42 protein-coding genes (1 of these 42 cut by a window edge) are annotated in these 57671 nt (G+C 72.5%); 26 read left to right on the top strand and 16 right to left on the bottom strand.

What is annotated here, in order from left to right; all coding sequences use genetic code 11:
• The first annotated feature begins 147 nt into the window (after window positions 1-147).
• From glgX to ACH4E7_RS02225, 3 genes are all read left to right on the top strand, one after another.
• Complete coding sequence (gene glgX / locus ACH4E7_RS02235) at window positions 148-2376, top strand: glycogen debranching protein GlgX (RefSeq protein ID WP_396247080.1); 2229 nt, start codon at window positions 148-150, stop codon at window positions 2374-2376.
• Between the two features lie 216 nt (window positions 2377-2592).
• Complete coding sequence (locus ACH4E7_RS02230; RefSeq protein ID WP_396247079.1) at window positions 2593-4431, top strand: ABC transporter ATP-binding protein; 1839 nt, start codon at window positions 2593-2595, stop codon at window positions 4429-4431.
• The gene (locus tag ACH4E7_RS02225; protein WP_396247078.1) at window positions 4428-6275 is read left to right on the top strand and encodes an ABC transporter ATP-binding protein; all 1848 of its coding nucleotides are present in this window, start codon (window positions 4428-4430) and stop codon (window positions 6273-6275) included. The genes ACH4E7_RS02230 and ACH4E7_RS02225 overlap by 4 nt, the downstream gene beginning before the upstream one ends.
• A gap of 135 nt (window positions 6276-6410) precedes the next feature.
• On the opposite strand, the gene glgP is transcribed toward ACH4E7_RS02225, so the two are convergent.
• The gene (gene glgP / locus ACH4E7_RS02220; RefSeq protein ID WP_396247077.1) at window positions 6411-9152 is read right to left on the bottom strand and encodes an alpha-glucan family phosphorylase; all 2742 of its coding nucleotides are present in this window, start codon (window positions 9150-9152) and stop codon (window positions 6411-6413) included.
• A 1085-nt stretch (window positions 9153-10237) separates the two neighbouring features.
• Between glgP and ACH4E7_RS02215 the strand changes: the two genes are divergently transcribed.
• The 8 genes from ACH4E7_RS02215 to pyk all read left to right on the top strand — a co-directional run bounded on the left by ACH4E7_RS02215 (window position 10238) and on the right by pyk (window position 23918).
• The gene (locus ACH4E7_RS02215; protein ID WP_396247152.1) at window positions 10238-12193 is read left to right on the top strand and encodes an alpha-1,4-glucan--maltose-1-phosphate maltosyltransferase; all 1956 of its coding nucleotides are present in this window, start codon (window positions 10238-10240) and stop codon (window positions 12191-12193) included.
• Window positions 12190-13914, top strand: a complete 1725-nt coding sequence (gene treS / locus ACH4E7_RS02210) for a maltose alpha-D-glucosyltransferase (protein WP_396247076.1) — start codon at window positions 12190-12192, stop codon at window positions 13912-13914. Before ACH4E7_RS02215 ends, treS begins: the two co-directional genes overlap by 4 nt.
• A gap of 254 nt (window positions 13915-14168) precedes the next feature.
• Window positions 14169-15659 (top strand): maltokinase, encoded by a 1491-nt coding sequence (locus ACH4E7_RS02205; RefSeq protein WP_396247075.1) that lies wholly within the window; start codon window positions 14169-14171, stop codon window positions 15657-15659.
• 78 nt (window positions 15660-15737) lie between these two features.
• A complete protein-coding gene (gene glgB / locus ACH4E7_RS02200; RefSeq protein ID WP_396247074.1) occupies window positions 15738-18035 on the top strand; it encodes a 1,4-alpha-glucan branching enzyme in 2298 nt (765 codons plus the stop codon).
• Between the two features lie 46 nt (window positions 18036-18081).
• Window positions 18082-18765 carry a hypothetical protein gene (locus tag ACH4E7_RS02195; RefSeq protein ID WP_396247073.1) on the top strand — a complete coding sequence of 228 codons (684 nt, stop codon included), beginning with the start codon at window positions 18082-18084 and terminating at the stop codon, window positions 18763-18765.
• A 136-nt stretch (window positions 18766-18901) separates the two neighbouring features.
• A complete protein-coding gene (pta, locus tag ACH4E7_RS02190; protein WP_396247072.1) occupies window positions 18902-21031 on the top strand; it encodes a phosphate acetyltransferase in 2130 nt (709 codons plus the stop codon).
• A 126-nt stretch (window positions 21032-21157) separates the two neighbouring features.
• Complete coding sequence (locus ACH4E7_RS02185; protein WP_396247071.1) at window positions 21158-22396, top strand: acetate kinase; 1239 nt, start codon at window positions 21158-21160, stop codon at window positions 22394-22396.
• Window positions 22397-22490: 94 nt separating this feature from the next.
• Entirely contained in the window at window positions 22491-23918 is a 1428-nt protein-coding gene (gene pyk, locus ACH4E7_RS02180; RefSeq protein WP_396247070.1) for a pyruvate kinase, read from the top strand.
• A gap of 75 nt (window positions 23919-23993) precedes the next feature.
• Here pyk and ACH4E7_RS02175 read toward each other — a convergent pair whose 3' ends face one another.
• The 4 genes from ACH4E7_RS02175 to ACH4E7_RS02160 form a co-directional block, all read right to left on the bottom strand.
• Window positions 23994-25445: a hypothetical protein gene (locus ACH4E7_RS02175; RefSeq protein WP_396247069.1), complete on the bottom strand. Its 1452-nt coding sequence runs from the start codon at window positions 25443-25445 to the stop codon at window positions 23994-23996.
• Entirely contained in the window at window positions 25442-26128 is a 687-nt protein-coding gene (locus tag ACH4E7_RS02170) for a DUF6114 domain-containing protein (protein WP_396247068.1), read from the bottom strand. The genes ACH4E7_RS02175 and ACH4E7_RS02170 overlap by 4 nt, the downstream gene beginning before the upstream one ends.
• Before the next feature lie 154 nt (window positions 26129-26282).
• Window positions 26283-26954: a DUF6230 family protein gene (locus tag ACH4E7_RS02165; protein ID WP_396247067.1), complete on the bottom strand. Its 672-nt coding sequence runs from the start codon at window positions 26952-26954 to the stop codon at window positions 26283-26285.
• 735 nt (window positions 26955-27689) lie between these two features.
• Complete coding sequence (locus ACH4E7_RS02160) at window positions 27690-28685, bottom strand: tetratricopeptide repeat protein (RefSeq protein ID WP_396247066.1); 996 nt, start codon at window positions 28683-28685, stop codon at window positions 27690-27692.
• A gap of 365 nt (window positions 28686-29050) precedes the next feature.
• Here ACH4E7_RS02160 and ACH4E7_RS02155 point away from each other — a divergent pair, with 365 nt between their 5' ends.
• Window positions 29051-29722, top strand: a complete 672-nt coding sequence (locus ACH4E7_RS02155; protein WP_396247065.1) for a TetR/AcrR family transcriptional regulator — start codon at window positions 29051-29053, stop codon at window positions 29720-29722.
• 69 nt (window positions 29723-29791) lie between these two features.
• Here the strand turns inward: ACH4E7_RS02155 and ACH4E7_RS02150 are convergent, their stop codons facing one another.
• From ACH4E7_RS02150 to ACH4E7_RS02140, 3 genes are all read right to left on the bottom strand, one after another.
• Window positions 29792-31477, bottom strand: a complete 1686-nt coding sequence (locus ACH4E7_RS02150; protein ID WP_396247064.1) for a methylmalonyl-CoA mutase — start codon at window positions 31475-31477, stop codon at window positions 29792-29794.
• A 198-nt stretch (window positions 31478-31675) separates the two neighbouring features.
• Window positions 31676-32014, bottom strand: coding sequence for a DUF3817 domain-containing protein (locus ACH4E7_RS02145; RefSeq protein ID WP_355671438.1), 339 nt, complete (start codon window positions 32012-32014; stop codon window positions 31676-31678).
• 76 nt (window positions 32015-32090) lie between these two features.
• Window positions 32091-32627 carry a MarR family winged helix-turn-helix transcriptional regulator gene (locus ACH4E7_RS02140; RefSeq protein WP_396247063.1) on the bottom strand — a complete coding sequence of 179 codons (537 nt, stop codon included), beginning with the start codon at window positions 32625-32627 and terminating at the stop codon, window positions 32091-32093.
• A gap of 497 nt (window positions 32628-33124) precedes the next feature.
• Here ACH4E7_RS02140 and ACH4E7_RS02135 point away from each other — a divergent pair, with 497 nt between their 5' ends.
• Window positions 33125-34753, top strand: a complete 1629-nt coding sequence (locus ACH4E7_RS02135) for a M4 family metallopeptidase (protein ID WP_396247062.1) — start codon at window positions 33125-33127, stop codon at window positions 34751-34753.
• A 446-nt stretch (window positions 34754-35199) separates the two neighbouring features.
• The gene (locus ACH4E7_RS02130; RefSeq protein ID WP_396247061.1) at window positions 35200-36828 is read left to right on the top strand and encodes a M4 family metallopeptidase; all 1629 of its coding nucleotides are present in this window, start codon (window positions 35200-35202) and stop codon (window positions 36826-36828) included.
• A gap of 100 nt (window positions 36829-36928) precedes the next feature.
• Here ACH4E7_RS02130 and ACH4E7_RS02125 read toward each other — a convergent pair whose 3' ends face one another.
• Window positions 36929-37246 (bottom strand): DUF3817 domain-containing protein, encoded by a 318-nt coding sequence (locus ACH4E7_RS02125; protein WP_396247060.1) that lies wholly within the window; start codon window positions 37244-37246, stop codon window positions 36929-36931.
• A 291-nt stretch (window positions 37247-37537) separates the two neighbouring features.
• Between ACH4E7_RS02125 and ACH4E7_RS02120 the strand changes: the two genes are divergently transcribed.
• From ACH4E7_RS02120 to ACH4E7_RS02100, 5 genes are all read left to right on the top strand, one after another.
• The gene (locus ACH4E7_RS02120) at window positions 37538-38341 is read left to right on the top strand and encodes a DUF2127 domain-containing protein (protein ID WP_396247059.1); all 804 of its coding nucleotides are present in this window, start codon (window positions 37538-37540) and stop codon (window positions 38339-38341) included.
• Window positions 38342-38433: 92 nt separating this feature from the next.
• The gene (locus ACH4E7_RS02115) at window positions 38434-39072 is read left to right on the top strand and encodes an AIM24 family protein (RefSeq protein ID WP_396247058.1); all 639 of its coding nucleotides are present in this window, start codon (window positions 38434-38436) and stop codon (window positions 39070-39072) included.
• On the top strand, window positions 39072-39722 hold the full coding sequence (locus ACH4E7_RS02110) for an AIM24 family protein (protein ID WP_396247057.1): 651 nt from the start codon (window positions 39072-39074) through the stop codon (window positions 39720-39722). The genes ACH4E7_RS02115 and ACH4E7_RS02110 overlap by 1 nt, the downstream gene beginning before the upstream one ends.
• Window positions 39723-39907: 185 nt before the next feature.
• Complete coding sequence (locus ACH4E7_RS02105) at window positions 39908-40708, top strand: AIM24 family protein (RefSeq protein ID WP_396247151.1); 801 nt, start codon at window positions 39908-39910, stop codon at window positions 40706-40708.
• A gap of 40 nt (window positions 40709-40748) precedes the next feature.
• A complete protein-coding gene (locus tag ACH4E7_RS02100; protein WP_396247056.1) occupies window positions 40749-41264 on the top strand; it encodes a MarR family winged helix-turn-helix transcriptional regulator in 516 nt (171 codons plus the stop codon).
• A gap of 201 nt (window positions 41265-41465) precedes the next feature.
• Here ACH4E7_RS02100 and meaB read toward each other — a convergent pair whose 3' ends face one another.
• Both meaB and ACH4E7_RS02090 read right to left on the bottom strand, forming a co-directional pair.
• Complete coding sequence (meaB, locus tag ACH4E7_RS02095; protein ID WP_396247055.1) at window positions 41466-42422, bottom strand: methylmalonyl Co-A mutase-associated GTPase MeaB; 957 nt, start codon at window positions 42420-42422, stop codon at window positions 41466-41468.
• A gap of 118 nt (window positions 42423-42540) precedes the next feature.
• Window positions 42541-43734, bottom strand: coding sequence for an acetyl-CoA C-acetyltransferase (locus ACH4E7_RS02090; RefSeq protein ID WP_396247054.1), 1194 nt, complete (start codon window positions 43732-43734; stop codon window positions 42541-42543).
• 246 nt (window positions 43735-43980) lie between these two features.
• Here ACH4E7_RS02090 and mce point away from each other — a divergent pair, with 246 nt between their 5' ends.
• The 3 genes from mce to ACH4E7_RS02075 all read left to right on the top strand — a co-directional run bounded on the left by mce (window position 43981) and on the right by ACH4E7_RS02075 (window position 50812).
• Window positions 43981-44424: a methylmalonyl-CoA epimerase gene (gene mce / locus ACH4E7_RS02085; RefSeq protein ID WP_396247150.1), complete on the top strand. Its 444-nt coding sequence runs from the start codon at window positions 43981-43983 to the stop codon at window positions 44422-44424.
• 514 nt (window positions 44425-44938) lie between these two features.
• Complete coding sequence (locus ACH4E7_RS02080) at window positions 44939-49765, top strand: hypothetical protein (protein ID WP_396247053.1); 4827 nt, start codon at window positions 44939-44941, stop codon at window positions 49763-49765.
• Window positions 49766-49882: 117 nt separating this feature from the next.
• Window positions 49883-50812, top strand: a complete 930-nt coding sequence (locus ACH4E7_RS02075) for a cellulose-binding protein (RefSeq protein ID WP_030282004.1) — start codon at window positions 49883-49885, stop codon at window positions 50810-50812.
• Window positions 50813-50886: 74 nt separating this feature from the next.
• On the opposite strand, the gene ACH4E7_RS02070 is transcribed toward ACH4E7_RS02075, so the two are convergent.
• Together ACH4E7_RS02070 and ACH4E7_RS02065 are read right to left on the bottom strand one after the other, a co-directional pair.
• Window positions 50887-51198: a hypothetical protein gene (locus ACH4E7_RS02070; protein ID WP_396247052.1), complete on the bottom strand. Its 312-nt coding sequence runs from the start codon at window positions 51196-51198 to the stop codon at window positions 50887-50889.
• Window positions 51195-51992: an alpha/beta fold hydrolase gene (locus tag ACH4E7_RS02065; protein WP_396247051.1), complete on the bottom strand. Its 798-nt coding sequence runs from the start codon at window positions 51990-51992 to the stop codon at window positions 51195-51197. Before ACH4E7_RS02065 ends, ACH4E7_RS02070 begins: the two co-directional genes overlap by 4 nt.
• 169 nt (window positions 51993-52161) lie before the next feature.
• Here ACH4E7_RS02065 and ACH4E7_RS02060 point away from each other — a divergent pair, with 169 nt between their 5' ends.
• Window positions 52162-53166 (top strand): ABC transporter ATP-binding protein, encoded by a 1005-nt coding sequence (locus ACH4E7_RS02060; protein WP_396247050.1) that lies wholly within the window; start codon window positions 52162-52164, stop codon window positions 53164-53166.
• Between the two features lies 1 nt (window position 53167).
• Window positions 53168-53935, top strand: a complete 768-nt coding sequence (locus ACH4E7_RS02055) for an ABC transporter permease subunit (protein ID WP_396247049.1) — start codon at window positions 53168-53170, stop codon at window positions 53933-53935.
• 44 nt (window positions 53936-53979) lie between these two features.
• Here ACH4E7_RS02055 and ACH4E7_RS02050 read toward each other — a convergent pair whose 3' ends face one another.
• Window positions 53980-54303 (bottom strand): ATP/GTP-binding protein, encoded by a 324-nt coding sequence (locus ACH4E7_RS02050; protein WP_396247048.1) that lies wholly within the window; start codon window positions 54301-54303, stop codon window positions 53980-53982.
• A 251-nt stretch (window positions 54304-54554) separates the two neighbouring features.
• Here ACH4E7_RS02050 and ACH4E7_RS02045 point away from each other — a divergent pair, with 251 nt between their 5' ends.
• Window positions 54555-55862, top strand: coding sequence for an LLM class flavin-dependent oxidoreductase (locus ACH4E7_RS02045; protein WP_396247047.1), 1308 nt, complete (start codon window positions 54555-54557; stop codon window positions 55860-55862).
• Window positions 55863-55939: 77 nt separating this feature from the next.
• Here the strand turns inward: ACH4E7_RS02045 and ACH4E7_RS02040 are convergent, their stop codons facing one another.
• Window positions 55940-56332 carry an SCO5389 family protein gene (locus ACH4E7_RS02040; protein WP_380452930.1) on the bottom strand — a complete coding sequence of 131 codons (393 nt, stop codon included), beginning with the start codon at window positions 56330-56332 and terminating at the stop codon, window positions 55940-55942.
• Window positions 56333-56811: 479 nt separating this feature from the next.
• On the opposite strand from ACH4E7_RS02040, the gene nucS reads away from it, so the two are divergent.
• Window positions 56812-57471 (top strand): endonuclease NucS, encoded by a 660-nt coding sequence (gene nucS / locus ACH4E7_RS02035; protein ID WP_350575981.1) that lies wholly within the window; start codon window positions 56812-56814, stop codon window positions 57469-57471.
• Window positions 57472-57475: 4 nt separating this feature from the next.
• Here the strand turns inward: nucS and ACH4E7_RS02030 are convergent, their stop codons facing one another.
• Window positions 57476-57671 carry the end of an ATP-binding protein gene (locus ACH4E7_RS02030; protein ID WP_396247046.1) on the bottom strand. Its footprint extends 2111 nt past the window's final position, so the window shows 196 of its 2307 coding nt (coding positions 2112-2307); its start codon lies beyond the right edge, outside the window; it ends in the stop codon at window positions 57476-57478.

The following is a 57671-nucleotide window of genomic DNA, read 5'->3' as shown; positions in this document are numbered from 1 at the left end:
ATCGGGCCCGCTCCCCCGCCCACCCCGCACACGACCCCCCGCCCGCCATCCGCCGGTAAGCCCCCGTTCAGCGGCTTCCTCCCCCCTCAATCCGGGAAAGAGAAGGTGAACGGGGTCCGGGACACCCCGTCCAGGGAGGGTGCGGCCATGGCGTCAGGGCAGGAGCTGGAAGCCGGGGTACGGCCGAACGGCGGTCCGGACACCGCCGAGCCACCGTGGCCCGGCAGCTGGCAGCCGCTCGGCGCCCGCTTCCGCACCGACCGAAGTGGCGGCCAGGGCACCAACTTCGCGCTCTGGGCGGGCGGCGCCGAAGCCGTCGACCTGTGCCTGTTCGACGAGGACGGCCGGGAGAGCCGGCACCGCCTCACCGAGCAGGACTTCCAGATCTGGCACGGCTTCCTGCCCGGCGTACGCCCCGGCGCCCGCTACGGCTTCCGGGTGCACGGCCGCTGGGACCCGTGGACCGGCGCCCGCTGGAACCCGGCGAAGCTGCTGCTCGACCCGTACGCCCGCGCCGTCGACGGCTGTTACACCTCCCACGACGCCGTCTGCTCCGCCGTCCGCAACTGGCCGGAGGCCGATGTCGCCGACACCGTCCGGGACAACCGCGACTCCGCCCCCTACGTGCCCCGATCCGTGGTCGTCCACGATGACGACGACTGGTGCGACGACCACCGCCCGAAGACCCCCTGGGCCGAGACGGTGCTCTACGAACTCCACGTCCGCGGCTTCACCATGCGCCACCCGGACATCCCGCCCCACCTGCGCGGCACCTACGCCGGCCTGGCCCACCCCGCCGCCGTCGCCCACCTCACCCGCCTCGGCGTCACCGCCGTCGAGCTGCTGCCGGTGCACCAGTACGCCAGCGAGGACCACCTGCAGGCCCGCGGCCTGGTCAACTACTGGGGCTACAACACGATCGGCCACTTCGCCCCGCACGCCGGCTACTCCGCCTCCGGCTCCCGCGGCGGCCAGGTCGGCGAGTTCAAGCGGATGGTCCGCGCGCTGCACGCCGCCGGGATCGAGGTGATCCTCGACGTGGTGTTCAACCACACCGCCGAGGGCGCCGAACTCGGCCCGGCGCTCTCGCTGCGCGGCATCGACAACGCCGCCTACTACCGCCTCGCCCCGCACCGCCCGCGCGGCTACGCCGACTACACCGGCTGCGGCAACACCCTGGACACCCGCCGCCCGCAGGTGATCCGGCTGATCACCGACTCGCTGCGCTACTGGGTCACCGAGATGGGCGTGGACGGCTTCCGCTTCGACCTCGCCACCGTCCTGGCCCGGGGGACGGACGGGGTCGACATGGAGCACCCCTTCCTCGCCGCCGTCGCCCAGGACCCCCTGCTCAGCCGGGTGAAGCTGATCGCCGAGCCCTGGGACGTCGGCCCGGGCGGCTACCAGGTCGGCGGTTTCCCCCCGCTGTGGGCCGAGTGGAACGACAAGTACCGCGACACCGTACGGGACTTCTGGCGCGGCGCCCGCCCCGACGTGCGCGAACTCGGCTACCGGCTCTCCGGCTCCTCCGACCTCTACCAGCGCGGCGGCCGCCGCCCGTACGCCTCCGTCAACTACGTGACCGCGCACGACGGTTTCACCCTGCGGGACCTCGTCTCCTACGACCGCAAGCACAACGACGCCAACGGCGAGGCCAACCGGGACGGCACCGACGACAACCGCTCCTGGAACCACGGCGCCGAGGGCGAGACCACCGACCCCGAGGTCAACGCCCTGCGGCTGCGCCAACTGCGCAACCTGACGGCCACCTTGCTGCTCTCGACGGGCGTCCCGATGATCACGGCCGGGGACGAGCTGGGCCGCACCCAGGGCGGCAACAACAACGCCTACTGCCAGGACGGCGAGGTCAGTTGGCTCGACTGGTCACTGCTGGAGCAGCCCGGCTGGCGGGAGCTGTGCGAGCTGACCGCCCGGCTGATCCGGCTGCGCCGCGCCCACCCGGTGCTGCGCCGGCGGGCGTTCTTCTCCGGCCGGGCCGCCACCCCCGGCGGCCAGCCGGACCTCGCCTGGTTCACCCCGCTCGGCAAGGAGATGACCGAGGCGGACTGGTTCGCCCCCACCGCCTGCCTCGGCATGCTGCTCTCCGGCAGCGCGATGTCCGAACGGGACGAGACCGGGCGGCCGTCGTGGGACGACAGCTTCCTGCTGCTGCTCAACGCGGGCCGTGAACCGGTGGTGTTCACCCTGCCCGGCGAGCCCTGGGCGGCACCGGAGGCCGCGTACGAGACGGTGGTCGACACGGCCGCCGAGGGCACGGGCGAGCCGCACCCGCGGGGCGCGGTGCTGCTCGGTGGGCGCTCGCTCCAGCTGCTGCGCGCGCCCACCCACAGGGATCCGGATCAGCCGGCGGCGTGACCGACCTCGGCGTTCTCTCCGTCAGGAGATGTCATCGGCCGATCGACGGGCGCTCGCAAGGGGCGCGCGGCGCACTCCTCCCCGCACGAACGGCCCTACGCGCCCCGCCCTCCGCCCGCGCCCCGCCCGTCCGGGTGGCCGATTCTCGCCGGACGCGGCCGACAGGGGCGAAAAACCGGATGAGAAGTGACGGGCTCTCTGCCTACCCTCGCCGCGATGGCCGAGAACCGACAAGACGATGACGTCGTGACCGGGAGCCACCGCTCCACGGTCCGTTCCCTGCTGCGCCTGTGGCCCTACGCCCGGGCCGTGCGCGGCCGGCTCGCCGTCTCGGTGTCGGCCGCCTCGCTCGCCATGCTCAGCACCCTCGCCGTCCCGGTGGTGCTCGGCCGGATCATCGACGGCCCGCTCGCCGAGCGCGACCTCGCCGGCCTCTGGCCGCCGGTCGGCCTGCTGCTGCTCCTCGGCATGGTCGAGGCCGCGCTGTTCTACACCCGCCGGGTGGTCCTCTCCCGCCCGCTGGGCCGGCTGGAAGCCGCCATGCGCGCCGACCTCTACGCCAAGCTCCAGCGGCTGCCGGTCTCCTTCCACGACCGCTGGGGCTCCGGCCAGATGCTCTCCCGGGCCACCACCGACATGAACGCCATGCGGCTCTTCCTGGCCTTCCCCCTGGTGTTCCTGGTGGTCAACTCGGTGACCTTCCTGGCCGGCACCGTGGTGATGTTCACCCAGGACTGGCGGCTCGCCCTGATCGTCCTGCTGCCCGCCGCGCCGCTGTTCGTCCTCACTCGGCGCTTCGAGTCCGGCTACTCCGGCGCCGCCCGGCGCGCCCAGGACCAGAACGGCGACCTCGCCACCGTGGTCGAGGAGTCCATCCTCGGCATCCGCATCCTCAAGGCCTTCGGCCGCCACCGCTCGATGGCCGAGCACTTCCGCGAACAGTCGCACCAACTACGCCGCACCGAACTGCGCAAGGCCCATCTGCTCGCCAACCTGTGGGCGGTGATCGTCGGCCTGCCGGAGCTCGCCCTCGGCTGCGCCCTGGCCGTCGGCGCCTACCTGGTCGCCCACGACGAGCTGAGCGCCGGCACCCTGGTCGCCTTCCTCTCCACCGCGCTCGCGCTGCGCTGGCCGGTCGAGTCGCTCGGCTGGCTGCTCGCCTACGCCAACGAGGCCGCCACCGCCACCGACCGCTTCTTCGAGGTCATGGACGAACCCGAGACCGAGGACCCGGGCACCGCCACCGAGCTCGGCGCTTCGGACGGCATCCGCTTCACCGGCGTCCGCTTCCGCTACCCCGACGCCCCCGCTGACAGCCCCGACCTGCTGGCCGGCATCGACCTGCACATCCGCAGCGGCGAGACGATGGCCCTGGTCGGCGCCACCGGCAGCGGCAAGACCACGCTCACGGCGCTGCTCCCCCGGCTGTACGAGGCCACCGCCGGCCGCATCACCCTGGACGGCCGGGACGTCCGCGAGCTGCCCCGGGAGAAGCTGCGCGAACTGGTCGCGATGGCCTTCGAGGAGCCCACCCTGTTCTCCGCCACCGTCCGGGAGAACGTCCTGATGGGCGCCCCCGGCGCGGACGAGCGGCAGCTGCGCTCCGCCCTCGCCACCGCCCAGGCCGGTTTCGTCGACACGCTCCCGGCCGGGGTGGAGACCGAGGTCGGCGAGCAGGGCCTGAGCCTGTCCGGCGGCCAGCGCCAGCGCCTCGCACTGGCCCGTGCGGTGGTCGGCGAGCCGGCCTTCCTCGTCCTGGACGACCCGCTCTCCGCCCTCGACGTGCACACCGAGGCGCTGGTCGAGCGGGCGCTGCGCGAGGTGCTCGGCTCCACCACCGCCCTGGTGGTCGCCCACCGCCCCAGCACCGTGCTGCTCGCCGACCGGGTCGCGGTGCTCGCGGACGGCCGGATCGAGGCCGTCGGCACCCACCAGGAGCTGCTGCGCGACTGTCCGCACTACCGCGAACTGATGTCGGGCGGGGCCGTCCTCGTGCCGGACGGCCCCTTCGCCTCGGACGACCCCTTCACCTCGGACAGGGGGCACACCCGATGACCACCACCGCCCAGCCCGCCCAGGCCGAACCGGTCGAGCCGGTCGAGGAGGAGCTGCCCCCGCCCCCGGGCGACGAGGAGGACATCCCCGTCCCGCCCGGCGCGCCGAGGGCACTGCTGCGCTCACTGCTCGGCCCGCACCGGGCCCGGATCGCCGCCGCGATGGTGGTGATCCTGGTCCAGCAGGCCGCGCTGCAGTCCGGCCCGCTGCTGGTCGCCGTGGCGATGGACCGCGGCATCCCGGCCCTGCGCGAGCACGACTCCGGCCCGCTGATCGCGGTGGTCGCCGGCTACCTCTTCTGCGCGCTGCTCAGCCCGCTGCTGCAGTGGGCGTTCATCAAGATCAGCGCCCGGATCAACCAGGACATCCTGCTGGAACTGCGCGGCCGGATCTTCCGGCACGCCCAGCGGCTCAGCCTGGACTTCCACGAGCGCTACACCTCGGGCCGGATCATCTCCCGCGCCACCAGCGACATCGACGCGCTGCGCGAGCTGCTCTCCGAGGGCCTCCAGGAGCTGCTGACCGTCTTCCTGTCGGTCTGCTACATCTCGGTGCTGCTGGTGGTGCTGGACTGGCGGCTCGGCCTGGCCTCGCTGCTCTCCATCCTGCCGCTGGCCCTGATCGCCCACTCCTTCCGCACCCGCTCCCGCCGGGTCTACCGCCGCTCGCGGACCGCCGCCGCCTCGATGATCGTGCGCTTCACCGAGACCATGAACGGCATCCGCCCGGTGCAGGCCTTCCGCCGCGAGAAGAGCAACGACGCCGCCTTCGCCGTGGTCAACTCGCAGTCCTCCACCGCCAACGCGGAGGGGTTCCTGGAGCTCGCCCGCTACGTCGGCCTCTCCCGCGCCACCGCCAACCTCTGGACCACCGGCGTCGTCCTGCTCGGCGCCTACCTGGTGGTGGACGACGCGCTGGAGCTGGGCGTGCTCACCGCCTTCGTGCTCTACCTGCGCCGCCTGTTCGACCCGATCGACCAGCTGGCGATGTTCCTGAACAGCTACCAGGCCGCCGCCGCGGCACTGGAGAAGATCGCCGGCCTGCTGGCCCACGAGCCGACCGTCGCCGAGCCGGCCGAGCCCGCGGAGCTTCCGCAGGCCCTCGGCAAGGGCCGCGAGGTCTCCTTCGAGCGGACCCGCTTCGCCTACCGCACCGGCAAGGAGGTGCTGCCGCCCTTCGACCTGCTGATCCCGGCCGGGCAGACGGTCGCGGTGGTCGGCGCGACCGGCGCGGGCAAGTCGACGGTCGCCAAGCTGCTGGCCCGCTTCTACGACCCGACCGACGGCCGGATCCGGCTGGACGGGGTGGACCTGCGCGACCTCGCCACCCCCGAACTGCGGCGCGGGGTGGTGATGGTGACCCAGGAGTCCTTCCTCTTCTCCGGCACCGTCGCGGAGAACATCGCGATCGGCCGCCCCGGCGCCACCCGGGCCGAGGTCGAGCAGGCCACCCGCGACATCGGCGCCCACGCGTTCATCACCGCGCTCCCGGACGGCTTCGACACCGATGTGCGCAAGCGCGGCGGCCGGATCTCGGCCGGCCAGCGCCAGCTGGTCGCCTTCGCCCGCGCCCTGCTGGCCGACCCGGCCGTGCTGATCCTGGACGAGGCCACCAGCTCCCTGGACGTCCCCGGCGAGCAGGCGGTCCAGCGGGCGATGCGCACCGTGCTGGCCGGCCGGACGGCGGTGATCATCGCGCACCGGCTCTCCACCGTGGAGATCGCCGACCGCGTCCTGGTGATGGACCAGGGCAGGATCGTCGAGGACGGCTCACCGCAGGAACTGATCGACGGCTCCGGCCGCTTCGCCGCCCTCCACCAGGCCTGGCGGGACAGCCTGGTCTAGTGCCTGTCACCGGGCCCACGAATGTGCCCGGCCGGGTGCGCCGTCACGCACCCGGCCGGGCCGCCACCCCTTGGGAACGCGGCCGGGCCGCCGTCCCCCGGCAGCCCCAGCGGACGGTGTCGGGACCCGCGGGTGTCAGCGCAGCAGCCCCGCGTCCATCCCCGCCGACTCCGCCGGGAGGGCGACCAGCCCCAGCTCGGCCGGGGAGGCCAGCCGGGGGTGCGCGGGCAGCACCCGGACGGTGTAGCCGAACGGGCCGGTGCGGCAGAGCTCCAGCGAGCCCTCGTAGCGGGTGCGGCCGTCCAGGTCCGGACCGCCGACCGGCTTGAGGGCGAGCACCGAGGCGTCCGAGATGCCGTCGCTCTCGTCCACCCGGCCGGAGAGCACCTGCACCTCGACGTCGCCCGGCTCCAGCGACCCGAGCGCGACCTGCACCCGCAGCGCCAGCGAACTGCCCAGCTCCTGCGTCTCAGCCGGGCAGTCGGCCTCGACGTGCTCGACCCGCACGGCCGGCCAGCCCTCCCGGACCTTCGCCTTCCAGAGCGCCAGCTCACGGGCGGCCGTGACCCGCCCGCCCGCCTCCGGGCGCTCGGCCCCTGCGCCGACGCCTCCTTCGGCCCGGGGCGGGAGCTCCACCCTCAGCTCCCGCTCGGCCAGCGCCGCCGGGGCGTACAGTCGCTCCACGTACTCGCGCACCATCCGCCCGGCCAGCACCTTGGGACCGAGGGTGACCAGGGTGTGCCGGACCATGGCGATCCAGCGGTGCGGCAACCCGTCCGTGCCCCGGTCGTAGAACCGGCCGGCGACCTGCTCCTCGATCAGGTCGTACAGCGCGGCGGCCTCGATGTCGTCGCGCCGCTCGGCCTCGCTGCTCTCCGGGTCGAGCACGCCGCCGCCCTCATCGGCGGTGGGGATCGCCCAGCCGTTCTGGCCGTCGTACCACTCGTCCCACCAGCCGTCCAGGACGGACAGGTTGAGGCAGCCGTTGAGCGCGGCCTTCATCCCGGAGGTGCCGCAGGCCTCCAGCGGGCGCAGCGGGTTGTTCAGCCAGACGTCGCAGCCCGGGTAGAGGTGCTGGGCCATCGCCATGTCGTAGTCCGGCAGGAAGACGATCCGGTGCCGCACCGCCGGGTCGTCGGCGAAGGCGACCATCTGCTGGATCAGCCGTTTGCCGCCGTCGTCGGCCGGGTGGGCCTTGCCGGCGACCACGATCTGCACCGGCCGGGTGGGGTGCAGCAGCAGGGCGCGCAGCCGGTCCGGGTCGCGCAGCATCAGGGTGAGCCGCTTGTACGAGGGCACCCGGCGGGCGAAGCCGATGGTGAGCACGTCGGGGTCGAGCACCGAGGAGACCCAGCCGAGCTCGGCCTCGCCGGCCCCGCGCTGGCGCCAGGAGGCGCGCAGCCGGCGCCGGGCCTCGTCCACCAGCTGGGCCCGCAGGCTGCGGCGAAGGTCCCAGATCTCGGTGTTGCCGATCCGCTCCAGGCCGGTCCAGCGCTGGGTCTCGCCGGTGGTCATCGCCTCCTCGGCGCGGTCGACGCCGAGCTCGGCGGCGCCGAGGCGGACCACCGCCGGGTCGATCCAGGTGGCGGCGTGCACGCCGTTGGTGACCGAGGTGATCGGCACCTCGGCCGGGTCGAAGCCGGGCCAGAGGCCGTTGAACATCGAGCGGCTGACCTCGCCGTGCAGGGTGGAGACCCCGTTGGCGCGCTGGGCGAGCCGCAGGCCCATGGCGGCCATGTTGAACAGCTTCGGGTCCCCGCCGCGCCAGGTCTCGGCGCCGAGCCCGAGCACCGACTCGACCGGGACGCCGGGCAGCGCGGCGTCGCCGCCGAAGTGACGGGCGACCAGCTCGCGGTCGAAACGGTCGATGCCGGCCGGGACGGGGGTGTGGGTGGTGAACAGGGTGCCGGCCCGGACGGACTCCAGGGCGGCGGCGAAGTCCAGGCCGGCGGTGTCGGTTTCGGCCGGGCCGGCGGCGATCAGCTCGCGGATGCGTTCGACGCCGAGGAAGCCGGCGTGTCCCTCGTTGGTGTGGAAGACCTCGGGGGCGGGGTGGCCGGTGAGCCGGCAGTAGGCACGCACGGCCCGGACGCCGCCGATGCCGAGCAGCATCTCCTGGAGCAGCCGGTGCTCGCTTCCGCCACCGTAGAGCCGGTCGGTGACGCTCCGTTCGGCGGGCGAGTTGGCCTCGATGTCGGAGTCGAGCAGCAGCAGCGGGACCCGCCCGACCTGGGCCTTCCAGATGTGGGCGGCCAGGGTGCGGCCGCCGGGTAGGACGAGGTCGACCCGGCTGGGGGTGCCGTCGGCCTCCCGGAGCAGGCTGACCGCGAGCTCGTCCGGGTCCAGCAGCGGGTAGCGCTCCTGCTGCCAGCCGTCCCGGTCGAGGGACTGGCGGAAGTAGCCGTGCCGGTAGAACAGCCCGACGCCGATGATCGGCACGCCGAGGTCGCTGGCCGCCTTGAGGTGATCGCCGGCCAGGATGCCGAGGCCGCCGGAGTACTGGGGCAGCGTGGCGGCGATGCCGTACTCGGGCGAGAAGTAGGCGATCGCGGCGGGCGGCGGGGTGGCGTCGGCCTCCAGCCGGGTCTGGTACCAGCGCGGCCCGGTGAGGTACTCGCGCAGGTCGTCGGCGAGGTCGCCGAGTCTGCGCAGGAACCGCCGGTCGGCGGCGAGCGCGGCGAGCCTGGCGGCCGGGACCTCCCCGAGCAGTCGCACCGGGTCCTCGCCGGTCGCGGCCCAGACTTCCGGGTCCACGGACCGGAAGAGGTCCCTGGTCTCGGGGTGCCAGGACCAGCGCAGGTTGAGGGCCAGCTCGTGCAACGGCTGGAGTTGTTCGGGCAGGACGGTGCGGACGGTGAATCTGCGGATTGCCTTCACAGGCGTGAAGCGTAGTCTTCGGGATCGCCCTGTCAGTGGGTCAAGTGGGCTATTGGGCATCCGTTCGGCCTATTGATGAGATCGCATTCGGCGCACTGGTCTGCACAGGGGGCGCGCGCGGCGCACATTCCGGGGCGTCGCGCTACCAATACGTGAACTCTGCGGAACAGATCCATTTCCGGTTGCTCATCCACTCCGGACAAAGCCCGAAACTACTGTCGTACCGCTGCGAAAACCCCGTCCCCGATGCGAGGATGACCGAAGGTCGTCGGTGCTGCGGGGACGCCTCCCGTCACCGTGAAGCAGCACGTCCGAATCCGTTTCGCGTTGATCGTTCCCCTTCTTCCTTAACCCGTTCGGCGCTCACCGCGCGGTGACGCGTGTCCTCGCCCTCGGTCGACTCGTTCACGGGTGGACCGGGCCGCCAGGGGCGTGCCCCTGGCGGCGTGCGCCGGGACGCGCACGGGCTCCGGGGTGCCCCGCCACCGGCGCGGCGGGCGCCGGGCAGGTTGCCGGGGACAACGGCGCGGGCAGGATTCCGGTCGCACGTCCTCCCCACCCAGCAGTCCTCCCGGTACTCCCCTGGCCCGACCCCCCGGCCCGCGGGAGCTGCCGCCGATCTCGGGCAGGAGTTTGGCATGCACGGCGACACGCGGGACCAGTCCACACCGGTGGCCGAAACCCTCGACGCAGCGGTCGCGGAATCCACCGGACGGATGGATTCTGACACTCGGACAGACCCGGCGATGCCGTCGCCCAGGGCGTCCGTGGCGGTCGGTACCGAATCCTCCGAAGCCACAGCACAGCCCTCCGCAGCAGCCCGACAACCCGGGGCCGAGGAGGGCCGGAGCGCGGCACCGCGCAGGCGCACCACCACCACGCGCCGCACCGCCGCCACCGCGACGCCCACCACCCGACGGGCCGCCGACCCCGAGGCCGCCGCCTCGACCGCTCCCGCCGCGAAGGCCGCTGCCCGCAAGGGTGGCGCGAAGAGCAGCACCGCCGCGAAGAGCGGCACCACCAGGAGCAGCACCGCCAAGACCGCCACCAAGCCCTCCGCCCGCAAGACGACAGAGAGCGACACCGTGATCGGCCGCATCCCCGTCCTGGACGTCAGCCCCCTCGTCGACGCCGGCCGCCGCCCGGCCAAGGCCGTCGTCGGCGAGACCTTCCCGGTGACCGCGACCGTCTTCCGGGAGGGCCACGATGCCGTCAACGCCAACGTGGTGCTGCGCGACCCGCGCGGCCGCAGCGGCCCGTGGACGCCGATGCGCGAGCTCGCCGAGGGCACCGACCGCTGGGGCGCGCACGTCACCCCGACCGCGCCCGGCCGCTGGTCGTACCTGGTGGAGGCGTGGAGCGACCCGATCGCCACCTGGCGCAAGGCCGCCTCGATCAAACTGCCGGCCGGGATCGACACCGCGCTGGTGCTGGAGGAGGGCGCCCGACTGCTGGAGCAGGCCGCCGCCGGTGTGCCGAAGAAGGAGGGCCGGGCGCACGTGCTGGCCGCCGCCGACGCGCTGCGCGACCCGGGGCTGCCGCCGCTGTCCCGGCTGGCCGCCGCGCTCGCCCCCGAGGTGCTGGAGCTGCTGGCCCGTTACCCGCTGCGCGAGCTGCTCAGCGCCTCCCGTCCGCTGCCGCTGCAGGTGGACCGGGAGCGCGCGCTGTTCGGCTCCTGGTACGAGTTCTTCCCCCGTTCGGAGGGCGCGGTGGTGGACCCGAACGGGGTCGAGCCGCCGCGTTCGGGCACCCTGCGCAGCGCCGCCGAGCGGCTGCCGGCGGTGGCCGCGATGGACTTCGACGTGGTCTACCTGCCGCCGGTCCACCCGATCGGACGAGCCTTCCGCAAGGGCCCGGACAACACTCTGACGGCCGGTCCGCACGACGTCGGCTCGCCCTGGGCGATCGGCTCCCCCGAGGGCGGCCACGACGCGGTCCACCCGGACCTCGGCACCATCGAGGACTTCGACCACTTCGTCGCCGAGGCCCGGGCGCTGAACCTGGAGGTGGCGCTGGACTTCGCCCTCCAGTGCTCCCCCGACCACCCGTGGGTGAACAAGCACCCGGAATGGTTCAGCCACCGCGCGGACGGCACCATCGCGTACGCCGAGAACCCGCCGAAGAAGTACCAGGACATCTATCCGATCAACTTCGATCAGGACATGGATGGAATCGTCAAGGAAACCATCCGGATCCTCCAGTTCTGGATGTCCCACGGCGTCAGGATCTTCCGGGTCGACAACCCCCACACCAAGCCGGTGATGTTCTGGGAGAAGGTGCTCGGCGACATCGCCCGCACCGACCCGGATGTCGTGTTCCTGGCGGAGGCGTTCACCCGCCCGGCGATGATGCACACCCTCGCGAAGATCGGTTTCCACCAGTCGTACACGTACTTCACCTGGCGCAACACCAAGACCGAACTCACCGACTACCTCACCGAACTCACCGGTGACGCGGCGGCCCACATGCGCCCCAACTTCTTCGCCAACACCCCGGACATCCTGCACTCCTTCCTGCAGCACGGCGGCCGCGCCGCCTTCGCGCTCCGCGCCGTGCTCGCCGCCACCCTCTCCCCCAGCTACGGCGTCTACGCCGGCTACGAGCTGTTCGAGGACGAGCCGGCCCACCCGGGCTCCGAGGAGTACCTGCACTCGGAGAAGTACGAGCTGCGCCCGCGCGACTGGAACCGCACCGACACCCTCGCCCCGCTGCTCACCGTGCTGAACCGGCTGCGCCGGCGCCACCCCGCCCTGCAGCAGCTGCGCGACCTGCGCTTCCACCCCACCGACAACGAGCAGGTGCTCGCCTACTCCAAGACCGCGACCACCCCCGAGGGCCTGACCGACCACGTGATCACGGTGGTCAACCTCGACCCGCACCACGTCCAGGAGGCCACCGTCAGCCTCGACGGCGACGGCCCGTACATGGTGCACGACGAGCTCACCGGCGCCGCCTACACCTGGGGCCGGCACAACTACGTCCGGCTCGACCCCTCAGCCGAGCCGGCTCACCTCCTCACGGTTCGGAGGAACCCAGCGTGACAGTGAACGAGCCCGTCCCCGACACCTTCCCCGAGACCTCGAAGAAGAACCTGGACCCCGAGTGGTTCAAGCGTGCGGTCTTCTACGAGGTGCTGGTGCGGTCCTTCCAGGACAGCAACGGCGACGGGGTCGGGGACCTCAAGGGGCTCACGGCCAAGCTCGACTACCTCCAGTGGCTCGGCATCGACTGCCTCTGGCTCCCGCCGTTCTTCGCCTCGCCGCTGCGCGACGGCGGGTACGACGTGGCCGACTACAAGTCGGTGCTACCGGAGTTCGGCGACCTCGCCGACTTCATGGAGTTCGTCGACGCCGCGCACGCCCGCGGCATGCGCGTGATCATCGACTTCGTCATGAACCACACCAGCGACCAGCACCCGTGGTTCCAGGCCTCCCGCGAGGACCCGGACGGGCCGTACGGCGACTTCTACATGTGGGCCGACGACGACAAGCAGTACCCGGACGCCCGGATCATCTTCGTCGACACCGAGACCTCCAACTGGACCTACGACCCGGTCCGCAAGCAGTACTACTGGCACCGGTTCTTCTCACACCAACCGGACCTCAACTACGACAACCCCAGGGTCCAGGACGAGATGATCGCCGGCCTGCGGTTCTGGCTCGACCTCGGCATCGACGGCTTCCGACTGGACGCGGTGCCGTACCTGTTCGCCCGCGAGGGCACCAACTGCGAGAACCTGCCGGAGACCCACGAGTTCCTCAAGCGGCTCCGCAAGGAGATCGACGCCGACTACCCGGACACCGTGCTGCTCGCCGAGGCCAACCAGTGGCCGGAGGACGTCGTCGACTACTTCGGCGACTTCGCCGGGGGCGGCGACGAGTGCCACATGGCGTTCCACTTCCCGGTGATGCCGCGGATCTTCATGGCGGTGCGCCGGGAGTCCCGCTACCCGGTGTCCGAGGTCCTCGCCAAGACCCCGCAGATCCCGGGCGGCTGCCAGTGGGGCATCTTCCTGCGCAACCACGACGAGCTGACCCTGGAGATGGTCACCGACGAGGAGCGCGACTACATGTACGCGGAGTACGCCAAGGACCCCCGGATGCGCGCCAACGTGGGCATCCGCCGCCGGCTCGCCCCGCTGCTGGAGAACGACCGCAACCAGATCGAGCTGTTCACCGCCCTCCTGCTCTCCCTGCCCGGCTCGCCGGTGCTCTACTACGGGGACGAGATCGGCATGGGCGACAACATCTGGCTGGGCGACCGGGACGGCGTGCGCACGCCGATGCAGTGGACCCCGGACCGCAACGCGGGTTTCTCCTCCGCCGACCCGGGCAGGCTCAGTCTGCCGCCCATCATGGACCCGGTGTACGGCTATCAGGTGACCAACGTCGAAGCGCAGCAGAGCAGTTCGAGTTCGCTGCTGCACTGGACGCGTCGCATGATCGAGATCCGCAAGCTCAATCCGGCGTTCGGCCTCGGCACCTACACCGAACTGCCGTCCAGCAACCCCGCCGTGCTGGCCTTCGTGCGCGAGTACGAGGGGGACCTGGTCATGTGCGTGAACAACTTCTCGCGGTTCGCGCAGCCGACCGAGCTGGACCTGCGGCGGTACGGCGGGCGGTACCCGGTCGAGCTGATCGGCGGGGTGCGCTTCCCGTCGATCGGTGAGTGGCCCTACCTGCTCACGCTGGCCGGGCACGGCTTCTACTGGTTCCAGCTCCGGCAGCCCCCGCGCCTGAGCGGGACCAGGCGCTCGAAGTAACGATCCGCCACGCCCCGCCGCACACCGGTCCACACAGCACCACCAGACCCTCCGGGGGCGCGAGTTGAACCCCCGCGCCCCCGGAGTTCTCTGCACCGCCGCGTACGGAGAACAGCCCAACGGCCACCCACACGAAGGCGTGACACCCGAGCCGTGCTCGGGTGTCGCGACCGCCGCGCCGCTGAAATCCGGAAGACTGACGGACCCGGCCACGACCCGTCGGGCAGTCCGCGTGCTTCCGGGGAAAGGGAGTCATGTCCGAAACCTCCCGTTCTCAAGCCCATGTGCAGCACGACGCCCCGGCCGGTTCCGCCGCGCCGGCGGGCGCGCGGGGCACCGGGGTCCGGAGAACCGCCCTGGGGGTCAGCGAGCTCGTCCAGGCGGCCCTGCCGCTGATCGCCGAGTGGCTCCCCACCCAGCGCTGGTACGCCGGGAAGGGACGGCCCATCACCGGGCTCACCCCGGTGGTCGGAACCCCGCTACAGGTCGGCGACCCGGCCCTGCTGCACCTGCTGCTGCGGGTCGAGCACGCCACCACGGTCGGCGCCCCGCACGGCGACATCTACCAACTCCTGCTCGGCATCCGCTCACAGGGCCCCGCGGACATCGAACCCAGCGCGGTGCTCGGCCGGCTCAGCCAGGGCCCGTACGACGGCGCCTCGCTCTACGACGCGGTGCACGACCCCGAGCTCACCGGCCGGCTGCTGGAACACCTGGCCACCGGCGACCGCTTCGGCTCGCTCTCCTTCCGCCGCACCCCCGGTTCCGGACTGCCCGCCAACCTCCCCGGCCGCGCCTCCACCGCCGAGCAGTCCAACAGCTCGGTCATCTACGGCACCTCGTACATCCTCAAGCTGTTCCGGCGTATCCACCCCGGCACCAACCCCGACCTGGAGCTCTCGCTCGCCCTCTCCCGGGCCGGCTCCACCCGCATCCCCCGGGTCGCCGCCTGGTTCGAGAGCCGGATGGAACGCGCCGAGCCCGCGACCCTCGGGCTGCTCCAGCGCTACCTGCCGGACGCCGAGGACGGCTGGGAGCTCGCCCTCGACCAGGTCGGCCGGCTCAAGGGCGACCGTTCCCCCGGCAACTTCGCCATCGAGGCGCACCGGCTCGGCCGGGCCACCGCCGAGGTGCACCGGGTGCTGGCCCGCTCGATGCCGGTCGCCCGGCTCGACCGCACCCAGACCGGCCGGCTCGCCACCGCGATGGCCGACCGGCTGGACAGCGCGGTCGCCGCCGTCCCCGGGCTGCTGCGGTTCCGGGCCGCGCTGCGCACCGCCTTCCAGCAGCTCGCCGACGCCCACCCGGACGGCCTGCCGGTCCAGCGCATCCACGGCGACCTGCACCTCGGGCAGGCCATGCGCACCCCGCACGGCTGGGTGCTGCTGGACTTCGAGGGCGAGCCGGCCAAGTCCGTCAACGAGCGCCGCGAGCCGCAGCCCGCCCTGCGCGACGTCGCCGCGATGCTGCGCTCCTTCGACTACGCGGCCGCCCACCTGCTGGCCGGCGGCCCGGTCGACCCGGAGCTGGCCCACCTCGCCGCCGCCTGGGCCCAGCGCAACCGCACCGCCTTCTGCGCCGGCTACACCGCCGGGGGCGGCGCCGACCCGGCCGCCTCGCCGGAGCTGATGCGGGCGCTGGAGATCGACAAGGCGGTGTACGAGGTGGTCTACGAGGCCCGGCACCGGCCCAGCTGGCTGCCGATCCCGCTGGCCGCGATCAACCGGCTCGCCCTCTCCGTCTGACCCCGCGCTCCCCCCGCCCCGCCCGAAGTCCACCCAGCCCCGCCGTACGCCCACCCCCCGCCGCAGGAGGACCACGCCGTGACGCCGCTCGACCCGACCGGCCGCCCCACCCGCCCCGCTCCGGCCACCTCCCCGGCCGGGGCCTCCGCTCCCTCGGATGCTCCAGCGGACGCCTCCGTCGGGGCACTGCGCCTCCCCGAGGCGCCGCTGCCGCCGGCCGAGGTGGACCGGTTGGTGGGCGGGCAGCACCACGACCCGCACGCGCTGCTCGGCGCGCACCCGGTGCACGGCGGGACGGCGATCCGGGTGCTGCGCCCGTTCGCCGAGCGGGTGGTGGTGGAGACCGCCCAGGGCCCGGCCGAACTCACCCACCAGCAGGGCGGGTTGTTCACCGGCCTGCTGGCGGGCGGCGAACTCCCGGACTACACCCTGCTGGTGACCTACCCCGGCGGCGAGCCGCTGCGTCAGTACGACGGCTACCGCACCGCGCCCACCCTCGGCGAGCTCGACCTGCACCTGATCGCCGAGGGTCGGCACGAGCAGCTGTGGCGGGCGCTCGGCTCGCACGTGCGCACCGTCGGCGGCGTCACCGGCACCGCCTTCGCGGTCTGGGCGCCTAACGCCGCCGGGGTCCGGCTGATCGGCGACTTCAACCACTGGGACGGCACCGGGCACCCGATGCGCTCGCTCGGCTCCTCCGGGGTCTGGGAGCTGTTCGTCCCCGGCCTCGCCGAGGGCGCCACGTACAAGTACGAGATCCACACCCGGCAGGGCTGGGTGCTCGACAAGGCCGACCCGCTGGCCCGGGCCGCCCAGTGCCCGCCCGGCACCGCCTCGGTGGTCACCTCCTCCGACCACCGGTGGCAGGACGGCGAGTGGATGGCCCGCCGGGCCCGCGCGCACCACCGCGCGCCGATGTCGGTGTACGAGCTGCACCTGGCCTCCTGGCGGCCCGAGCTCACCACCTACCGCGAGATCGCCGAGGAACTGCCGGGCTACCTCAAGGAGTTGAACTTCACCCACGTGGAGCTCATGCCGGTGATGGAGCACCCCTTCGGCGGCTCCTGGGGCTACCAGGTCTCCGGCTACTACGCCCCCACCGCCCGGCTCGGCGGCCCCGACGACTTCCGGTACCTGGTGGACACCCTGCACCAGCACGGCATCGGCGTGATCGTCGACTGGGTGCCCGCGCACTTCCCCAAGGACGACTTCGCGCTCGCCCGCTTCGACGGCGAGCCGCTGTACGAGCCGGCCGACCCGCTGCGCGCCGAGCACCCGGACTGGGGGACGCTGGAGTTCGACTACGGCCGCAAGGAGGTGCGCAACTTCCTGGTCGCCAACGCCGTCTACTGGTGCGAGGAGTTCCACGTCGACGGCCTGCGGGTGGACGCGGTCGCCTCGATGCTCTACCTCGACTACTCCCGCGAGAGCGGCGCCTGGACGCCCAACCAGTACGGCGGCCGGGAGAACCCGGACGCGGCCGCGTTCCTGCAGGAGATGAACGCCACCGTCTACCGCCGCTGCCCCGGCGTGATCACCGTCGCCGAGGAGTCCACCGCCTGGGACGGCGTCACCCGCCCCACCGACGCCGGCGGCCTGGGCTTCGGACTGAAGTGGAACATGGGCTGGATGCACGACTCGCTGGTCTACATGTCCAAGGAGCCGGTGCACCGCAAGTACCACCACAACGAGATCACCTTCTCGATGGTGTACGCCTACTCCGAGAACTACATCCTGCCGATCTCGCACGACGAGGTCGTCCACGGCAAGCAGGCCCTGGTCTCCAAGATGCCCGGCGACTGGTGGCAGAAGCGCGCCAACCACCGCGCCTACCTGGGCTTCATGTGGTCCCACCCGGGCAAGCAACTGCTGTTCATGGGGCAGGAGTTCGCCCAGGGCGGGGAGTGGGAACACGAGCAGGGCCCGCAGTGGTGGGTGCTCGACGAGCAGTGGCCGGCCCATCAGGACCACCTGGGCGTGCGCCGACTGGTCCGCGACCTCAACCGGATCTACCGGGACACCCCCGCCCTCTGGGAGCTCGACACCACCCCGGACGGCTTCCGCTGGCTCGACGGCGGCGCCGCCGAGGACAACCTGCTCTCCTTCGTTCGGTACGCCGCCGACGGCACCCCGCTGGTCGCCGTCTGCAACTTCTCCCCGGTGGTCCGGCACGGCCACCGGGTCGGCCTGCCCGCCCTGGGCGGACGCGAGCAACTCTGGGAGGAGGTGCTGAACACCGACGCCGAGACCTACGGCGGCAGCGGCGTCGGCAACTCCCACCCGGTCAAGGCCGACTCCGCCGAGTGGAACGGCCAGCCCCGCTCCGCCGAACTGGTCCTGCCCCCGCTCGCCACTCTCTGGCTCCGCCCGGCCTGAGCCTCTAGGCTCCCCGCCTGAGACTGATCGTCGGCAGGCGGGGGGCTTGCTCGTGTCGGAGTGGACGGTACTCGGGTGGGTCTACCTGCTGGTGCCCGTCGCCTGCTGGGCAGCGGTGGTTCGCACCCGGGCGCTCGGGGCCGCGGTATTCGGCATCCTCGCGGGCCTGGCCACCGTCCTGGTCGGCCTGGAGCGCGAGTGGTTCTTCACCCGCGCCACGGCCGAAGTGGAGGCCGGGTACCCGTTCGCGGCGGGCCTGGTGATCCTGGCCGGCGTGCTGGGCGAGCGGCGGCTGCGCGGCCCGCGGCCGGAGAAGGGGGGCGTGAACCCCGTCGTCGGCGCCGCCGTCGCGATCTGCGCCCATGCCCTGGTCGGGACGGCCATCACGTTCCTCTATCAACTCGTCGCCTACGACGCCTTCTTCCCGAGTCTCGCCGAGGTGCCGCTGCCACCCGGGCTGACCATCGAGCACGCCACCGGCACCAAGGGCGGCTGCGGCTCGAACTACTGCTCCCGGACCCTCACGATCGGCAGCACCACCGGCCTGTCGGCCGACCAGGTGGAGGCCCGCCTGCGGGCCGCGCTCGCCGCCGACGGCTGGACCCCCGGCCGCAACGGCGCCCTCGTGCATCCGCACGACTGGCTGGTGGACCGGCGCGTGTCGGAGGTCTTCGTCAGCGGGAGGACGGTGGAGCTGTCCGGCTCGGAGCTCGTCAGCGCCCAGCCCTGAGGTCCACCGCCCCGCCTCCCGGCGTGACCTTCGCCCCTTGCCTCCCTTGTCCGACTCTGCTCGCGGACGGCCGTACGGGGTGCGAAGGTATGGTCGATATGACCACCTTCCGAGACGACGGGACGGAGACACCCACGTGGCGCGCAGCGTGTACGTGACCGGTATCGACCGGGGGGACGGCCGGCAGGCGGTCGAACTCGGGGTCATGGAACTGCTCACCCGCCAGGTGGACCGCGTCGGGGTGTTCCGCCCGCTGGTGCACGCGGACGCCCCCGGCGAGCCGGGCTCGGACCACGTGGTCGAACTGCTGCGCGGCCGGTACCGGATCGAGCTGCCCGGCCCCGAGCTGTACGGGCTCACCTACGAGGAGGCCGCCGCGCTGCAGGCCGCCCAGGGGCAGGACGAGCTGGTCTCCACCCTGGTCGACCGCTTCCGCGCGCTGGAGCGGCGCTGCCAGGCGGTGCTGGTGCTCGGCACCGACTTCGCCGACACCAACATCCCGGACGAACTGGCCTTCAACGCCCGCCTCGCCAACGAGTTCGGCGCCGCCGTGTTGCCGGTGGTCGGCGGCCAGGGCAAGGACCCGGAGGCCGTGATCGCCGAGGTCCGCAACGCCCACCGGGCCTACACCGACCTCGGCTGCGAGACCCTGGCGATGATCGCCAACCGGACCGCGCCGAGCGCCAAGCAGCGGATCCAGCGCACCCTCACCGAGAAGCTGCCGATCCCCGCCTACGTCATCCCGGAGGAGCCGGCCCTGGCCGCGCCGACCGTCGCCCAGCTGGTCGAGGCGACCGGCGCCGACGTGCTGCTCGGCGACGCCGCCGGCCTGGCCCGGGACGTGCGCGGCTTCGTGTTCGGCGGCGCCATGCTGCCCACCTTCCTGGACGCGCTGACCGAGGGCGCCCTGGTGGTCACCCCCGGGGACCGCGCCGACCTGGTGATCGGCTCGCTGGCCGCCCACGCGGCCGGCGCCCCGCCGATCGCCGGCGTGCTGCTGACCCTCGGCCAGCACCCCGGCCCGAACGTGATGGCGCTCGCCGCCCGGCTCGCCCCCGGCACCCCCGTCGCGGTCGTCCCCGAGGGCAGCTGGCCCACCGCCGCCACCCTGACCCACCTGGAGGGCAAGCTCACCGCGGCCAGCCCCCGGAAGGCCGAGATCGCCCTCGGCCTGTTCGAACTGCACGTCGACACTGCCGAGTTGACGAACCGGATCGAGGTCGGCCGGTCCGAGCGGGTCACCCCGATGATGTTCGAGCACGAGCTGCTGGAGCGCGCCCGGGCCGGCCGCCGGCACGTCGTACTGCCCGAGGGCGCTGAGGAGCGGGTGCTGCGCGCGGCCGAGATCCTGCTGCGCCGCAACATCTGCGACCTCACCCTGCTCGGCGAGGTCGACGCGGTGCGCCGCAAGGCGGCGAGCCTGGGCATCGACCTCCCGCAGGAAGAGCCGGGCGCCGACCGCGCCCAGGTCCACCTCGTCGACCCGACCACCAGCCCGCTGCGCCGGCAGTTCGCCGAGCTGTACGCCCGGCTGCGCGCCCACAAGGGGATGACCGTCGAACTGGCCCTGGACGTGGTCACCGACGTCTCCTACTTCGGCACCCTGATGGTCCAGGAGGGCATCGCCGACGGCATGGTCTCCGGCGCGGTGCACTCCACCGCGGCGACCATCCGGCCCGCCTTCGAGGTGATCAAGACCTCGCCGGGCGCCTCGATCGTCTCCTCCGTCTTCTTCATGTGCCTGGCCGACAAGGTCCTGGTGTACGGCGACTGCGCGGTCAACCCCGACCCGGACGCCCAGCAGCTGGCCGACATCGCGATCCAGTCCGCCGCCACCGCCGCCCAGTTCGGGGTGGAGCCGCGGATCGCGATGCTCTCGTACTCCACCGGCACCTCCGGCTCGGGCGCGGACGTCGACAAGGTCCGCAAGGCCACCGAGCTGGTCCGCGAGCTGCGCCCGGACATCCTGGTCGAGGGCCCGATCCAGTACGACGCGGCGGTGGACGAGCACGTCGCCGCCACCAAGCTGCCGGGCTCGCCGGTGGCCGGGCGGGCGACCGTGCTGATCTTCCCGGACCTCAACACCGGCAACAACACCTACAAGGCCGTCCAGCGCTCGGCCGGCGCGGTGGCGGTCGGCCCGGTGCTGCAGGGGCTGCGCAAGCCCGTCAACGACCTCTCGCGCGGGGCGCTGGTGCAGGACATCGTCAACACCGTCGCGATCACCGCCATCCAGTCGCAGGACCACAAGGAGCCGAGCGCATGAGCGAGCGCAGCATGGGGGTCCCCCGGCCGGAGGCTGGGGGAGAATCATCAGAAGGTGCGTGTTCCGCGAAGCGACCGCCGAGCGGTGGGGGTACCCCCGGCCGCAGGCTGGGGGAGAGGTGGGCGCATGAGTGAAGGTACGCGCGTTCTCGTGCTGAACGCCGGCTCCTCGTCGGTCAAGTACCAGCTGATCGACATGCTGGACGGCGCCAGGCTGGCCTCCGGGCTGGTCGAGCGGATCGGCGAGTCCAGCGGCCGGCTGGCGCACACCCCGCGCTCGGGCGAGCCGCGCGAGGTGCTGCAGGTCTTCCCGGACCACTCGGCCGCGCTGAAGGCCGTCGCCGAGGAGCTGGCCGCCGACGGCCTCGGGCTGGACTCCCCCGAGCTGGCCGCGATCGGCCACCGGGTGGTGCACGGCGGCAAGCGGTTCACCGAGCCCACCGTGATCACCGACGAGGTGCTCAAGGAGATCCGCCGGCTGATCCCGGTCGCGCCGCTGCACAACCCGGCCAATATCACCGGCATCGAGGTGGCCCGCGCGCTGCGGCCCGACCTGCCGCAGGTGGCCGTGTTCGACACCGCCTTCCACTCCTCGATGCCCGAGTACTCGGCCCGGTACGCGATCGACAAGGCCGTCGCCGACGAGCACCGGGTGCGCCGCTACGGCTTCCACGGCACCTCGCACCAGTACGTCTCGCGGGCCACCGCGCGGCTGCTCGGCAAGGACCCGGCCGAGGTCAACGTGATCGTGCTGCACCTGGGCAACGGCGCCTCCGCCTCGGCGGTCAGCGGCGGGCGCTGCATGGACACCTCGATGGGCCTGACCCCGCTGGAGGGCCTGGTCATGGGCACCCGTTCGGGTGACATCGACGCCGGCGTGGTGTTCCACCTGCACCGGGTCGGCGGGCTGTCCGTCGACGAGATCGACGACCTGCTCAACCGCCGCAGCGGCCTGCGCGGCCTGTGCGGCGAGAACGACATGCGCGAGATCATGCGCCGCGCCGACGCGGGGGACGCGGACGCCCGGCTCGCCTTCGACGCCTACATCCACCGGCTGCGCAAGTACATCGGCGGCTACTACGCGGTGCTCGGCCGGGTGGACGCGATCGCGTTCACCGCGGGCGTCGGGGAGAACGCGGCGCCGGTGCGCGCGGCGGCCACCGCGGGACTGGACGAGCTGGGCATCGCCGTGGACCCCGAGCTGAACTCGGTGCGCTCCGGCGAGCCCCGGATCATCTCCCCCGCGTTCGCCCGGGTGGCGGTCGCGGTGGTGCCCACCGACGAGGAGCTGGAGATCGCCCGACAGGCCTTCGCCCTGGTGCACCGGGAGGGTGGGCGGTCCGGGAGCGGGCAGTCCGAGGACTGACACATCGTCGTCTCACTCCTCGGAATCCTTCGTCGGCGATTCCCCGCGATTCGTGCCGAATGCACCTATAACACGAACGGATAGACTGACCCATATGCGCCGAGCGAAAATTGTCTGCACCCTGGGTCCGGCGACGGACTCCTACGAACAGCTGAAGGCCATCGTCGAGGCGGGCATGAACGTCGCCCGCCTGAACATGAGCCACGGCAACCACGCGGACCACGAGGAGCGGTACCGAAAGGTCCGCCAGGTCTCGGAGGACACCGGCAAGGCCATCGGCGTCCTGGCCGACCTCCAGGGTCCCAAGATCCGTCTGGCGACCTTCGCCAACGGTCCGGTGACCGTCGACAACGGCGACGAGTTCACCATCACCACCGAGGACGTCCCCGGTGACCAGCACATCTGCGGTACCACCTACAAGGGCCTGCCCGGCGACGTGAAGCCCGGCGACCCGATCCTGATCAACGACGGCGTCATCGCCCTGGAGGTCGTCAGCGTCGACGGCCCGCGGGTGAAGACCGTGGTGGTCGAGGGCGGCGTGCTCTCGAACAACAAGGGCATCAACCTGCCCGGCGCGGCCGTGAACGTGCCCGCCCTGTCCGAGAAGGACAAGGAGGACCTGCGCTTCGCGCTGCGTCTGGGCGTCGACATGGTCGCCCTGTCCTTCGTCCGCAACGCGGACGACATCAAGGACGTCCACGAGGTCATGGACGAGGTCGGCATCCGGGTGCCGGTCATCGCCAAGATCGAGAAGCCGCAGGCCGTCGAGGCCATGGAGGAGATCGTCCTCGCCTTCGACGCCATCATGGTCGCCCGCGGCGACCTGGCCGTCGAGTACCCGCTGGAGCGGGTGCCGCTGGTCCAGAAGCAGCTGATCACCCTGGCCCGCCGCAACGCCAAGCCGGTCATCGTCGCCACCCAGATGATGGAGTCGATGATCCACGCCTCGCGCCCGACCCGCGCCGAGGTCTCCGACGTCGCCAACGCCATCCTGGACGGCACCGACGCGGTGATGCTCTCCGCCGAGTCCAGCGTCGGCAAGTACCCGGTCGAGACCGTCCGCACCATGAGCCGGATCTGCGAGAAGGCCGAGGAGGAGCTGGTCTCCCAGGGCCTCCAGCCGCTCAACCCGGGCCGCAAGCCGCGCACCCAGGGCGGCTCGGTCGCCCGCGCCGCGTGCGAGCTGGGCGACTTCCTGAACGGCAAGGCGCTGATCGCGTTCACCAAGTCCGGTGACACCGCGCGTCGGCTGTCCCGCTACCGCTCGCCGATCCCGGTGATCGCGTTCACCCCGGACGCGGCCACCCGCAACCAGCTCTCGCTGAGCTGGGGCGTCGAGTCGTACGTCACCGAGCAGGTGGCCACCACCGACGCGATGGTCGCGCAGGTCGACCGTGAGCTGCTGAAGATGGGCCAGCTGACCGCGGGCGACACCGTCATCGTCACCGCCGGCGTCCCGGTCGGCATCCCCGGCACCACCAACATGGTGCAGGTGCACCGCCTGGGCAGCCACGGCGAGTGACGCCCAGGTAGTACGAACGCCGGTGGGGCGGTCCTCCTTCACGGGAGGGCCGCCCCATCGGCGTTACGGCGTCGACTACTTGTCGCTGTAGGGCGCGTTGTCGTTGAACATGTGCATCCCGGGGATGTGCAGGGTGCCGCCGAACTGGCCGGCCTGCTTGGCGGTGACCTGGGTCAGCTCCAGGTCCAGCGGGATCGGGATGGCGCCGATCAGGTCGTACAGCCAGCGCGGCAGGGTGTCCGGGGTGAGGGTGATCTCGCCCAGATCGATCGGGATCGGCAGGCCGAGCACCTTGGACAGGTGGCCGGAGAGCCGCTCCACGTACATGGTGACCGGGCCGTTGCGCATGGTCGAGGTCGAGCCCGGCGCGCCCTGGACGTGGAAGGTGACGCCATTGCCCTCCAGAGTCGACATGTCGAGATTGTCGATGTCCACGCTGTCGACCACGAACTTCAGCACCCGCTTGGTGCCGGTCGGGGTCTTCACGTCGTAGACGCCGTGGAAGACCGAGCCGTGCAGGGCCAGGCGGCTGGTCTGCAGTGTCCAGTTCTGCTCCGGGACGACATGTCCGGAGGAGGCCGCGCCGGCGGTCAGACTCCGGGTGTCCACCGTGCAGTTGGGGTTCGCGGTAGGCGAGGCGGACGGCGTACCGGAGGCGCTCCCGCTCGGCGTCGGGGTCGCCGAGGCGCCCGCCGAGGGGGTCGCGGACGGGGCTGTCGTGGAGCCGGCCTTGCCGGTCGGCGCGGCGGCGGCCGGCGAGGGCTGGCCGCCCGAGGACTGCCCGGCGGGCGGCGCGGCCTGCTGGGCACCGGCGGCCGGGGCCTGCGGCTGGGCGGGCTGCGCCGGAGTGCCGACCCGCGGGGCCGGGGCGGCCGGGGCCTGGGTGGCGGTCGGCGCGGGGGTGGCGGTCGGCGTGGCACTCGGTGCCGGGCTGGCCGAACCGCCCGGGTTCAGCAGGTGGTTGACGCCGCCGACGATGTCGTCGATCAGACCGGCCTGGCTCGCGGTGGCCGTCCCGGTGCCGGTGCCCTGGTAGACCGCGCTCACCGCGCCCGCGCCGGTGGTGTCGGCGGAGCGCACCACGGGCGGCTTCACCGGCGAGGTGGGCGTCGTGGCGGCCGGCGGCTTCACCGGCGAGGTGGTCGGCGCGGTCGTCGGCGCCTGGGTGGGCACCGAGCTCGGTCCGGTCGAGGGCACGGCGGTCGCCCCGGAGGCCGGGGCCCCGGTGGGCGTAGCGGACGGGCCGGGCGGCGGCTCGGGCAGCTCGCTCTTGGGGACCGGCGTCTCGATCGGCGCGACGTCCGGGACGGCGGCGGGCGCGGTGGGGCAGGGCTTGCCCGCCGCGGACTCGGCGACCGCCGGGTTGGGCGTGTAGGCGGCGGCCATCAGCAGCGCCGTCGGCACCGCGGCCATCGCCAGCGCGCGGCCTCTCAGCCGGACCCGGACCGGCGTGCGGGGCGCCGCGTGCCGGCCGGAGCGCTGCGTGGGGACGGCCGCGCCCTCTGCTTGCTCGGCCGACCCGGTCACCGCGCCTCCTCCTGGTCCCCGGCACCGCCCTGCTGCGGGACGGCGGCCTCGGCGGCGGGCTCGGCCGCCGCGGGCTCCTCGGGCCCGCCCTGGGCAGGCAGCTTCGCGGTGGGCGCCTCGGCGGCCTCGGCGATCCGGGCCGTGGCGGTCTCTCCCGCGGCGGTGGCGGTCTCGGCGGTGGCGGTCTCGGCCGTGGCGACGCTCTCCGCCACCGCGTCGTCACCCGCCTTCTCGGCCCGGCGCACGCGCCGCCCCTTGACCGACTCGGCCTTCGGCTCCGGCAGCGGCGCCCAGGAGACCATCAGTCCGCCGCCGATCAGGCCCGGCAGCAGCGCCATCCCGAAGCCCGCGAGGTTGGAGACCGGGATCGACACCAGGGTCAGCAGGATGGTCGCGATGCCGCCGAAGACCCGCACGGCGGGCTGGAACCAGGCGGTCACGCCGAGGATGATCATCAGCACCCCGATGATCAGCGACCCGGCGCCCGCCGTGGTGGACATCGCGATGGTCAGCCCGCCGAACGACAGGTGCGCGTACGGGAAGTAGAGGATCGGGACGCCGGCGATCATGGCCAGCAGGCCGCCCCAGAAGGGCCTGGTGCGGCGGAATTCACGGAAGTGCCGCCAGAGCCACCCGACGGGGTTCTGCTGACGGGGCCGCGTCTCGACCGTTGCGCTGGACATGGTGCAACTCCTCGACGTCGCTACGAGGGAAGAACAAAAAAGGAGGGTGGGCCGGGTACGGCGGTCGCCCGCCGCCCCCGGCCCCAGGTGGATCCGTCGCCCCGGCGCGCCCGGAGGCGTGCCGTCAGACTCGGTCCGGAATGTCAGACGAGGCTCAGAAGCACTCGTTGCCCGCGCCGTCGCCGCTCTTCAGCGCGAGGCTCAGGCCGTTCAGCTTGAACGTGCCGGCCGAGGTGGCCCGCGCGGTCTGCTGAACGCTGCTCAGGTCGGCCTTCTGGGCGGACTGGGCGAAGCCGGTCGGACCGGACGGCAGACCCGCGCCGCCGCCCGCCTTGGTGACGCCCGGGTGCGGGGCCCAGCCCTGGGTGGCCGTGCCGGAGAGGGTGGAGGCGTCCTGACCGATGTTGATGTTGGTGAAGGTCGCGTCCGCCTTCAGCTGCTCAAGGTCGATCAGCAGGTTGTCGGCCTGAACCGGCTTGCCCGCCTCGGTGCCGGCGTGCAGCTGCAGGGTGATCTTGCCCAGGCCGAACCCGGACAGGTCGGTCACCACCGACTGGCACAGGTTGGTGATGTCGGCGTGGTCGAAGGCCGAGACCGCGACCGGGTGCGGCTTGCCGTTCGCCTCGATGTCGACGGAACCGAACTGGGCGAAGTTGGTGCCGTGCAGCTGGTCGGTGCTGACCTTGAACTGCTGGCCGGAAATGCTGAACGAGGCGGCGAGCGCGCTGTTGGCGATCGAGACGCCGACCATCGCGGTGGCCGCGACGCTCGGCACCATCACCAGGGCGAAGCGCTTCCAGCGGGTCTTGCCGTAGGTCTTGGACATGCGAGTCCTCCTTCTAGGACGTACATCTCCGGCTCCCCGGCGGCGCGTCCCGCGCCGGTGGGGGCCTGGGATGGGAGAGAGCTACGTCCTCGGTAGCGGAGAGCGCCTTGGGCGTCGTCGGACGCGGGAGCGGCCGGCGCTATGCGGCACTCCCGTCCCGAAACCGGCCGTCCTTGCGGGACGACGGGTCGGACCGACGACATCGGCGATCACCCCCGAGCGACAACCAGCGACCGCGCAGGGCCGCGCGGCCGGTCGAGGACAGGAACCGCCGTGGGACCGCGGATACCCCCCTGCCCTCCCTACCGCCGGCCGGGGCCGGCGGATCACCCGGTGGGGATCCCGCGCTCCGCGTTGGCCGACCGGCTGTCGGAGGGTGTGGAGTCTGGGACCGGGCGTGGCCGATCGTGCTTGAATCCCGGGCGAAGCACAAGGGGTGCCTTACTGACGGGTAATGCAACATCGAGTGACGTTGATCATGAAAACGTCCGAAATTGCACCCTGCGTGACGTCTTGGGGGAAGCATGTCGGCGAAATCCGCCGGAAACACCAATGAAACACCCGTGGGTGGTCACTGAACGTGACCACCCACGGGTGAAATCAAGATTTGGTAAACCTCTGTCCGGTTGACCGGATTGTCGCCAAATCTCCAGCGACACCGCAGGTCATCCGCCGTGCCAGGCACGCAGTGCCAGCACCCCGACCGAACCCGGCGTGAAACGGCCGGAGCCGGGCTCAGAACAGCACGCGCGCCAGCGCCGTCCGGGCCGCGACGACCCGCGGGTCCTCGGCGCCGATCACCTCGAACAGCTCCAGCAGACGCAGCCGGGCGGTGTCCCGGTCCTCGCCGAAGGTCCGGCCGACGGTGTCCACCAGGCGCCCGAAGGCGTCCTCGACATGACCGCCCACCAGGTCCAGGTCGGCCGCCTGCAGCTGGACCTCGACGTTCTTCGGGTCGGCCGCGGCCGCCGCCCGGACGGTCTGCAGGTCCAGGCCCTCGACCCGCCGCAGCAGTTCGGCCTGGGCCAGGCCCAGCTTGGCCTCGGTGTTGCCCGGCTGCTCGGTCAGCACGTTCTTGTACGCCTGGATGGCGCCGCCCAGGTCGCCGGCGTCCAGCGCGTCGTGCGCCGCGGACAGCGCCGGGTCCTCGGGCCGCTGCGGGGCGGCGGCCGGGGCCTCGCCCGGGGCGACCGCGCCGCCGGAGATGCCGAAGCGCTGCTCGGCGACCAGGATCAGCTGGTCCAGCACCTTGCGGATGTTGGCGGCGCTCTCCGCGCCCTGGAACAGCGGCACCAGCTGGCCGGCCACCACGGCCATCACGGCCGGGATGCCCTGGATGCCGAACTGCTGGGCGATCAGCGGGTTGGCGTCCACGTCGATCTTGGCGAGCACGAACTGGCCGGCGTACTCCTCGGCCAGGCCCTCAAGGATCGGGCTGAGCTGCTTGCAGGGGCCGCACCACTCGGCCCAGAAGTCGATGACGACCGGCACCTCGGTGGAGCGCTGGACGACCTCGGCCTCGAAGTCGTCCTCGGTGACGTCGATGACGAGCCGGTAGGCGGCGGACTGGGCGGGGGCGACTCCGGCCGCTTCGGCGGCGCTCGCCTGACGGGCCCGCTCGGCCCGGGCCTGCTCGGCCTTCTGGGCGGCCTCGCCGGCCGCCTTCACTGCGGCGAGGTCGACCGCACCGCGCAGGGCGGAGCTGTTGAGACGCGAATTCCGTGGCTGCATGGCACCATCCTCCCCCGTCCGCGCTGCTCGCGGGCACCAACCTCGGGAAAGTCGCCCCGCGCGGGCTGCGCGGCGACGGGTTCCCGGACGCTGCGCCCCTCCCCCGGTAGCCTGAACCGTTCGGCGCGGATCCCCACCCGCACCCGCGCCGCCCCCGTCCCACGGATGCGGCGCCTGGTTGTCACTGCTTTCGCTACAGGTCGTAGCGTAACTGGAGTCGGTGCCCCGGCCGCAAGCCCAACCGACGGTTCGAGGACGTGACCTGCCCCACTTTCCCGGTCCGCCCGGCTGCCCGAATCGACGAACAGTCGCTACCGTTACCTGCCCCACCCAAGTTACTTACCAGTAAAGCGCAAGGAGACCCGGTGCCGGCCGCCCAGCCCTCCGCGAGCCCGGACAGCACAGTCCGGGGCGGCACAGCCCAGGAGGGGGCGAACGCGTCCCGGGCCAAGGGCCGCCCGCGCAGCGCCGCCGCCGACCTCGCGATCCTCGACGCCACCCGCGAAGCCCTCGCCGAACTCGGCTGGGGCGGCATGACCATGGGCCACGTGGCCACCCGGGCCGGGGTCGCCAAGACCACCCTCTACCGCCGCTGGCCGTCCAAGAACGAGCTCGTGGTGGACGCCGTCGCCAGCCTCTTCGACGAACTCGTGATGCCCGACCTGGGCAACCTGCGGGACGACATCGAGGCCGTGGTCGGCCAGTTCGCCGACCTGCTGGCCCGCCCGGAGACCCAGGCCGCGCTGCTCGCGCTGTTCGCCGAGGGCACCCGCGACCCGCAGCTGCGCCGCCGGATCCGCGAGGCGATCGTGGACCCGCAGAAGCGGCTGGTCCGGCAGGGCCGGGCGGCCGCCCAGGCGCGCGGCGAACTGGAGCCGGACACCGACGCCGAGTCGGCCCACGAGGAGGTCGACATCATCTTCGACACCATCGCCGGCACGGTCGAGCACCGCGTCCTGGTCAGCGGCGAGCCGATCACCCCGGCGTGGACCCGCCGCTTCACCGACCTGCTGCTCGGGCCGCTCACCACCGGCTGAGGGCATGCCGAAGCCGCCGTACGGAACCCCGTACGGCGGCTTCGCCGGCTCACCCGCCGGCTCGGACGGTCAGAACGCCGCGTTCTCCTGGTACGTGCCCCACTCCTGCCGCAGCGCGTTGCAGATCTCGCCGAGGGTCGCCTCGGCGCGCACCGCGTCCAGCATCGGCGGGATCATCGACTCACCCGAGCGGGCCGCCGCCAGCATGGCGTCCAGCCCGGCGCGCACCGCGGCCTCGTCCCGGGCCGCCTTGCGCTCGCCCAGCACGCGCACCTGCTCGCGCTCGACCTCGTGGCTGACCCGCAGGATCTCCAGGTCGGGGGTGACGCTGCGCGGGTGGCAGTTGACGCCGACCACGCGCTTCTCGCCCTTCTCCACCGACTGCTGGTACTGGAAGGCCGCCTCGGCGATCTCGCCGGTGAACCAGCCCTCCTCGATGCCGCGCAGGATGCCGGAGGTGATCGGGCCGATCTCGTGGCCCTCGCGGCCCTTGTCGAGGATCCGCTGGAAGATCGCCTCGGCCTGCTGCTCGATCCGGTCGGTCAGCGCCTCGACGTACCACGAACCGCCCAGCGGGTCGGCCACGTTGGTGACGCCGGTTTCCTCCATCAGCACCTGCTGGGTGCGCAGCGCGATCTCGGCGGCCTGCTCGGAGGGCAGCGCCAGGGTCTCGTCCAGCGCGTTGGTGTGCAGCGAGTTGGTGCCGCCGAGCACCGCGGAGAGCGCCTCGACGGCGGTGCGCACCACGTTGTTGTACGGCTGCTGCGCGGTGAGCGAGACGCCGGCGGTCTGGGTGTGGAAGCGCAGCCACTGCGCCTTGTCGGTCTTGGCGCCGAAGCGGTCGCGCATCCAGCGGGCCCAGATCCGGCGCGCGGCGCGGAACTTGGCGATCTCCTCGAAGAAGTCCAGGTGCGCGTCGAAGAAGAAGGACAGACCGGGTGCGAAGACGTCCACGTCCAGGCCGCGGGACAGGCCCAGCTCGACGTAGGCGAAGCCGTCCGCGAGGGTGTACGCCAGCTCCTGCGCGGCCGTCGCCCCGGCCTCGCGGATGTGGTAGCCGGAGACGGACAGCGGCTTGTACGCCGGGATGCCCTTGGCGCAGTGCTCCATCAGGTCGCCGATCAGGCGCAGGTGCGGCTCGGGGGCGAAGAGCCACTCCTTCTGGGCGATGTACTCCTTGAAGATGTCCGTCTGCAGGGTGCCGTTGAGCACCGCCGGGTCCACGCCCTGGCGCTCGGCGGCGACCAGGTACATGCAGAAGATCGGGACGGCCGGGCCGCTGATCGTCATCGAGGTGGTGACCTCGCCGAGCGGGATGCCGTTGAACAGCACCTCCATGTCGGCGGCCGAGTCGATGGCCACGCCGCAGTGACCGACCTCGCCGAGCGACTTGGGGTCGTCGGAGTCGTAGCCCATCAGGGTGGGCATGTCGAAGGCGACCGAGAGGCCGCCGCCGCCCGCGTCCAGGATCATCCGGTAGCGCTCGTTGGTCTGCTGCGCGTTGCCGAAGCCGGCGAACTGGCGGATGGTCCAGGTGCGGCCCCGATAGCCGGTGGGGTGCAGCCCGCGGGTGAACGGGTACTCGCCCGGCCAGCCGATCCGCTCGAAGCCCTCGACGGCCTGCCCGGGGGCGGGTCCGTACACCGGCTCGACCTCGTCGCCGGAGAGGGTGGTGAAGTCCGCGTCCCGCTTGCGGGCCTTGTCGTACCGCTGCTGCCAGCGCTGCCGTCCGCGCTCGATCTCCTCGGCGTCCATGGGCCGAACTCCGCTCCGTACGGCCGCCACGGCACCGGGCGGCACAGCTATTAGGACGTCCTACTAATTTACTCGGACGTCCTAGCAGTTGTCGATGGCAGTCGGCAAGGGGCGCGCACCGACGGACGACCGCCCCGGAAACGCCGAGAGCGCCCCTCCCCCGATCAGGGAAGGAGCGCTCTCGCGGAGCTTCTCGACTCAGACGCCGGCCGGCTGGCGGGCGTCGCCCGCCGGGAGGCGCTCGGCGGCCTCGCGGGCCACCCGGCGCTCGAAGACGAAGGAGAGGAAGGGGATGCAGCCCGCCGCCAGGGTCAGCACCAGCCGGCCGAGCGGCCACTTCAGCTTCTGCCCGAGCAGGAAGGTCACGATGAAGTACCCGATGTAGAGGTAGCCGTGCAGCATCGCGACGTAGGTGGTCACGTCCGCGGCCGTGTCGAAGCCGTACTTCGCCACCATGAAGCCGCAGAACACCAGCAGTGCCACACCGGTCGCAATGGCCAGGCCGCGGTACCAGCCCAGCAGGGGGGTCGCCTTCATACTCTTCCTCGCCTCGCTCGGCAGTTTCGGCCGGTACGCCCGGATCCGCGCACCGCTCCCACGAGGGTAGCCGTCCTCACGGCTGCTCCTTCGCAGCCCCCTCGTCCGGCTCGGCGAAGTCCCCGGCCGCGATCCGCAGCGGCTTGAGGAGCTCGAACACCTGACGGCACTGCTCGGGGCCGTACTCCTCCAGCCCGAACTCCATCGCCATCAGCTCCCGGGTGGCGTCCTCGACCACTTCGCGGCCGCGCCGGGTGATCGAGGCGAGCACCCCGCGGCCGTCCAGCGGGTTGGGGCGGCGGGCGACCAGGCCGGCCCGCTCCAGCCGGTCGACGGTGTTGGTGACGCTCGTCGGGTGGACCATCAGCCGCTCGCCGATCTTGGACAGCGAGAGCTCGCCGGTCCGGCTGAAGGTCAACAGCACCAGCGCCTCGTACCGGGCGAAGGTCAGCCCGTACGGCTTGAGCACCGCGTCGACCCTGGAGAGCAGGATCTGGTGGGCGCGCATGATCGAGGTGATCGCCGCCATCGAGGGCACGGCGCCCCAGCGGCGGGCCCACAGTTCGTCGGCGCGGGCGATCGGGTCGAAGTCGAGTGCGAGGGGCTTGGCCACCTCCTTACCGTACCGGCGGACGGGACGTGTGCTACCAGCCGTCCTGATGGTGGACAAGTGCGACGCGTGGCGGGATCCCGCCAACCGGGCGGCCAGGTCCATACCTGGACATTGCGCCGGTGTGAACGCGCGGCAACAGCGCTACGGCGCAAGGGGGTTGGCCGCCGAAGGTCCCAACACCGCGCTATCAGGCCCCGGTTCGGACCGTAACCCGCTGAAAGTCCGGGTAAAAGGTCCCTTTTGTCCTTCCGTTCACATTCCCCGTCCTTGGCGGGACTTGGCCAATTCATGAAGAAGACCTGTCATTTGATTTGCTCGATTGTCATGCTTTCCGCCAACCCCGTTCGACAGCCACCACCCCCACCCCACAGGTGGCAGCCGCACGACCGCTCGGGGTTCTCGCACGTCAGCGCCCGTTCCGCCCCTCAGGTGCCGACCCCGGCCCCCGGGACGAGGTGCGACCGCGCCCACACGCGGTTTCCCGGAAGGACTCGTCCGTGAAGCGAAAGCTCGCCGCAGTCGCCGTACTCTCCGCCACCGCCCTGCTCACCGGCGTCGTCCAGGTCAGCGCCGCCCAGGCGGATCCCGCCCCGCACGCCCGGGCCACGCAGCAGCGCGCCGACCTGATCGCCCTGGCCAACGGCCAGGCGGGCAAGGTGGCGCACGCCCTGACCCTGGGTGGCCAGGAGCAACTGGTGGCCAAGGACGTCGTGGTGGACGCCGACGGCTCCCGCCACTTCCGCTACGAGCGCACCTTCGCGGGCCTCCCCGTCCTGGGCGGAGACCTGGTGGTGCACCAGAAGGCGGACGGCTCGACCACCGCCGTGGACAAGGCCGTCGGCGCGCAGCTCGCCCTGCCGAGCCTCACCCCGCAGATCCCGGCGGACAAGGCCGCCGCCCAGGCGACCGGCGCCGTGCAGTCCACCGTCGGCATCACCGTCGACGAGGACGAGTCCCCGCTGACCGAGGTGCACCAGGCCGGCAAGGCCGAGCTGGTCGTCTGGGCCACCGACGGCAACCCGCGCCTGGCCTACCGCACCACCGTCGAGGGCCTGCGCGCCGACGGCACCCCGAGCAGCCAGCTGCTGGTCACCGACGCCGCCACCGGCCAGGTGCTCTCCACCCACGAGCAGGTGCAGACCGCCTCCGGCACCGGCAAGGGCGTCTTCGTCGGCACCGTCCCGCTGACCACCACCCAGAGCGGCTCCTCGTACCAGCTGAAGGACGCCACCCGCGGCGGCCAGTCCACCTTCAACCTGAAGAACAGGACCTCCGGCTCCGGCACCCTGGTCGCCAACACCACCGACTCCTTCGGCAACGGCCTGGTCTCCAACCCGGAGTCCGCCGCCGTGGACGCCCAATACGGCGCCGCGGCCACCTGGGACTTCTACAAGAACACCTTCGGCCGCAACGGCATCAAGAACGACGGCGTGGGCGCCACCAGCCGGGTCCACTACGGCTCCAACTACGTCAACGCGTTCTGGAGCGACAGCTGCTTCTGCATGACGTACGGCGACGGCGCGAGCAACACCCACCCGCTGACCGCGCTGGACGTGGCCGGCCACGAGATGACCCACGGCGTCACCTCCGCCACCGCGGGCCTCAACTACTCCGGTGAGTCCGGCGGCCTCAACGAGGCCACCTCGGACATCTTCGGCACCATGGTCGAGTGGTACGCCAACCTGCCCGCCGACAAGCCGGACTACCTGATCGGCGAGCAGATCAACATCAACGGTGACGGCAAGCCGCTGCGCTACATGGACCAGCCGTCCAAGGACGGCCGCTCGGCCGACTACTGGTCCTCCTCGATCGGCGGCCTGGACGTCCACTACTCCTCGGGCGTGGCCAACCACTTCTTCTACCTGCTCGCCGAGGGCAGCGGCGCCAAGAGCATCAACGGCGTCAGCTACAACAGCCCGACCTACAACGGCTCCACCCTCGCCGGCATCGGCCGGGACAAGGCCGCGCAGATCTGGTACAAGGCGCTGACCACCTACTTCACCTCCACCACCAACTACGCGGCGGCCCGCACCGGCACCCTCAAGGCCGCGGCCGACCTGTACGGCGCCTCCAGCGCCGAGTACAACGCCGTCGCCGCCACCTGGAGCGCCGTGAACGTCAACTGACGTACGGCGCACGGCGAGCAGGACGCCCGGGGCCTCATCGGAGGGTAGGCCCCGGGCGTCCACCCGTGCCCGCGCCAGGGTGCCGCCCACCCCGCGCCCAGGACTCCGCCGGCCCCGGAGGCCGTCAAGGCCGACCGGCTGGCGGGGTCCCGCCAGCGGGACGAACCGCGGATTCCGGGCAATGGGCGGCAGCCGAACCATCCGTACCGGCGCTGGCGACTCCTGGCCAATCCCCGACGGCGCCCTGTCCTTCGCCGCCACGGATTGTCATGCTTCTGACCAAGCCCCCGTCCGACGCCCCGTCGCCCCCACCCATCCGACGGACCGCCAGAAGCCGCACGGGAGCAGCACGTCCGCGCCCTACCGCCCCAACGGCGCCAACCCCGGCGCCCCGGTACGCGGCGCACCCGCAGGAAAGCGCGGGTCTCGTGGAAGGAACCCCCTACGTGAAGCGAAAGCTGACCCTCCCGGCCGTACTCTCCGCCACCGCCCTGCTGGCCGGCGTCGTCCAGATCGCCGCCCTCCCCGCCGCCCAGGCCGCCGCCCCCGCACCCGACCAGCTGTCCGCCGCGCCGCTCGCGCTGGCCGCCGCCCAGAGCGCCCCGCTCGCCCGGCAGCTGGCCCTCGGCGACCAGGAACGGCTGGTGGTCAAGGACGCCGTGGTCGACGCCGACGGCGCCCGGCACCTGCGCTACGAGCGGACCTACGCCGGCCTGCCGGTGCTCGGCGGCGACCTGGTCGTCCACCAGCGCCCCGACGGCTCGGTGAGCTCGGTGGACCGCGCCTTCGCCGGCCGACTGGCACTGCCCGGCACGAACCCGGGCCTGACCGCCGACCAGGCGGCCGAGCAGGCCACCGCCGCGGTGCGGGCGACCGTGGGCCTGGCCGCCGACGAGGACGAGTCGGCGCTCAGCCGGGTGGACGGCGCCGGCGCCGCCGAACTGGTGGTCTGGGCCACCGACGGCAACCCGCGACTGGCCCACCGCACGGTGGTGCGCGGCGAGCGGGCCGACGGCACCCCGAGCAGCCAGCAGGTGGTCACCGACGCGGCGACCGGCGAACTGCTCTCCACCCACGAGGAGTTCCAGACCGCGACCGGCACCGGCAAGGGCGTCAACGTCGGCACCGTCACGCTCACCACCACCCAGAGCGGCTCGACCTACTCGCTCAAGGACGCCACCCGGGGCAACCAGTCCACCACCGACCTGAAGGGCGCCACCTCGGGCAGCGGTTCGCTCTTCACCGGCACCAGCAACAGCTGGGGCAACGGCCTGGCCTCCAACCGCCAATCCGCCGCCGTGGACGCCCAGTTCGGCGCAGCGGCCACCTGGGACTACTACAAGAAGACGTTCAACCGCAACGGCATCAAGAACAACGGCGTCGGCGCCACCAGCCGGGTCCACTACGGCTCCAACTACGTCAACGCGTTCTGGAACGACTCCTGCTTCTGCATGACGTACGGCGACGGCTCCGGCAACACCCACCCGCTGACCGCCATCGACGTCTCCGGCCACGAGATGACCCACGGCGTCACCTCCGCCACCGCCGGACTGATCTACTCCGGCGAGTCCGGCGGCCTCAACGAGGCCACCTCGGACATCTTCGGCACCATGGTCGAGTGGTCGGCCAACCTGCCGGCGAACCCGCCGAACTACTGGATCGGCGAGAAGCTCAACCTCTTCGGCAACGGCAAGCCGCTGCGCTACATGGACAAGCCCTCCCTGGACGGCAAGTCCGCGGACTCCTGGTCCTCCGGCGTCGGCAACCTGGACGTCCACTACTCGTCCGGCGTCGCCAACCACTTCTTCTACCTGCTCGCCGAGGGCAGCGGCGCCAAGAGCATCAACGGCTACAACTACAACAGCCCGACCTCGAACGGCTCGAAGGTGACCGGCATCGGGCGGGACAAGGCGGCCGCGATCTGGTACCGCGCACTGACCGTCTACTTCACCTCCACCACCAACTACAAGGCCGCCCGCACCGCGACCCTGAAGGCCGCCTCCGACCTGTACGGCGCGACCAGCGCCGAGTACAAGGCGGTGGCCGCGGCCTGGAGCGGGGTGAACGTCGGCTAGGGCGTGTCCTGAACCACTCCCGGTAAGAAACGGCGACAGGCTGCCGCGGCCCTTTGGGAGAGGAGGCCGTGGCAGCCTGTCGACCGTCCACGCGTTCGCGTCAGGCGGTGGTGGCGGCGGGCTTCAGCTCCCCGCGCTCCTCGCGGCCGAGCATCTGTTCGGCGACGAAGCCGCCGAAGGGCAGCACCGAGAGCACGAACAGCAGGACGCCGCGCTTGGCGTCCCACTTCTGCGCCTGCCAGGCCTGGATCCAGAAGATCGCGTACAGGATGAACAGGATGCCGTGGACCATGCCCATCACCGGCACGGCGTCGAAGGACGTGGTCCGCTTCAGCACCGAGCAGATCAGCAGCAGGACGAAGGAGACCCCCTCGGGGGCAGAGACCAGGCGCAGGCGGTGGACGGCGCTGCTGTTCACGATGGATACCTCAATACGGGGGTCGAAGGCGCGGGGACGCTTGTGAAGCGACTCACAAGCCTTCCGGCCATTATCACCGAGCGCACGTCCGAGCCCCGGACCGGGGGTGGCCACCGTGCCCGATCTCACAGCGGCCGCCCCTACGGGCGCTCCCGACACGCCCGCGATGTCACAGCTGTGCGCCGGATTCGCGACCGACCGCGACGAACCGTCGCCCGCACCCCCTATCCTCTTGCCCGCGCGCCCACCGATCCGGGCGCGGAACACATCGCACACGGGGGTGGCCACACCATGTTCAAGCGGGACTGGGACCGCAGGACCTGCGCCAAGCGCGGGCACATCACCTACGCGCCGACCGAGCCCGAGCTGGCCTCCCGGCTGCACGCCGCCACCGCCGTCGGCGACGCCTGGCGCTGCCTGCGCTGCGGGGACTTCGCGCTGGGCGCACCGCACGGCTCCGGCCCGGCCGCGAACGCCCCGCTGGTGCCGCGCGGCAAGGCCCTGCGGGACCTCTTCATCCTGCGCTTCCTCGCCGTCGAGCGAGTGCTGCGCGGCGTCATCATCATCCTGATGGCGTGGGGCGTCTGGAAGTTCTCCAACAGCCAGGAGTCCGTGCAGCGGGTCTTCGACGAGGACCTCACGATCTTCAAGCCGGTCGCCGACCACTTCCACTGGGACCTCGACCACGCCCCGATCGTCGAGACGATCCGCAAGACCTTCGGCTACCAGAAGAAGACCCTGCTGATCGTCGCGGGCGCGCTGGTCGCCTACGCGCTGATCGAGATCGTCGAGGCGGTCGGCCTCTGGCTGGGCAAGCGCTGGGCCGAGTACCTGACGGTGGTCGCCACGGCGGCCTTCCTGCCGCTGGAGGGCTACGAGCTGCACGAGCACGTCAGCGCGGTGAAGATCTGCACACTGGCCCTGAACATCGCCGCGGTGCTGTGGATCATGCTCTCCAAGCGCCTGTTCGGCCTGCGCGGTGGCGCGGTGGCCTTCGAGGCGGAGCGCCACTCGGCCTCGCTGCTGGAGGTCGAGGAGGCGGCCGGCACCGCCCCGCACCCCGGCCACGGCCACGGGGCGCACGCCCGCGCCTGACCGGCGCATTCACCACCCGGTTTGTCCCAGACCCGTACCAGTTCGTCCCCGCCCTCTCCCCCGACCGCGCCCGAAAAAGCTAGATTGCGGCCGTGGCACAGTTCAGACTCCAGGGATCGCGGGTGCTCGCCGTCGAGTTGGCCGGCGACGCCGTCAAGGCCCGGCACGGCTCGATGGTCGCCTACACCGGCCAGATGACCTTCAAGAAGCTGACCGGCGGCGGGGACGGACTGCGCGGCATGGTCGCCCGCAGACTCACCGGCGAGCGGATGACCGTCATGGAGGTGAAGGGGCAGGGCACCTGCTACTTCGCCGACAAGGCCACCGAGATCAACCTGGTCCGGCTGGGCGGCGAGACGCTCTACGTCGAGTCGGACAACCTGCTCTGCACGGAGGCCGGCCTGCACACCGGCACCAGCTTCACCGGGCTGAACGGCGTCTCCTCCGGCAACGGCCTCTTCACCACCAAGGTGGAGGGCCACGGCTGGGCCGCCGTCACCTCCAACGGGCCCGCCGTCATCCTGCGGGTCGGCAAGGACATGCCGCTGCGGGTCGACCCGGGCGCGTACCTCGCGCACACCGGCAGCCTGCACCGCAGCCTCAAGTCCGGCGCGGGCTGGACCACGGTGATCGGCGAGGGTGGCGGCGAGGCCGTCCAGATCGAGTTCACCGGCGAGGGCCTGGTGTACGTCCAGCCCTCGGAGAAGGTCACCATCGGGGGTGACGTCTGATGGGCTTCGCCCGGATCAACGGCAAGCTGGTCGAGGCCCAGGTGGTGCCCGGGCAGCGGCTGTTCAGCCAGCGCGGCGCGATGATCGCGTACACCGGCGACGTCCGGTTCACCCCGAACATCACCGGCGGCCAGGGCGGGGTCATGTCGATGATCGGCCGCCGGGTCGCCAACGAGGACACCCCGCTGATGACCGTCGAGGGTCACGGCCGGGTGATGTTCGGCCACGGCGGCCACCACGTCCAGGTGATCGACCTGGTCGGCGACACCCTGTTCGTCGAGGCGGACCGGCTGCTCGCCTTCGAGGGCACGCTGCGCCAGTCCACCGTGTTCCTGGGCTCCCAGGGCGGGGTGATGGGCATGGTCCGCGGCCAGGTCAGCGGGCAGGGCCTGTTCACCACCCGGCTGGAGGGCCACGGCTCGGTCGCGGTGATGGCCCACGGCGGCGTCTTCGAACTGCCGATCACCCCGGGCCAGCCGGTGCACGTCGACCCGCAGGCGTACGTGGCGCACCGCGGCGAGGTGCGCAACAAGCTGTCCACGGCGATCGGCTGGCGCGAGATGATCGGCCGCGGCTCCGGCGAGGCGTTCCAGCTGGAGCTGTCCGGGCAGGGCGCGGTGTACGTCCAGGCGAGCGAGGAGAAGCTCTGATGTCCCACCCGCCGCAGCCGCCGTACGGGCAGTCGCCGCACGACCAGCCGACCCAGCCGGGCTTCGCGGTGCCGCCGGTCCCGCCGGACTACGGCCCGCCGCAGGGCTACCCGCCGCCCGCTTACCCGCCGCAGCCCCCTCAACAGGCCTACGCCGAGGAGCAGTTCGGCGGCGTGCAGGCCCCGCTGCCGACCACCCGCGGCGGTGAGGGCCCGGTGGTGTACGACGCGTACACCCTGCCGGCCGACGACAACGTCAACCCGTACGCCTTCGCGGTCGACCTGAACGGCTCCTACTTCCTGCAGAAGGGCAAGATGGTCGCCTACTACGGCGACATCACCTTCCGCGGCGTCGGCGCCGGGATGATCGACCGGGTTCTCGGGCAGCACTTCAACTCCCCGCTGCACGCGACGGACTGGGTGGTCGCCCAGGGCACCGGCAAGCTGCTGCTGGCCGACCGCGCCTTCGACCTCAACTCCTACGACCTGGACGACGGCAACCTGACCGTCCGCTCCGGCAACCTGCTCGCCTTCGACCCGACGCTGCGGCTCAAGCAGTCGATCATCCCGGGCTTCCTGACCCTGATCGGCACCGGCCGCTTCGTCGCCGCCTCCAACGGGCCGGTGCACTTCGTCGAGCCGCCGATCCGGGTGGACCCGCAGGCACTGGTCGGCTGGGCGGACTGCCCGGCGCCGTGCCACCACTACGACCACGAGTACCTGCACGGGGTGGTCGGCGGGCTGCGGCGACTGACCGGCATCGGCGGCGCCTCGGGCGAGGAGCACCAGTTCGAGTTCATCGGCGCCGGGCAGGTGCTGATCCAGTCCAGCGAGAAGCTACTGGCCGAGCGGTCGGTCGGCGTGGTGGACGCCGAGGCGGGCGTCCCGGTCGGCGGGGTGCCCACCCAGCAGGCCCACGTCGGCGGGAACCCCGGCACGCCGGGCTTCGGTAACCTGGGCGAACTCGGTCGCCGTTTCGGCCTGTAAACTTGTACAAGTTTGAACTAAATCGGCTATGCTGAGTCTCATGGATGCGCACACGATCGACACTGCGGACAACCCTCCGTCGCTGCCCGAGGAGGAGACTCCCTGGCTGACCGCCAGGGAGCAGCGGATGTGGCGCGCCCACCTGGAGGTCGCCAAGCTGTTGGAGTACCAGCTCAGCCGCGAGCTCCAACCCCACAACCTGGCGATCAACGACTACGAGATCCTGGTCGTCCTCTCCGAGGCCCCCGACCACCGGATGCGGATGACCGACCTCGCGACCGCCACCCTGCAGTCCAAGAGCCGACTCTCGCACCAGATCACCCGGATGGAGAACGCCGGCCTGGTGCTGCGCCAGGAGTGTCCCGGCGACCGCCGCGGCCTCTACGCCCACCTCACCGAACAGGGCTGGGCGACCATGCAGCGGGTCGCCCCGGACCACGTCCGCAGCGTCCGGGCGCACTTCATCGACCGCTTCACCCCGGAACAGCTGGACGCCATGTACGAGGCGCTGGCCCCGGTCGCCGAACACCTGCGCGGCCTGCGCGGCCGCTCCTAAGGCGACCACCACCGTTTCTCTCCGCCCCGCCGCGATCGTGATCGCGGCGGGGCGGTACGCATCGCGGAGCCCTCTGCGCAGGAAGTCGACCTGACCGACTTCCTGCGCAGAGGGCCCGGACAACGCCGTCGCCGCTCCGGTCATGCCGAAGCGGCGACGGGGGCGATCAGAGGAGGCGGATCACCAGGCGGACGGCCGCACTCAGCGCTGCGTCAGACCGGCCACCAGTTCGTCGGCCGCCCCGTACGGGTCCAGTTCGCCCGCGACCACCCGCTCGGCCAGCCCGACCAGGTGGCGGTCCCCGGAGAGGTCGCCGATCCGGGCGCGCAGCTCGGCCAGCGCGATCGCCTCGATCTCCTGGGCGGCCCTGCGGCGGCGGCGCGCCGCCAGCTCGCCGTGCTCCTCCAGCCAGGCGCGGTGCTTCTCCAGCGCCTCGACCACCTCGTCCACGCCCTCGCCGCGGGCCGCGACGGTCTTGACGATCGGCGGGCGCCAGTCCCCCGCCTCCCGGGCCTCGCCGAGGCCCAGCATGTGGTTGAGCTCCCGGGCGGTGGCGTCGGCGCCGTCCCGGTCGGCCTTGTTGACCACGAAGACGTCGCCGATCTCCAGGATGCCGGCCTTGGCGGCCTGGATCCCGTCGCCCATTCCGGGGGCCAGCAGCACCACGGCGGTGTCGGCCTGGGCGGCGATCTCGACCTCGGACTGCCCCACGCCGACGGTCTCGACCAGGATCACCTCGCAGCCGGCCGCGTCCAGCACCCGCAGCGCCTGCGGCGCCGCCCAGGACAGCCCGCCGAGGTGGCCGCGGGTGGCCATCGAGCGGATGAACACCTCGGGGTCGGTCGCGTGGTCCTGCATCCGGACCCGGTCGCCCAGCAGCGCCCCGCCGGAGAACGGCGAGGACGGGTCGACGGCCAGTACCCCGACCCGCTTGCCGAGCCGCCGGTAGGCGGAGACCAGCGCCGAGGTGGACGTGGACTTGCCGACCCCGGGCGAGCCGGTCAGGCCCACCGTGTAGGCCTGCCCGGTGTACGGCGCGAGCGCGGCCATCGCCTCCCGCAGCTGCGGGGCGGCGTTCTCGACCAGCGTGATCAGCCGGGCGACCGCCCGCGGCCGGCCCTCCCGGGCCTGCTCGACCAGCGTGGCGACATCGATCATGGGGATCTCCTTGCGCAGATGCCGGCGGATGTCGGCAGGTGCCGGCGGTAGTCGGCAGATGCCGAAGGGGCTGCGGACCACTTGTGGCGGTCCGCAGCCCCGGAAGTCAGGTCAGCGATCAGGCCTTCGGCACGCGCACGATCAGCGCGTCGCCCTGGCCGCCGCCGCCGCACAGCGCGGCCGCGCCGACGCCGCCGCCGCGGCGCTGCAGCTCCAGCGCCAGGGTCAGCACCACGCGGGCGCCGGACATGCCGATCGGGTGGCCGAGGGCGATCGCGCCGCCGTTGACGTTGACGATGTCGGCGGAGACGCCCAGATCCTTCATCGACTGGTGGGCGACGGCCGCGAAGGCCTCGTTGATCTCGATCAGGTCGAGGTCGGAGACCGCCAGCCCCTCCTTGGACAGCGCGTGCTTGATCGCGTTGGACGGCTGCGACTGCAGCGAGTTGTCCGGGCCGGCCACGTTGCCGTGGGCGCCGATCTCGGCGATCCAGGTCAGGCCCAGCTCCTCGGCCTTGGCCTTGCTCATCACGACCACGGCGGCGGCGCCGTCGGAGATCTGCGAGGAGGTGCCGGCGGTGATGGTGCCGTCCTTGGCGAAGGCCGGGCGGAGCTTGGCCAGGCCCTCGACGGTGGTGTCGGCGCGGATGCCCTCGTCCTGGCTGAACAGCACCGGCTCGCCCTTGCGCTGCGGGATGGCGACCGGGACGATCTCGGCGTCGAAGACGCCGTCGGCCTGCGCCTTGGCGGCCCGCTGGTGCGAGGCGGCGGCGATCTCGTCCTGGACCTCGCGGGCGATGCCCAGGCGGGTGTTGTGCTTCTCGGTGGACTCGCCCATCGGGATGTTCTCGTAAGCGTCGGTCAGGCCGTCGTGGGCCATCGCGTCGAGCATCCCGATCGCACCGTACTTGAAGCCCTCGCGGGACTTCGGCAGCAGGTGCGGGGCGTTGGTCATCGACTCCTGGCCGCCGGCCACGACGATGTCGAACTCGCCGGCCCGGATCAGCTGGTCGGCCAGCGCGATGGCGTCCAGGCCGGAGAGGCAGACCTTGTTGATGGTCAGCGCCGGGACGTTCATCGGGATGCCGGCCTTGACGGCGGCCTGGCGGGCCGGGATCTGGCCGGCGCCGGCCTGCAGCACCTGGCCCATGATCACGTACTGGACCTGGTCACCCGTGATCCCGGCCCGCTCCAGCGCGCCCTTGATCGCGAAGCCGCCGAGCTCGGCACCGGAGAAGCCCTTGAGAGAGCCGAGCAGGCGACCCATCGGGGTCCGCGCACCGGCGACGATCACAGAGGTGGTGTTGGTCATGGGACGGGCCCCTTCGCACGTCGTGGCCAGGTGAGGATGCGCTCAATGTACTGACCCGTTTTCCGCCCGTCACCGGAGCGACGGTGTGATCGAGCGCACTGGCACCATCCAGTCAACACCGTGTCAACACGATCCGGGTGAACCCTGCCCCGTGTGAGCAGGCTCGCACCCCGGGCGCTGGCGCGGCTTGAGGCCCGTACGCTGCACTGGGTGCCACCTTCATCCCTACCTGCCCCGGAGGTCGCCGTGCTGACCCGTATCGACCACATCGGCATCGCCTGCCGAGACCTCGACAAGACGGTCGAGTTCTACCGCGCCACCTACGGCTTCGAGGTGTTCCACAGCGAGGTCAACGAAGAGCAGGGCGTCCGCGAGGCCATGCTCCGGATCAACGGGACGGACGACGGCGGCGCCTCGTACCTCCAGCTGCTGGAGCCCACCCGGCCGGACTCCACCGTCGCCAAGTGGCTGGAGAAGAACGGCGAGGGCGTGCACCACATCGCCTTCGGCACCGCCGACGTCGACGGCGACGCCGAGGCCATCCGGGGCAAGGGCGTCCGGGTCCTCTACGAGCAGCCGCGGATCGGCTCGATGGGCTCGCGGATCACTTTCCTGCACCCCAAGGACTGCGGCGGCGTGCTGACCGAGCTGGTCACCTCGGCCGATCCGGGCGCCCGCGAAGGACATTGAGGCCCCACGAAGGGCGCTGAGAGCCCGCGCGGTGCCGCCCGCCCCGGGGCGGCACCCCGGGGGTCGACCCTAGCGACCCGTCAGTAACCTGGTCCGACGGCCGGAAAACCCCTACGCGGCCATTCCCCCGCGGTGCGCTCCCACTACAATGCCCAGGTGCACGAGGACTCCGGGGGACGGAGGAGACGGGCACGGCCGAAGACAGGCCCGTCCGCCCTCCGGTGGTCGGCCCGTCGCAGGGGAGTCCATTTCGCGGGCACGGCTGAACAGTCGCAAGACGGATCTGTCACCATTCTCCACAGGCAAGAGTTCGCCCAGGAGTCCACCCGGACGGGGGAACGCGGCACCCCCGCGCTCCCGCACCGAGGATTCCGACGACCGCGGCGGACGGCCCCGGCTTGGCCGGGGGTCGTCCATGGCCGCGGATGCAAGGACCAGTCGGACCGGCACCCAGCACGGGAGCCCGGGACCGGCCGGGTCGAGGACGCGACCAGGAGATGGATGGGACCGCGGAGTGCGGGGCAACGACCGCTACGAGGTTGACGATCACCTCTCCCAGTTCGAGGCCGAGATGGGTCGGACTCGGAAGGAGCGGGACAAGGCAGTCGAGCATGCCGAGGACCTCGCCTACCAGGTGGAGGTGCTCAGGGCCAAGCTGCACGAGTCCCGTCGCATGCTCGCCCAGCCGCGCGCCTTCGACGCCGTTTCCGGCCAGGCCGAGCAGATGCTCCGCACCGCCGAGATGCAGGCCCAGCAGATGCGCGCGGACGCCGAGCGCCAGCTGCGCGACTCCCAGGCCGCGACCCAGCGGATCATGGCCGAGGCCGCCGAGCGCACCGCCCGGCTGGAGGCCGAGCTCACCGCCCGCCGCCGGCAGCTGGAGGACGAGCTCGCCGAGCTGCGCCGCAACGCCGAGCAGCACCTGAACGGCTGGGCCGAGCAGACCCGGACCGGCAGCGAGCAGGAGGCCCAGCGCCTCCTCCAGGACGCCCGCGCCGAGGCCGAGCGGATGATGGCCGCCGCCCGCGCCGAGGCCGCCGCCCTGGCCGACCAGGCCCGCGCCCAGACCGCCGCCGACGTGGACGCCGCCCGCGGCGAGGCCCAGGCCGCCGCCGAGGCCGCCCTGCAGCGGGCCCAGAGCGACGCCGAGCGCCTGCTGCGCGCCGCCTCCGAGCACGCCCAGCAGGCCGGTGCCCAGGCCGCCGCCGACGTGGACGCCGCCCGCGGCCAGGCCCAGAAGGAGCTGGCCGCCGCGCACGCCGCCGCCGAGCAGCAGCTGGCCGTCGCCCACACCGAGATCAGCCGGCTCAAGGAGCAGGCCGCCGCCGAGCAGGCCCGCGCCGAGCAGCAGCTCGGCGCCGCGAAGGCCGAGATAGAGCGGCTGCGCGCCGAGGCGATCGGCGAGGCCGAGCGCACCCGCCAGGAGGCGGCCGAGCTGCGCGCCCAGGCCGAGCAGGCCGCCGAGCAGCTCCAGGCCGATGCCGAGGCCGCCGCCGTGCGCAAGGTCGCCGACGGCGAGGCCGCCAGCGAGCAGCGCTCGCAGACCGCCCGGGCCGAGATCGCCCGGCTGGTCGCCAACGCCACCAAGGAGTCCGAGGCCATCCGTGCCGAGGCCGAGGCGATGCGGTCCGCGGCCGCCACCCGGCAGGCCGAGGCGGACGCCGCCAAGGCCGCCGCGGCCGAGGAGAGCGAGCGGCTGCGGGCCACCGCCGAATCCGTCGCCGCCGAACTGAAGGCCGAGGCCGAGGCGGCGATCGCCGAACTGCGCGCCCAGGCCGAGCACGACCTCGCCGACCTGCGGGCGCAGGCCGAGGCCGAGGCGCAGCGGCTGCGCAGCGAGGCCGAGGAGGAGGGCCGCGCGGCCGGCGCCAAGGACGCCACCGTCCACCTCGCCAAGGCCGCCAAGACCGCCGAGGAGGTGCTCGGCCAGGCCAACCAGGACGCCGAGGCCGCCCGCGGTGAGGCCGCCGCCGAGGCCGAGCGGATCCGCGCCGAGGCCCGTGCCGAGGCCCAGCGGCTGCGCGAGCAGGCCCAGGCCGCCGTCGAGCAGGCCCAGAACGCCGCCCTGGACGACGCCGCCGCGATCCGTGAGCGGATCGAGCAGATGCAGGACGAGGCGGCCCGGCTGCGCGCCGAGGCCGAGGAGCTGCGCGCCCAGGCCGCCGCCGAGGCCGACCGGGCTCGCAGCGAGGCCCGCCGCCAGGCGGTGCTGCAGATCGAGGAGTCGGCGAAGAACGCCGAGGAGCTGCTCACCAGGGCCAAGGCCGACGCGGACGAGCTGCGCGCCGGCGCCGCCGGGGAGATCGAGCGGCTGCGCGAGCAGGCCCAGGAGCAGGCCGCCGAGACCCAGGGCCGGGCCGAGCAGACCCTGACCCGAGCCCGTGCCGAGGCCGGGAAGATCACCGCCGCGGCCGAGCAGCAGGGCCAGGACGCCCTGGCCGCCGCCAAGGCCGCGGCCGCCGAGAACCGGGTCGCCGCCGAGCGTGAGACCGCCGAACTCCGGCGCGACGCCGCCGAGTTCGACCAGCGGGTGCGCGCCGAGGCGAGCGCCGCCGCAGAGGCGCTGACCGCCGACGCCCAGGCCGAGGCGAACGCGGTCCGGGACGCCGCGGTCGGCGACGCCGAGCGGGTGCGCACCGAGGCCGACGCCGAGGCCGCCCGCACCCGCGGCGAGGCCGAGGCCGCCGCGAACGCGCTGCGCGAGGAGAGCCTGCGCGAGCACGAGGCCGCCGCCACCGGGCTGCGGCGCGAGCGCGAGGAGACCGCCGAGCAGCTGGCCGCCGCCCGGTCCGCCCGCGAGCAGGCCGAACAGGCCGCCTCCGAGCTGACCGAGCGCACCGCCCAGGAGACCGCCGAGGTCCGCGCCGCGGCCGAGCGGCACGTCGCGGAGGTCCGCGGCGCCGCCGACCAGTACGCGGCCCAGCAGCGCGAGACGGCCGACCGCGAGACGGCCGAGCTGCGCGCCCTGACCCGGCAGCAGACCGCCGAGCAGCGCGAGAGCGCCGAGGCCTACGCCGACCGGGTCCGCACCGAGGCCGAACAGCACGCCGGCGAGCTCGCCGAGCGCACCGCGACCGAGACGACCGAGCAGCGCGAAGCCGCCGACCGGTACGCCGCCGAGCAGCGCGAGGGCGCCGACCGGTACGCGGCCGCCCAGCGCACCGAGGCCGAGCAGGCCGCGGCCGAGCTGCGCGCCCTCGCCCAGCAGGAGACCACCCGGCAGCGCGAGAGCGCCGAGGCCTACGCCGACCGGGTCCGCACCGAGGCCGAACAGTTCGCGACCGACCGCCGCACCGAGGCCGACGAGCTGCTGGAGCAGGCCCGGACCGCCGCCGAGCAGCGCCGGGCCGAGGCCGCCCAGGACGCCAAGGCCACCCGCGAGAAGGCCGCCGCCGAACTGGCGCTGGCCAACGAGCAGGCCGAGACGGTACGGGCCGAGGCAGGCCGCGAGCTGTCCGAGGCCCGCGCCACCGCCGACGGCATCCGGGCCGAGGCCACCGCCGTCCTGGAGCAGGCCAGGGCCGACGGCGAGGACGTGGTCGCCGCCGCCCGGGCCGAGGGCGCCGAGCTGGTCGCCGCCGCCGAGGAGGAGGCCGCCGAGGTCCGCCAGTCGGTGGCCGGCCTGCACGAGGCCGCCGCCGAGCAGATCGCCGCGCTGAAGGCCACCGCCGAGCAGGAGGCCGCCGAGGTCCGCGACCGGGCCGAGCAGGACGCCGCCGAGACCCGCGCCCTCGCCGACCGGGAGACCACCGAGCAGCGCACGGCGGCCGACGCCTACGCCGCCGAGGTCCGCACCCTCGCCGACCGGGAGACCGCCGACCAGCGCGACCTGGCCGAGCGGGAGACCGCCGAGCAGCGCGAGGCGGCCGACGCCTACGCCGCCGAGGTCCGCACCCTCGCCGACCGCGAGACCGGCGATCTGCGCGCCCGTACCGAGGCCGAGACCACCGCCCTGCGCGAGCAGACCGAGCTGGAGCTCGCCGCCGAACGCGAGGCCGCCGAGGCCGAGCTGGGCCGTCAGCGCGCCGAGGCCCAGGCCTACGACGAGCAGCTGCGCGCCGACGCCGAGGCCGAGCTGCGCGCCGCCCAGGAGGCCGCCGAGCAGCTGCGCGCGGACGCCGACGCCCAGGCCGCCCGGACGGTGGCCGACGCCGAGGAGCTGGCCGCCGGGCTGCGCGCGGAGGCCGAGGAGTACGCCCTCGCCACCCGCTCCCTGGCCGACGAGTACGACAACGCCACCCACGCCCGCGCCGACGCCTACGACGCGGAGACCCGGGAGGCCGCCGAGCAGTTCGACAAGGCCACCCGCGAGCAGGCCAAGTCCGTCCTGGAGAAGGCCTTCGCGGACGCCGAGGCGCTCGGCGAGGACGCCCAGACCACCGCGCTGGCCACCACCGCGGCCGCCGAGGAGCAGGCGGACGCGATGGTCGCCGCCGCCCGCAAGGAGGCCGACCGCCTGGTCGCGGCCGGCGAGGCCGGCGGGCAGGCCGAGGTCGAGAAGGGCCGCGCCGACGCCGACGCGCTGCTCGCCGAGGCCCGCCGGGACGCCACCGCGATCCGCGAGCGCGCCGAGGAGCTGCGCGAGCGCACCGACGCCGAGGTCGAGGCGCTGCACGAGCGCGCCCGCAAGGAGAACGCGGCGGCCATGAAGTCCGCCGGCGAGCGGGTGGACGCCCTGGTGACCGCCGCTCAGGAGCAGCTGACCGAGGCCGAGGAGCAGGCGGTGGCCACCGTCGCCGAGGCCGAGGACCGCGCCGCCGCCCTGCTCGCGGCAGCCGAGGAGCGGGCGGGCGAGCTGACCTCGGAGGCCTCTGCGGAGGCCAGCAAGGTCCGGCTCTCCGCCGTCCGCAAGGCCGAGGGCCTGCTCAAGGAGGCGGAGACCAAGCTCGCCAACTCCACCGACCGCGCCGAGGCGCTGATCGGGAAGGCCGAGGCCAAGCTGCAGTCGGCCGAGACCGAGGCCGAGGAGCGGCTGGAGAGCGCGGCCTCCGAGGCGGAGAAGCGGCTGCAGGAGGCCGACCGCACCGCCGACGAGCAGATCGAGCTGGCCAAGGCCGAGGCCGAGCGGCTGGTCGCCGAGGCCAAGGCCGAGGCCAAGCGGGTCACCGACGAGGGCCGGCGCGAGCTGGACGAGCTGGTGCGCCGCCGCAAGGACATCAACACCGAGATCTCCAGGGTCCAGGACGTGCTGTCGGCGCTGGAGGCGTTCGAGGCACCGTCACCGGTCGCCCAGGCCAACGGGGGAAGCAGTACCAAGAAGGACGGGGGCGCCAAGGCCGGTGCCGGAGTTGGCTCCCCCCGGTCGGGTGGCAATCGCTCCAAGAACGCACCACCCGATTGAGCGGACATTGGCGGTCATTGTCTGTGAGACAACGGCATTTCGCCGTCGACACTCCGGTACCGTGTCAGGATTCCCTCAACCACCTCAGCGGTTTGACGACAGGAAGCCCAGAGTCCCATGAGCGACAGTCACTCCCCTCACGGCTTCGACCTGGTGCGCCGTGGGTACGAGCGCGCCCAGGTCGACGAGCGGATCACCAAGCTGGTGGCCGACCGTGACAGTGCCTTGACCCGGATCAGCGCGCTGGAGAAGCGCATCGAGGAGCTCCACCTGGAGACCCAGACCGCCCAGGCGGCGGTCGCCGAGCAGGAGCCCTCCTACGCCGGCCTCGGCGCCCGGGTCGAGAAGATCCTGCGGCTCGCCGAGGAGGAGGCCAAGGACCTGCGCGACGAGGCGCACCGCGCCGCCGAGCAGCACCGCGAGCTGGCCGAGGCCGCCGCCCAGCAGGTCCGCACCGAGGCCGAGAACTACGCCAAGGACCGCAAGGCCAAGGCCGAGGACGAGGGTCTGCGGATCGTCGACAAGGCCAAGAGCGACTCCGCCCAGCTGCGCGCCGAGGCCAACAAGGACGCCCAGAACAAGCGCGAGGAGGCGGACGCCCTCTTCGAGGAGACCCGCACCAAGGCCGCCCAGGCCGCGCTGGAGTTCGAGACCAACCTCGCCAAGCGCCGCGAGCAGTCCGAGCGCGACCTGGCCGCCCGTCAGGCCAAGGCCGAAAAGCGCCTCGCCGAGATCGAGCACCGGGCGGAGCAGCTGCGTCTGGAGGCCGAGAAGCTGCGCACCGACGCCGAGCGCCGCGCCCGCCAGACCGTCGAGACGGCCCAGCGCCAGTCCGAGGACATCGTGGCGGACGCCAACGCCAAGGCCGACCGCATCCGCAGCGAATCCGAGCGCGAGCTGGCAGCGCTGACCAACCGCCGCGACAGCATCAACGCCCAGCTGACCAACGTCCGCGAGATGCTGGCGACGCTGACCGGCGCAGCCGTGGCCGCCGCCTCGCTGCCGAACGACGACACCATGGGCGTGCCCGCCCAGCAGTCGCGCTGACGGTCGGCGAGCACGGACTAGCACGGCAGGCCCTCACCCTCCCGGGTGAGGGCCTGCCGGCTTTCCCCCCGTCACTACCTCGGGTAGGCCCCGTCGGGCCGCTGGTGCCCGCTGCTGAGCTGGTTGCCCTCGTCGTCCGAGACGGTGCCGAACCAGGAGGTACACCAGACCGACACCGAGTCGGGCCAGTACTGCACCTCGAACGGGTGGCCGGGCCCGTAGTCGCCGTACGAGGTGACGATGAAGGTCTCCCCCGGACGCAACCAGTAGTCCTCGCCGAGTGGCTCCAGGGTCAGTTCGACCAGCCCCTCGCCGCGGTTGGTCACCGGCATCCGGCCGGTCACCTCCAGGGCGGAGAAGTCCCAGCCCGCCGCGTCCTGACTCATCCGGCGGCCACCCGGGCGAGCAGTCGGCGGACGGCGGCGTCGAACGCGCCGGGTGCCTCCAGGGCGCTCAGGTGACCCACCCCGGGGACGACGGTCAGCTCGGCGTCCGGGCGGGCCCGTAGCATCCGCTCGGCCTCCTCCGGAGCCACCAGGGCGTCCTGGGCACCCGCGACGACCGACAGCGGCACCCGCAGGCCGGCCAGGACGTCCAGGGAGTCCGGTCGGGCCGCCATGGCCCGCTGGGCCCAGGCGACCGAGGCCGGCGGCGCGGCGGCGACCATCGCCTGCACCCGCTCCACCAGGTGCTGCGAGTCGGGCCCGAGCTGCCCGGCCGCCACCTTCTCGTCCAGCAGCAGCTGGACGCTGTCCCGGGCGGTGACGGCGGCGGCCATCCGCTCCCGGTTGGCCCGGGCGGCGTCGGTGTCGGCGGTGGCGCGGGTGTTGGCCAGCAGCAGTCCGGCCAGCCGCTGCGGGTGGCGGCGGGCGAAGGCCAGCGCCACGTAGCCGCCCATGGAGAGCCCGGCGACCACCGCGCGGTCGATCCCGGCCGCGTCCAGCAGCAGCGCGAGGTCGTCGGCGACCAGGTCCAGCGAGGGTTCGTCGGTGCCCAGCTCGGTGCCGCCGAAACCCCGCTGATCGGGGGCGAGCACCCGGACCTCGTCCCCGGTCAGACCGGGCAGCGCGTCCAGCTGGGTGGACCACATCGAGGCGTTCAACGGAAAGGCGTGCAGCAGCACGAGGGGTGTTCCGGTACCGCTCTCACGGACGGACACTGTGGAGGGGAGCCGACTCACGCGCCCACCTCGCTACGCTCGGCAGGGGCGTTCGCCCGTACGCGCCCCTCAATGATTCGCTCGCTTCGCTCGCTCATGCGCCCAACCTATTGCGGTGCGCCCGGCGGGCCCACTCAGCGGGCTGCGTTATCCGCTTTGTCCTAGCCTGACAAGGAGTAAGGGAGCGCGAATGATCGAGTTGCACGACCTGACAAAGCATTACGGAAAGACGCTCGCCGTGGACGGGCTCAGCTTCCAGGTCCCCCGGGGGGTGGTCACCGGCTTCCTCGGCCCCAACGGCGCCGGCAAGTCCACCACCATGCGCATGATCCTCGACCTCGACCGTCCGACCAGCGGCCGGGTCACCATCGACGGCAAGCGCTACGGGCAACTCAGCGAGCCGCTCAAGTACATCGGCGCACTGCTGGAGGCCAAGGCCGTCCACCCCGGCCGCACCGCCCGCGACCACCTGCTCTGGCTCGCCCAGAGCAACCGCATCCCGGAGCGCCGGGTGGACGAGGTGCTCGCCCTGGTCGGCCTCACCCCGGTCGCCCGCAAACGGGCCCGCGGCTTCTCGCTCGGCATGGGCCAGCGCCTGGGCATCGCCTCCGCCCTGCTCGGCGACCCGGAGATCGTCATGTTCGACGAGCCGGTCAACGGCCTGGACCCGGAGGGCATCCTCTGGATCCGCAACCTGATGAAGCGCCTGGCCGGCGAGGGCCGCACGGTCTTCGTCTCCTCCCACCTGATGAGCGAGATGGCCGTCACCGCCGACCACCTGGTGGTCATCGGCAAGGGCCGGCTGCTCGCCGACCTGCCGATGCCGGAGTTCATCCGGCGCAACTCCCGCTCCGCCGTACGACTGCGCAGCCCTCAGCCCGAGCGCCTGCTCGACGTGCTGACCGGGGCCGGTCTGCGGCACGAGCCGGGCCCGGAGGGCTCCTACGAGGTGCTCGACGGCGACATCGCGATCCTCGGCGAGCTGGCCGCGGCGCACGGCGTGGTGCTGCACGAACTCAGCCCGCAGCAGGCCTCGTTGGAGGAGGCGTTCATGCAGATGACAGCGGACGCGGTGGAGTACCACGCGGGCGACGGACCGGGCCGGGACGCGGCCGGCGCACCTGGCCCCTGGGGCGCCGGCCGGAAGGCGGACGGCACCCGGCCGATCGCCGCGGTGCGACAGGAGGAGAACTGAGATGGCGTCCTTCCCCGCGATCCTGCGCTCCGAGTGGACGAAGATCCGCAGCGTCCGCTCCACCGTCTGGACCCTCGCGCTGGCCTTCGTGGTCACCGTGGGCATCGGTGCGCTGCTGTCCCTGCTCACCAACAACAACTTCACCGAGTTCCGGCGGCACGAGCAGGTCCCGTTCGACGCCACCGGGACGGCCTTCTCCGGCATCATGCTCGGCGAGCTGGCCATCATCGTCTTCGGCGTGCTGGCGATCGGCAACGAGTACAGCAGCGGCATGATCCGGGTCACCCTGGCCGCCGTCCCGCAGCGCGGCACCCTGCTCACCGGCAAGGCGCTGGTGCTCGGCGCACTGGCCCTGGCGGTCTCGCTGGTGACCGTCTTCGTCGCCTTCTTCGTCGGTCAGTCGCTGCTCGGCACCCACTCCACCACCCTGGGCGAGCCGAATGTGCTGCGCGCGGTGTTCGGCGCCGCGCTGTACCTGACGATGCTCTGCCTGTTCTCGGCCGGCGTCACCGCCATGCTCCACAACCAGACGCTCGCCCTCGGCGTGCTGGTGCCGTTCTTCTTCCTGCTCTCGCCGATCCTCTCGGCGGTGCCGAAGGTCAAGACCCTGGCCCACTACTTCCCGGACTACGCGGGCTCGCGGATGCTGCTGGTGTACGAGCAGAACGGCCAGCCGTACGGCCCGTGGGCGGGCTTCGCGATCTGCCTGGCCTGGACCGCGGCGGCCCTGGTCGGCGGCGCACTGGTGTTCAAGAACCGCGACGCGTGAGGCGGTTCGGCACCCGGGGGCAGTCGGTACCGGGTCGGAACCGGTCAGTACCGCGGAGCGCCGCGGCCTCGCAGGATGTTCGAGGCCCGGCGCTCCCGCGCTCCCCAGCACGCGCGGTGCCAGTGCCGCCGGTCGTCCACCCCGGCACCGTGCATCGGCCAGGCCACCACGTGGCCCACCCCGGGCGGGATCTCCTGGTCGCAACCCGGGCAGCGGTAGGAGCGCCCCGAGGTGCCCGCGACCGTCTGGACCACCCAGTCGTCGCCCTGGTAGTTCTCGGTACGGCGCAGCGATCCGCCGAGCGGGGCGGCGGCCGACTCGGCGCTCTCGCGGGGGGCGGCGATCTTGATCCGGTTGCGGCGGGGCACGGCGGACTGCCTCTCTTCCGGGGGCTCGAAGTCGTTCCAGCCTAGGGCCTGTCGCTTGGGCCCGGCCGGGTGCCCGAGCTCTTGAATGGCCTCTATCACGGGTTCGGCCGGTGGTCCGGCGTTTTTGCCGAGATCCACCCGATCATCGAGGAGATTCGGGGTTCCGCGTGCCATTGGCACATGACATCGGATACCCACGAAGGGAACAGGCGGGGCTCGCAGACCCTGCGTGCACCCGAGGAGGCCCCAGGATGACCAAGACCAGCCCCCGCGCCGAGACCCGTCGCCCCGTCGGCGTCCGGCCGCCGGCCCCCGGCCCGGTGCTGACCTCCGTACCACCGCTGACCGCCGTCGCGGGCGAGCCGCTGACCGCCGCGCAACGCACCGGCACGCTGCCGCCGGACACCGCCCCGGTACGGGTCGGCGCGTTCCTGTTGTCCGCGCAGTTCCCCGGGCAGACCCACGGCGAGGCGCTGGAGCGCACCGTCCGGGCCGCCGTCGAGGCCGAACGAGCGGGCCTGGACAGCGTCTGGCTGGCCGAGCACCACTTCGTCCCGTACGGGGTCTGCCCCGACGCCGCGACACTGGCCGCGCTGCTGCTCGGCCGCACCCGCCGGATCGGCGTCGGCACCGCCGTCAGCGTGCTCTCCACCAGCCACCCGGTGGCACTCGGCGAACAGGCCGCACTGCTGCACCTGACCTCCGGCGGGCGCTTCACGCTCGGGGTCGGCCGCGGCGGGCCCTGGATCGACCTGGACGTGTTCGGCAGCGGCGTGGAGGCCTTCGAGAACGGCTTCCCGGAGCGGCTGGACCTGCTGCTGCGCTGGCTGCGCGGCTCCCAGGTGGGCGCGGACGGCCCGCAGTTCTCCTTCCCCGAGGTGCCGGTGGTGCCGCAGGCCACCGAGTCGCTGCGGCGCCCGGGCCTGGGCAGCTGGCTCGGCCTGGACGAGCCGTCCGGCCCGGTGCGCTTCCCGCGCCAGCGCCAGGACACCGGCCTCGGCGAGGAACTCACCACCGCCGGACGGCCGGTGGCCGGCCCGCCGGTGGTGGTCGCCTGCACCTCGCCGAACGGGGTCAGGCTGGCCGCCGAGCGCGGTCTGCCGATGCTGCTCGGCATGCACTCCGGCGACGACGACAAGCTGCGGATGCTGGAGCTCTACCGCACCGCCTGGCTGGCCGCCGGGCGCGGCGAGGAGCAGCTGCGCCGGATCAGCCGCCAGCACGTCGCGGCCGGAGTGGCCCAGGTGGACGACCGGGCCTCGGAGGCCCGGGCCACCCTGCTGAACGCGATGCCCGGCTGGTTCGAGTACGGGCTGGGCGCGCACCGCACCGTGGACGGCCGCGAGCGGAAGATGCGCGACCCGCACCAGTACACCGAACTCCTCTGCGACCTGCACGCGGTGGGCACCCCGAAGCAGTGCGCCGACCGACTGCTGGCCACCGCCGAGCGCACCGGCATCCGGCGGTTCGCCCTGCTCGCCGAGGGCAGCGGCGACCGCGAGACGACCCTGCACAACATCGCCCGGCTCGGCTCCGAGGTGCTGCCGCAGCTCGGTTGAGCCCGTCGGGACGATCGGGTGTGGCCGCCGCCCCCTCCCCCCGCACCGGGGGACGGGGGCAGCCGGCACCACCGGGCTCAGCAGTCCCGCAGCTCCTCGGACTGGTTGAGCAACTGCTCCCGGACGGAGGTGAAGCGGCCGTAGCGCGCCTCGTTGGCCTCCGACGGCAGGAACACCGCCACCCGGTGACAGTTCTGGAACGCCAGCCGTACCCCGAAGTGGCGCTGCAGGGCGCCCCGGATGGCATCGCTGGCCAGGGCGCGCAGCAGCTGGCCACGGGCCTGCTCGCTGGGCGGCGGTACCTGGTTGTCGGCGAAGTCGGTGCCGTCGACCTTCGCCTGGGCGACCAGCGAGCTGATCAGGTCCCAGGCGTACGGCAGCGAGACGCGGACGCAGTCGACGAATTCCCGCTCGTCGACCTCGCCCCGCTCAGCCTTTTCCAGCAGGGCCGGTGAGACGTCGAGCGACATGGATTCTCCTCTCGCGGTCCACCCGCGCGGCGCCCGGGTGGTCGTGCGTGGTCCAAAGCTCACCGTGAGGGTGGGCGAAATCGCATATGGCGTCCGGAACACCGTGGGACGGGGGTTTCCGGCACCTTTGCGAAAGGGCGGAGGCGCCACGGGACGTGACGTCCCGAACACCGACCGCGCCAGAACAGCGTGGCAGTCAACGGCGGAGCAGGCTGGTCATTCCTGGGGATCGCTCCGGAAATACGCCGTGGCGCACCAGATTGGCCAGATCCTGTCGGATCGTTCATCTGAAGTCTCCGTCCCCGTTGACAGCGACCCCGCAGTCATGCCGTCACACAACGTAGCGACCACTCGGCGTGGGCGCCAGAGGGCGGTGGCGGCGGGATTACCGAGCATCCATGTTCGCGGGGTTCGCGGTTTCTTCACCCGGTCGTCGCGGAATCGCATCAACTGGCCCCGGTGGGCTAGCGTGGTCGACCGTGCGTCTCGTAATTGCCCGCTGCTCAGTCGACTATGCCGGTCGGCTCTCCGCCCATCTGCCCTCCGCCACCAGGCTGATCCTGGTCAAGGCCGACGGCAGCGTCAGCATCCACGCCGACGACCGCGCCTACAAGCCGCTCAACTGGATGTCCCCGCCGTGCGCCCTCAAGGAGGCCGACGGGGTCTGGACGGTGGAGAACAAGGCCGGCGAGAAGCTCATCATCACGCTGGAGGAGGTGCTTCACGACTCGTCCCACGAGCTCGGGGTCGACCCCGGCCTGATCAAGGACGGCGTCGAGGCACACCTGCAGGAGCTGCTCGCGGACCGGATGGAGGTGCTCGGTTCCGGCTGGTCGCTGATCCGCCGCGAGTACCCGACCGCGATCGGCCCGGTCGACATCCTCTGCCGCGACGCCGACGGCACCACGGTGGCCGTCGAGATCAAGCGCCGCGGCGAGATCGACGGCGTCGAACAGCTCACCCGCTACCTCGAACTCCTCAACCGGGACCCGCTGTTGGCCCCGGTCAAGGGCGTCTTCGCCGCGCAGGAGATCAAGCCCCAGGCCCGCGTACTGGCCACCGACCGGGGCATCGGCTGCGTGGTGCTGGACTACGACGAACTGCGCGGCATCGACGACGACAAGCTCAAGCTGTTCTGATCGCTCACGTCGGGTTCGCGCTCGGGGAGCCGGTCCCGGACGGCGCCGGCGGCGTAGTCGGCGGTGTCGGCGGCGGCGTGCCCGGGCCGGTCGGCGTCGACGGCTGGCTGTGCGTCGGCGTCGGCGTCGGCGACTGCGAGGGTCGCGGCGGCTGAGGCGGCTGCGGCTGCCCCGGCTGCTGGACCGGCGGCTGCGGCTGC

Source organism: Kitasatospora sp. NPDC018058 (genome assembly GCF_044327205.1).
Classification (GTDB): Bacteria; Actinomycetota; Actinomycetes; order Streptomycetales; family Streptomycetaceae; genus Kitasatospora.
This window is presented reverse-complemented; position numbering and strand designations above follow the sequence as displayed.

What these genes read in the sequence shown, in the direction of transcription:
- ACH4E7_RS02145 (WP_355671438.1), bottom strand. Translation starts at nt 32,014, where the DNA reads ATGAAGGCGACCCCCCTGCTGGGCTGGTACCGCGGCCTGGCCATTGCG.
- meaB (WP_396247055.1), bottom strand. Translation starts at nt 42,422, where the DNA reads ATGATCGATGTCGCCACGCTGGTCGAGCAGGCCCGGGAGGGCCGGCCG.
- pyk (WP_396247070.1), top strand. Translation starts at nt 22,491, where the DNA reads ATGCGCCGAGCGAAAATTGTCTGCACCCTGGGTCCGGCGACGGACTCC.
- ACH4E7_RS02045 (WP_396247047.1), top strand. Translation starts at nt 54,555, where the DNA reads ATGACCAAGACCAGCCCCCGCGCCGAGACCCGTCGCCCCGTCGGCGTC.
- ACH4E7_RS02100 (WP_396247056.1), top strand. Translation starts at nt 40,749, where the DNA reads ATGGATGCGCACACGATCGACACTGCGGACAACCCTCCGTCGCTGCCC.
- ACH4E7_RS02150 (WP_396247064.1), bottom strand. Translation starts at nt 31,477, where the DNA reads ATGGACGCCGAGGAGATCGAGCGCGGACGGCAGCGCTGGCAGCAGCGG.
- ACH4E7_RS02165 (WP_396247067.1), bottom strand. Translation starts at nt 26,954, where the DNA reads ATGTCCAAGACCTACGGCAAGACCCGCTGGAAGCGCTTCGCCCTGGTG.
- ACH4E7_RS02070 (WP_396247052.1), bottom strand. Translation starts at nt 51,198, where the DNA reads ATGAGTCAGGACGCGGCGGGCTGGGACTTCTCCGCCCTGGAGGTGACC.
- ACH4E7_RS02040 (WP_380452930.1), bottom strand. Translation starts at nt 56,332, where the DNA reads ATGTCGCTCGACGTCTCACCGGCCCTGCTGGAAAAGGCTGAGCGGGGC.
- ACH4E7_RS02160 (WP_396247066.1), bottom strand. Translation starts at nt 28,685, where the DNA reads ATGCAGCCACGGAATTCGCGTCTCAACAGCTCCGCCCTGCGCGGTGCG.
- ACH4E7_RS02225 (WP_396247078.1), top strand. Translation starts at nt 4,428, where the DNA reads ATGACCACCACCGCCCAGCCCGCCCAGGCCGAACCGGTCGAGCCGGTC.
- ACH4E7_RS02110 (WP_396247057.1), top strand. Translation starts at nt 39,072, where the DNA reads ATGGGCTTCGCCCGGATCAACGGCAAGCTGGTCGAGGCCCAGGTGGTG.
- ACH4E7_RS02230 (WP_396247079.1), top strand. Translation starts at nt 2,593, where the DNA reads ATGGCCGAGAACCGACAAGACGATGACGTCGTGACCGGGAGCCACCGC.
- ACH4E7_RS02205 (WP_396247075.1), top strand. Translation starts at nt 14,169, where the DNA reads ATGTCCGAAACCTCCCGTTCTCAAGCCCATGTGCAGCACGACGCCCCG.
- ACH4E7_RS02055 (WP_396247049.1), top strand. Translation starts at nt 53,168, where the DNA reads ATGGCGTCCTTCCCCGCGATCCTGCGCTCCGAGTGGACGAAGATCCGC.
- ACH4E7_RS02060 (WP_396247050.1), top strand. Translation starts at nt 52,162, where the DNA reads ATGATCGAGTTGCACGACCTGACAAAGCATTACGGAAAGACGCTCGCC.
- ACH4E7_RS02170 (WP_396247068.1), bottom strand. Translation starts at nt 26,128, where the DNA reads ATGTCCAGCGCAACGGTCGAGACGCGGCCCCGTCAGCAGAACCCCGTC.
- ACH4E7_RS02090 (WP_396247054.1), bottom strand. Translation starts at nt 43,734, where the DNA reads ATGACCAACACCACCTCTGTGATCGTCGCCGGTGCGCGGACCCCGATG.
- ACH4E7_RS02120 (WP_396247059.1), top strand. Translation starts at nt 37,538, where the DNA reads ATGTTCAAGCGGGACTGGGACCGCAGGACCTGCGCCAAGCGCGGGCAC.
- ACH4E7_RS02075 (WP_030282004.1), top strand. Translation starts at nt 49,883, where the DNA reads ATGAGCGACAGTCACTCCCCTCACGGCTTCGACCTGGTGCGCCGTGGG.
- ACH4E7_RS02185 (WP_396247071.1), top strand. Translation starts at nt 21,158, where the DNA reads ATGAGTGAAGGTACGCGCGTTCTCGTGCTGAACGCCGGCTCCTCGTCG.
- glgX (WP_396247080.1), top strand. Translation starts at nt 148, where the DNA reads ATGGCGTCAGGGCAGGAGCTGGAAGCCGGGGTACGGCCGAACGGCGGT.